This window comes from Pleomorphomonas sp. JP5 (assembly GCF_023721815.1).
GTDB lineage: Bacteria > Pseudomonadota > Alphaproteobacteria > Rhizobiales > Pleomorphomonadaceae > Pleomorphomonas.
The window spans coordinates 1-57077 of the sequence record NZ_JAMDLI010000022.1; the positions used below are offsets into that span (position 1 = coordinate 1).

The window sequence follows — 57077 nt, forward strand, 5'->3', positions numbered from 1 at the left end:
ATCTGTTCAAGCTGATCCCCTGATGTAACAAAGCCACTTCTAGTGGCCCAAGCGCAGCGTCCCAAACCTCCGCCTCTGGCGGAGGTTCGTGATTTTTCAAGGCCAAGCTGCTATTGCTGCTTGTGACAGGGTGGATGGCAAAGGGCGTCGGTTGGTCATGATGGGCATCTGGGGCGGTATTCGTCGGGCTTGTCTTTCGGTCGCGGCCCTGGCCGTCATCCTCGTGCCGGCGCGGGCCGACGTGGTGCTCGGCATCGCTGGCCCGATGGGCGGCAGCTTTGCCGACGTGGGGCGCGACATCAAGGCTGGCGTCGAGATCGCCGTGGCGGCGGCCAACGCTCGCGGGGGCATCGGCGGCGAGAAGATCCGAACGGTGGTCGTCGATGACAAATGCGAGGCGGAAACCGGCGCCGCGGTCGCCAATCAGCTGATTGGCAAGAGTGTGCGAGCGGTGATCGGCCATGCCTGCACGGCGGCGGCTTTGCCCGCTGCCCGCGTGTATGACGATGGAGGCGTGCTGTTCCTGTCGCCGGCCGCCACCAACCCGCGCTTCACCGACGAGAAGGTGGGTGACGGTGTGTTTCGGCTGTCGATACGCTCGGATCTCGAGGGAAAGGCGATCGCCGATTATCTGGAGGCCCGGTTCGAGGGAAAGCGGGTCGCTTTCGTCCACGATGGCAGTGTCTACGGGCAGGGGCTCGTCGACCAGGCAGCCAAGCTGTTCGCCGACGGCGGTGGGGCCGTCGCCATGACCGAGCGCTTCACGCCCGGCGAGAAAAGTCAGAACAACCTGATCGGCAAGATCCAGGATGCCGCCGTGTCGGCGGTGGTGATGGGCGCTCTTCAGGCCGACGCGGCGGTGATCGCCGGCGAAATGTGGGCGCGTGGTCTCGATGCGGTTCTCATCGGCAACGAGTCGTTGGCGCTGACCGAGTTCAAGGGCCTGGCGGGCGACGCGGCCGAGGGCACCGTGTTCTTCCTGCCTTTCGTCGACAAGTCATTGCCGCAGGCAGTGGGGCTCCTCTTGTCGCTGGAGGATCGGCAGCTGATGCCGACGGACACCGTCTTCACCGCCCATGCCGCCACGGAAGCCGCGATCGCGGCGCTGAATGCCGGCGGCGATCTTTCCGCGCAAGCGAATGTGCTGCGCAAGGATGGCGTCGACACCGTGCTCGGACACGTCACTTTCGACGACAAGGGCGACTGGAGCGGCGCGGCATTTGAGCCCTATGTCTGGCAGGGTGACGCCTTCGTGCCTCTGCCGCGAGACTGACCGGCTTTTTCATCTGCCCTCCCGGCGACGGGCCGCCTTGCGTGGCTTTCACTGGCGTTTGCCGGCAGCAACTGGTACTGTCGATCCGACGACAAACGAGCATGCGTGCCGCTCGAGCCCCCGTGTCGCTCCCCTTGAGGGAACGCGCGGATGTTAAGCCGGACTCCCATAAAGGGTCTAGGCTCATGGATCGCGGCGCGCCGGAGTACTATCAGTGGGTGACGCGGGCGATCAAAGCGACCGCGCAGACACCACACGAGGACGTACCGACTCCGCCGAAAGCGCGGGGGAGGAAGCGTCGGGTACCCTGTCGAAGCGAGCGGCGCGACGTCGCCGCAAGCGCCGGTCCGGTTCGGGTCCGGCCGCTGACAGGGTCGCTGTGGGACATGCGCCAACAACGGGTGACAAGCATCCGGAGCGGGTGACCGCCCAGCCGGTGCGTAATGATTCGCCTCCTGTTTCCTCTTCGGACAAATCGGAGTCTCCGGCTGGCCGCTCCCGCGAGGACGGTGCTCGACGTCGCCGTCGGCGCGGCCCCTCCAAGGGCGCCTTGCGCGGTGTGCGCAAACCGGGCCGCGAGGATGGTCGCCCGGAAGAAGGGCGTTCTCGCGAGGGTGACCGGCGCAAGGGAGGCGACCGACACGCCGATGGCGGCGAGGCGCGGCCGACCGCCGGCCCAGGCGGCCACCATCATCATGGGCATGGCTCGCATGGGCGGGACGGCCGTCGCGGTCTGCCGGCGACGGGACCGCTCTACGCGGCGCTCGATCTTGGTACCAACAACTGTCGCCTGCTGGTGGCCGAGCCGCAGGATCGGGGCTTTCGTGTCGTCGATGCCTATTCGCGCATCGTCAGGCTCGGAGAGGGTATCGGCCGGACCGGCCGCCTTTCCGATGCGGCGATGGATCGGGCCGTCGAAGCGCTTGCCGTCTGCCGGGCCAAGCTGGCCGACCTCAAGGTTCGCCGGATGCGGTTGATCGCCACCGAGGCCTGCCGGCTGGCTGAGAACGGTCCGCTGTTTCTCGAGCGGGTGCGCCGCGAGACGGGGCTCAATCTGGAAATCGTCAGCCGCGAAACCGAGGCGCGGCTTGCCGTCGCCGGCTGCGCCACGCTGATCGACCAACGCTCGCAGGGCGTGCTGCTGTTCGACATCGGCGGTGGCTCGTCGGAACTGGTTTGGCTCGACCTCCGGCGGCGCGGCGAGGCGCGCGGCTTCGCGCTTACTCGCTTCATCAAGAGCTGGACGTCGCTGCCGGTTGGCGTCGTCACGCTCAGCGAGCGGCATGGCGGTCACATGGTCACGCCCGAAGTCTACCACGACATGGTCGAGGAGGTGGTGGGGTTGCTCGAAGGTTTCGACGGCATGGATGGCGCCGCCGAACTGGTGGCCTCCGGTGGCGCGCATATGCTGGGCACGTCCGGCACCGTGACGACGTTGGCCGGCATTCACCTCGGTCTCAAGCGTTACGATCGTCGCCGCGTCGATGGCGTATGGCTCGATGGCAGCGAGGTGGACGAGATGATCGGCCGCCTGACCGACATGGGCTATGATCAGCGCGTCGCCAATCCCTGCATCGGCTCCGATCGTGCCGATCTTGTGCTGGCCGGCTGCGCCATTCTGGAAGCCATCCGCCGCAAGTGGCCCTGCCAGCGGTTGCGCGTCGCCGACCGCGGTCTGCGCGAGGGCATCCTGGTCGAACTCATGGCCCGCGACGGCGTCTGGCGCCGCCGGCCTCAGCCCGCAAGGACGGAAGCGCATGTCTGACAAGGGAAAATCCGGTGGGGACAAGCCGGCTGGTCCGGACAAGTCCAAGGGCAAGGGGCGGGCCGAGACGGGCCTCAAGGTCAAGGTGAAGACAGCGCGTGGTCGTACGGCCTCGTCGGTGCGCTGGCTGCAGCGCCAGCTGAACGACCCCTATGTGGTCAAGGCGCGCAAGGAGGGCTGGCGCTCGCGCGCCGCCTTCAAGCTGATCGAGATCGACGAGAAGTACCATCTCCTGAAGCCGGGCAATCGGGTGGTTGATCTCGGCGCTGCGCCGGGCGGCTGGTGCCAGGTCGCCGCCAAGAAGACGGGCTCGACGCCGGGCAATCCGCTGGTGGTCGGCATCGACTACCTTGAGATGGACGGTGTGCCGGGCGTGGCGCTGCTTCAGAAGGACTTTCTCGACGAGGACGCGCCGGACGCGCTGATGGCCGCCCTTGGTGGTCATACACCCGACGTGGTGCTCTCCGACATGGCGGCTCCGACCACCGGTCATCACAAGACCGACCATCTTCGCACCACCTACCTTTGCGAGGTGGCGGCCGCCTTTGCTGTCGACGTGCTTCGGCCGGGCGGCGCCTTTGTCGCCAAGGTGTTTCGTGGCGGCACCGAGAACGAGCTTCTGGCGACCCTGAAGCAGAACTTCACGCAGGTCTTCCACTTCAAGCCACCTTCCTCGCGGCAGGAAAGCGTGGAGATGTACGTCGTCGCCAAGGGCTTCAAGGGACGGCCTTCCGCCAAGACGGAGGCGGACGAGGACGCGCAGCCGTGAGCGGCGCGCCGCCCGGCGATGATGGCTGGGACCGCGTCCCCGACGAGCCGGATGGCCCCATCCGGACGACTCCGACAGACCCCAGAAAGCTGCGCGAAAAGCTGCGTCGCTCCGGCTTTGCCTATCTTCAGCGCTACTCCGCTTCGGAGGCGCATTTTTCGGGCTTGATGGAACAGAAGCTCCGGCGCTGGGAGGCAGCGGGCTATGTCGCTTTGGGCGAGGCCCGCGCTGCCGACCTCGTGGCGGAGTTGACGTCGGAGTTTCGCGAGCTCGGCCTTCTTGACGACGCGGGGTTTGCCGCGTCGCGCGTCGCCTCGGCCCGCCGCAAGGGCGCCTCGCGCCTCAAGATCGCCCTGGGTCTCCGGGCGAAGGGCGTCGATGGCGAGCTGGCGCGGGCGGCCATCGAGGACGAGGGCACTGACGAGACTGTGGCGGCGCTCCGTTTCTGCCGGCGACGACGGATCGGTCCCTGGCGGCGAGGCGAGCGTCCGGATTGGGACGGTCTCAACAGGGAGATCGCCATCCTGGCGCGCCAGGGTTTTGCCACTCAGCTCGGCCGCGCCGTCGTGCTACTGTCGCTTGAGGATGCCGAGGAAAAGCTCGGCGCGATTTGAGACTGTCGTCGATGGAATGGGTGTCGGAAGCACTGCTGATCGGTCTTCGCCCGCATGGGGAAACCAGCGCGGTGATCGAGGTGATGACGCCCGATTACGGTCGTCATCTCGGCCTCGTCAAGGGTGCTCGCTCGCGGCGCTTGCAGCCCGTGCTGCAGACGGGCAACTCGCTGCTGGTCAACTGGCGGGCGCGCCTGGAGACCCATCTCGGCCTGTTTTCGGTGGAGCTTTCCGAAGCGCGGGCGGCGCGACTGATGGAGAGCGCCTCCGGCGTGTTCGGCGTGCAGATCGTTGCCGGCCACCTCAGGCTCCTGGCCGAGCGAGAGGCGCATGCCGGTCTCTATCGGGCGGCAATCTCGCTGCTCGATCATCTCGACGGTTTGCTGCAATCGGCGGCGCTGATCGCCCGCTTCGAGCTGATGCTGCTCGACGAACTGGGCTTCGGGCTCGACCTTTCCTGTTGCGCCGCGACGGGCCGGACCGAGAACCTTTGCTTCGTCAGCCCCAAGTCGGCCCGCGCGGTCTCGGGCGAAGCTGGCGCGCCCTATGCCGAGCGTCTGCTGAAACTGCCCGCCTTCATGCTGCCGGGCGCCGAAAATAGCCCGGATGCCGCCGACGTGGTCGCTGCGCTGAAGCTCACGGGCTTCTTCCTCGACCGGCATGTCGCAGGGCCTCGGGCGCTGGATCTGCCACCAGCGCGCGCGCAGCTGCTTGGCAAACTTGAGGCCGAGCGGTTGGAGAACTCACCGAGCCCGGCCTGAACCTCAGGCCACCGCCGAAAGGAACAGAGCCTCCCGACGCACGGTGCCATCGGCATTGCGCGGGATCTCCGAGACGGACACCAGCGCGGCCGGACGGTCGAGCTTGCCGGCCTCCTCGCCTTCGAGCCAGATCAAGAGCTCGGTCAAAGACGGCCGCTCGCCGCTCTTCGGCACTACGGCGAGGCCGAGGCGATGGCCCACAGGACCGGCCTCGATCGGGAAGACGGCGGCGTCCTCGACGCTGGGGTGGCGAGAGAACAGGGCGTCGAGCCGCTTCGGCGATATGGTGATGCCGGCGACACCGATGGTCTCGCCGAGCGTCCCGGTGATCATCAGGTGTCCGTCATGTTCTTCGGTGGCGAGCCCTGTGCGCAGGAACCCGTCGGAAGTCACGCCGAGCAGGGCGCTGCGCCGGCCGGACTGCGGTTCGGGCCAAGGTGCGTCGGGAATGAGGGCCCCGCCAAGCAACAGTTCGCCGCCGTCCGCTTTGCGACTGCGCGCCGTCGCCTTCGACTTGATTTTCGCTTCGAACAGGATCGGCGCCGCGCTGAGGCCGCCCAGGTGCGCCGCCCCAGCCGGCAGTGCCACGGTGCCTCCGGCGGCATCGCGGGCGCGCGGAATGAGGCAGAGGCCGCCGAGCGTCAGAAGATCGACGGTGCGGGCGGCCGGGGCCGGGGCAAGACCGAGACCGACCCCGACGGCCGAGAAGGCGAGGGAGCGGTCGATACAGTCGGCGAGGGGCGCGACTATCACTTCCGGCAGCACGATCCGGTCGGCGTTGACGCTTTCCACCGCTTCTGCGAGGCCGGCGAGCGAGGTGCCGTGGTGGAAGGCGACGTGGCCGCCGGACATCAGCGCCGTGGCGATCGAGCCGGCCACCGATGCCAGGCTGGCGGGGTGCATGGTGGAGAGCACCGTCTCCGGCGCCACGATGCCGGCCTCGATGAGGTGACCGGTGGCGATCGCCATCAGTTGATTGTGGCTGTAGGGGACGATCAGCAGCTCGTCGTCGGGCGTGCGGGCCATGGAGAGCAGCGCGATGTGGTCGGCTGCCTCGCCACGCCGCGCCACCTCGGGCGGCTCGCCCAGCGCGTCGAGATCGGCAAGAACTTCGGAAAGATCGATCAGGCCGTCCGGCTGGCCGTCGCCAACGGCGAAGACGAAGCGGATGGCGAAGGTATCGGCGGCGACGTCGCGGACCAACTCGCCCGACGGCTCGCTCTCGATCTCCGAACCGGTGACCATGGCCTTGATCGACGCCGCCTCAATGGACGCTTCGATCTCGGACTTGGTCCAGTAGATCGGCAATGGCGCCACCACGAGCCCGGCCTTCAGCGCCGCGAACATGATGATGGCCGCGTCTGCACAGGGGGGGAGATGGATGCCGAGCACCATGTCGGGCCGGAGACCGACGGCGGCGAAGAAGGCGGCGAGGCCGTTGATGCGCTTTTCCGCCTCGGCGAAGCTGTAGGTGGCGGAAAGGCCGGGCACCGCGCCCACGCCGACATCCTCGAAGGCGATCGTCTCGGGCGCCGCGGCGGCCGTGCGACGCAGCAGCTCGACCAGCGTCACGTTGCTCCAGACACCGGAGGCGACGTAGGTTTCGGCTCGTTGTTCGGACGTCAGGATCATCGCGCTTTTCCCTGTTGCGCTCGGGTTCCGGAACTTGGCGTCAGGACTTTCCGTCCGCCCACCAGGCGGACGGCTGGATGCCGGTCAGTGCCGTCGTCTCCGGGCGGTGGACACGCGTCCAGCGGGCGACCAGATCCTCGGGCAGGTGATAGAGCGGTATGCAGTAGAGGCCGGAGATCAGCAGGCGGTCGAGGGCACGCACAGCCGCCTCGAACTCGTCGCGGCCAGTGGCGGCCAGGAGGGCATCGATCATGGCGTCGATGGCCTTGCTCGATGCGCCGGCGTAATTGAAGGTGCCTTCGGTAACGGCGGCCCTCTGCGACCAGCGATTCATCTGTTCGTTGCCGGGCGACAACGATGCTGTCCAGAGCATCTGGAGCATATCGAAGTCGAAGGATTTCTGGCGATCGTAATACTGCGTCGAGTCGACCAGCCGCACCGACATGTCGATGCCGACCAGTTTGAGTGTTGCCTGGTAGCTGAGGGCGAGCCGCTCTTCGTCGGGCACCTTGGCCATGAACTCGAAGGTGAACGGTTTGCCGTCGGCATCCACCAGTCGCTTCCCCTCGAGCTTCCAGCCCGCTTCGCCGAGAAGATCGAGGGCGGCGCGCAGCGCCTTGCGGTCACGGCCGGTGCCGTCGCTGACCGGCGGCGCATAGGTGCCGTCCATGACGTCGGGCCTGACCTGATCCTCGAAGGGGGCGAGCAGCGCCTTCTCGGCCTTCGAGGCGGGGACGCCGAGCGCCGACAGGCTCGACCCTTCGAAGTAGGAGCCGCTTCTGGCGTAGGCGCCATAATAGAGCGTCCGGTTGACGGCTTCGAAGTCGAACAGCCGCGTCAGCGCTTCGCGAACGCGGACGTCCTTGAATATCTCGCGGCGGGTGTTGAACACGAAGCCGGTCATGCCCTTTGGCGATCCGTTCGCGATCTTCTCCAGGGCGACACGGCCATCCTTGGCCGCCGGGAAATCGTAGGCCTTGGCCCAATGGCCGGGGTCGCTGTCGATGTAGAGATCGAAAGCGCCGGACTTGAAGGCCTCGAAGTAGGAGGTTCCGTCCTTGAAATACTCGATGCGGATCTCGTCGAAGTTGTCGAGGCCACGCTTGATGGGCAACTCCCGCGCCCAATAGTCCGGATTGCGCTTCAGCACCACCTGCCGGCCTTCGTCGACGCTCGCCACCTGATAGGGGCCGGAGCCCATAATCGGCTTCATCGACGACTGATCGAAGGTATCGGGATCGACCGCATGTCGCGGCAGGATCGGCGTGTAGCCGCCGATAACCAGCGGCAGCTCGCGGTCGGCGCCATCGGCGAAGGAGAAGCGCAGGGTGCGCTCGCCAACACGGTCGACCGAGACCACCTTGTCGAAGCGGCGCTTGTAGACGGGGCGTCCCTTGGTCTTCAGCAGGTCGACGGTGAACAGCACGTCGTCGACCGTTACCGGCTCCCCGTCGGCGAAGGTGGCGGCCGCGTTGAGCGTGAACTCCACCCAGCTGCGGTCGGGCGGCATCTCGATGCTTTCGGCAAGAAGGCCATAGAGCGAGAAGGCTTCGTCGGCTGATCGATGGAGCAGCGTGTCCCAGACGTTGTTGCCGTAAAGGGCGTCCGACAGACCGCGCGGCGCGTTGCCCTTGATGATGAATGGGTTGAGGCTGTCGAACGACCCAGGAAAGCCGAGGGCGAAAGTACCGCCCTTCGGGGCGGCGGGATCGGCGTAGGGAAGATGGTCGAAGTTGGCGGGAAGAGCGGGCTCGCCATGCATGGCAATGCCGTGGGCCGGCGCGGCGCGAGCCGGCAGCGACAGAAGGAGGGCGGTGCTGGCGGTGCCAAGACAGAAGACGCGGCGAGTAATGACGCCAGACATGAACCGGGCTCCGTTCGGAAGCGAATCTTTCAGAGACGTTAACACGTTCGCCCTGTTCGGACCGATGATTTTTGGCTTGAGCGAGGCGCGGTCCACCGCCGAACCGCGTGTCGGGGCATGACTTTTTCCCTTTGAAACCGCCGGGTCACCGTGTTGCCCAATTTTGAAGTCATCGGGTTCTGCGACTTCCGGGCGAGGTGCGAGGTGCGCCCCTCGTGCCGCAGGGGAGGGATAAAGTCACTTTCGGCAGGCTTCCTGGGGCTGAGATTGCGCGAAGCGCTGTTGACAAGTCGATCGAAATCAGACGATCGGTAGCGCCACAGATGTGTGCCTCCGGATCGACGCATGCAAAGGATTGGGCGAATGGCAACAGTTAACTCCTTCAGGACTCTGGGCTGCGTGGCGGCGCTGCTTTTGTCGGCGACGGCCGCTCTGGCTCAGGACAAGCCGGCGGCTCCGGCCGAGGCCCCCGCTGCCAGCGATGCGGCAGCTCCCGCTGCGACGGCCGACAATCCCTGGAACAAGCTCTGTGGCCAGGATGCCCGTACCAAGAAGCAGGTCTGCTTCACGGTCCGCGAGCTCCGCACCGACAGCGGTCAGTTCCTGGCCTCGGCTGGCGTGCGCGAGGTCGACGGCGAGACGCGCAAGATTCTCCTGGTGCAGACGCCGGTTGGCATGCTGCTTCAGCCGGGCATTCGCGTTCAGGTCGACCAGAACACCCAGGTTCCCGGCAAGTATACCATCTGCATGCCCAACGCCTGCTTCGCCGAGATCCCGATCACCGACGACTTCACGGCGTCGATGAAGAAGGGCAAGGACCTGATCATCACCACGCAGAATCAGCAGGCCAAGGCGCTGAACTTCCCGATTTCGCTTACGGGCTTCACGGCCTCCTACGAGGGGCCGGCGATCGACACGGCGGCGCTGCAGCGCCAGCGCGAGCAGCTCGCCTCCGAGGTTCAGCGCAAGGCCAAGGAAGCCCAGCAGAAGCTGCTCGACGCGCAGAACGCCGCGTCCGGCGCCGCTGCCAAGCCCTGATTACGGCCTCACTGAAATGCAAGAAGCCCGGCGGGTCTCCCAGCCGGGCTTTTTTCTGTTCTGCGGCCTTCAGGCTCAGGCGATGCCGAGGGCCTGCCGCACACCGGCGGCGTAGGCCGGGTCGGCCTTCTCGAAGTGACCAAGCTGGCGCTCGACGATCTCCATCGGCACGCCGGCCATGGCGGCGGCGAGGTTCTGGAACAGGCGCTGCCTCTGCCCCTCGTCGAACAGGCGGAACAGGGCGCCGGCCTGCGAGTAGTCGTCATTGCCGAGGCGGTGGTCGTAGCGATCCGCATCGCCGGAAATGCGGAGCGGCGGCTCGCGGAACTCCGGCGCCTCACGTGGTCCGCCGAAGCTGTTGGGCTCGTAATAGGCGTTCGGGTTCGCCTTGTTGGGCATGAAGTTCATGGCGCCGTCCTTGTGGTAGTGGTGGACGGGGCATTTGGGGGCGTTGACCGGCAGCGCCTCATAGTGAGTGCCGAGCCGATAGCGGTGGGCGTCGGCATAGGAGAAGATGCGGGCTTGCAGCATTTTGTCGGGCGAAAAGCCGACGCCGGGCACGATGTTGGACGGCGAGAAGGCGGCCTGCTCGATCTCGGCGAAGTAGTTGTCGGCGTTGCGGTTGAGCTCGAAAGTGCCGACCTCGATCAGCGGATAGTCGGCATGCGGCCAGACCTTGGTGAGGTCGAAGGGATTGTAGGGCGTCTTCTCGGCGTCGAGTTCCGGCATGATCTGCACGCAGAACCGCCAGCGCGGATAGTCGCCGGCCTCGATGGCGCCGAACAGATCCTCCTGGGTCGACTCGCGGGTGCGGCCGACAACCTCGGCCGCCTCGGCATTGGTGTAGTGGCGGTGGCCCTGCATGGTCTTGAAATGGAACTTCACCCAGAAGCGTTCGCCGTCCTCGTTGATGAAGGAGTAGGTGTGGGAGCCGTAACCGTTGATGTGGCGCACGTCGGTCGGCAAGCCGCGATCGGAGAACAGGATGGTGACCTGATGCAGGCTCTCGGGCGACAGCGACCAGAAGTCCCACATGGCGGTGGCGGAGCGAAGATTGGTGCGCGGGTGCCGCTTCTGGGTGTGGATGAAGTCGGGGAACTTCAGCGGGTCGCGGACGAAGAACACCGGTGTGTTGTTGCCGACGATGTCCCAGTTGCCTTCTTCGGTATAGAATTTCAGGGCAAAGCCGCGCACGTCGCGCTCGGCGTCGGCGGCGCCGAGTTCGCCGGCTACCGTGGAGAAGCGGAGCAGCAGCGGCGTTTTCTTGCCGACTTCGGAGAACAGCTTGGCGCGGGTGTAGCGGGTGATGTCGTGGGTCACCGTCAGCTCGCCGAAGGCGCCCCAGCCCTTGGCGTGGACGACGCGCTCGGGGATGCGTTCGCGGTTCTGATGGGCGAGCTTTTCGATCAGTTGCCAGTCCTGCATCAACACCGGGCCGCGCGATCCGGCGGTGAGCGAATTCTGATTGTCGGCGACGGGCGCGCCTGCGGTGGTGGTCTGGATCGGTCTGTCGGTCATGGCGGGGGTCTTCCTGCGGAGGTGGAAAAGCGTCTCGTGCCACCGACATGACGGTATTTTCTGGAATCATTCCAATTGCTTTGTCCGGTCGGGCTGATAGGATTTTCCTATGAGGATCACCCTGCGTCAGTTGCGCTATCTCGATGCCCTCGCCGCCGAGGGGCATTTCGGCCGGGCCGCGGATCGAGCGTCGGTCAGCCAACCAGCCCTCTCGGCCCAGATCCGCGAGCTTGAAGACGCGCTTGGCTGCCAACTTGTCGAACGCGTCTCATCCGGGGCTCGCTTGACGCCGGCCGGCGTCGCCGTCGTCGAGCGCGGTCGGCGTATTCTCGCCGAGGCTGCCGATCTCGAGGCTTACGCGCGTGTCGCCGCCGATCCGACGAAGGGTTCGCTCCGCCTCGGGATCATCCCATCGATCGGCCCCTATCTGCTGCCGAAGCTTCTTCCGGCCCTTGATCAGGTTTTTCCGGCTCTCAAGGTCAGTGTGCGTGAGACGGTAACCGCCACCCTGGTGGGCGAGTTGCAGGACGGTGGTCTCGATCTGGTCATTGCCAGCCTGCCGCTCGACGATCCGTCCTTTCGGGAAATGTCGGTTTTCACGGATGCCTTCCTGCTGGCGATGCCGGCGGCAGGGCCACTGTCTCTCGGCGTCTTCGACAGCGCCGCCGAGATTCCGACCGAGGCGCTCCTGCTGCTGGAGGACGGCCACTGCCTTCGCGACCAGACGCTCGCATCCTGCGGCGCCCTCGACGCCCGGCGGTTGACGCGGGCGGGCGTCACCTCGCTTGCCACCATCCTGCAACTGGTGGCGGCGGGGCAGGGGGTAACGCTACTGCCCGAGCTCTTCCTCGCTGCGACGCCGCTCGATGCCGGGCGCGTTCGTCTGCGGCGCTTCCACGCCCCCGAACCTCACCGCACCGTCGGCCTCGCATGGCGCAAGAGCAGTCCGCTTTCGGGGCTTTGCGAGCAGATCGCCGACCTGATCGCCGAGATGAAGCCGGCGGTCGAGCGAGTGCCCGCTTGAGAAGCGCTACGTTGAGGCTGGGCCGCGACGCCCCCTCGATTTGCTTGCCAAACAAGGAACCCCTTGTCCTCAAGGCCCTTGCCGCGCTTGCTCCGATGCCCTCCCACCGCTATAAGCCCGCCTGACCAGAGATCCGGCACCGGCCGGACCCGGCCTTGCCGCCAACCACAGAGGGGCAGACTTCCATGGCGATCGAACGTACCTTCTCGATGATCAAGCCCGACGCGACCCGTCGTAACCTTACCGGCGCCATCACCGCCAAGCTCGAGGCGGCCGGCCTGCGCGTCGTCGCTTCCAAGCGCGTGTGGATGAGCCGCAAAGAGGCCGAAGGCTTCTACGCCGTCCACAAGGGCAAGCCCTTCTATGACGAACTCGTCGACTTCATGTCGTCGGCCCCGACCATCGTGCAGGTGCTCGAGGGCGAGAACGCCATCGCCAAGAACCGCGAAGTGATGGGCGCCACCAACCCCGAGAAGGCTGCCGAGGGCACGATCCGCAAGGAGTTCGCGCTGTCGATGGGCGAGAACTCGGTGCACGGCTCCGACGCGCCGGAGACGGCCGCTCAGGAGATCGCCTACTGGTTCTCCGAGACCGAAATCGTCGGCTGACGCTTTCCATAAGTCCAGGCGAAGAACAAAAGGGCGCTCTGAACAGGGCGCCCTTTTTGCGTCGGGTCATAATTTAGAAAACGTTTCGGTCGTAAACCAAATTTTCTTCATTCCATGGCAAGCCTCAAGCCCGGACGAGGAGTTATTACGTTCTAGCAGGTTGTTGTCGTAGGGTTTTTCGCTTCATGGTCGATCCGGCGGATCAAGGTACCTATGTGCGTCTCGACGCTTTGCGCGTCGGAGTTGTCGATGACAGTGCCTATTTTCGCAAGCTTGCGGAAACAATGCTGGGCGCTTTCGGCGTACGCGTCATCCTGCAGGCCGCCACCGAGGCGGAAGCCCTCACCATGGTCATGTCGCAGTCGCCGGACGTGCTCCTGCTCGACTGGAATCTCGGAACCGCCGGTAATGGCGTGGCGCTGCTCGATCTGCTGCGCCGCCATCCCGACGAACGGGTCTCGACGCTCGCCGTGGTCATGGTCACCGCCTATGCCGACAAGCGCCGCATGCTGGCGGCGGTGCAGCTGGGGGCCAACGACGTTCTGGTCAAGCCGCTGTCGGCGCGGCGCCTCTACGAACGGCTCGCCGAACTGTCGTCGGTGCGGCAGCTTTACGCGCGGCGCGGCAACCGACTGGTACCGGCCGTGCCGCCGGCCAAGGTCATTCATGATGGGCCAAGCGAAATCATTCGGGTGCGTTCACATTTTCTGAGCAAGCCGACCCATTGATTCCGTTGCCGTGGCGAGGGCTTTCTGGCTAAATCGCCGCCACCATGACAACTTCCTTTCGCTCTCTGAAGCTCGCACTCGCCCAGGCCAATCCAGTGATGGGCGATATTTTCGGCAATCTCGACAAGGCGCGACAGGCTCGCGCCGAAGCGGCGCGACTTGGCGCCGATCTCCTGATTCTGCCGGAGCTCTACATCGTCGGCTACACGCCGGAGGATTTGGTGCTGAAGCCGGCTGTCCAGCGCGATTGCCGGCGGGCTATCGAGCGTCTGGCCGCCGAAACGGCTGACGGTGGGCCGGCGGTGCTGGTCGGTACCCCGTGGCTCGATGACGATGGAGCGCTGCGCAACGCGGCCGCCCTGCTCGAGGGCGGTGCCATCGCCGCCCTGCGCTTCAAGGCCGACCTGCCCAATTACTCCGTGTTCGACGAAAAGCGCGTGTTCCAGCCCGGTCCGCTGCCCATGCCGGTGACCTTCCGCGGGGTCAGGCTGGGCCTGCCGGTCTGCGAGGACATCTGGAAGCCAGAGGTCGTCGAGCATCTCTCGGAGACCGGCGCCGAGCTGCTGATCGTCATCAACGGTTCGCCCTATCGCTGGACGGTGATGAGCGAGCGCATCGAAGTTGCCACGGCGCGCGTCGTCGAAAGCGGCCTGCCCATGGTCTACCTCAACACGGTCGGCGGCCAGGACGAGCTGGTGTTCGACGGCGCCAGCTTCGGGATCAACCCGGACCGTGATCTGGCCTGTCGCATGCCGGCCTTTTCCGAGACGACGGCGCTGGTCACCCTTGCCGAGGGGGCGGATGGCTGGCGGATCGTACCCGGGGAGGTCGCGCCCTATCCGGACGTGCAAGCGGCCAACTGGCTCGCCTGTGTCACCGGCCTCCGCGACTATGTCGAGAAGAATCGCTTCCCTGGCGTGGTGCTCGGTCTGTCGGGCGGTATCGACTCGGCCGTCGTCGCGGCGATGGCCGTCGATGCCTTCGGCGCCGACAAGGTTCGCTGCCTGATGCTGCCCTATCGCTACACCTCGGCCGACAGCCTCGAGGATGCCGCGAAATGCGCTGCCTTGCTCGGCGTTCCCTACGACGTCGTCGCCATCGCCGATCCGGTGGAGGGTTTCCTCAAGTCGCTCGGGCCGCTGTTCGAAGGCACCAAGGCCGATACCACCGAGGAAAACCTCCAGTCGCGCGCGCGCGGCACCATCCTGATGGCCGTTTCCAACAAGTTCGGCTCGATGGTGCTGACCACCGGCAACAAGAGCGAGATGTCGGTGGGCTATTGCACGCTCTATGGCGACATGAACGGCGGCTTCAACCCGATCAAGGATCTCTACAAGATGCAGGTCTACGGGCTGGCCGAGTGGCGCAACGCTCACCGTCCGGACGGCCTCAAGGGACCGGCCGGCGAGGTGATTCCGAAGCGCATCATCACCAAGGCGCCGACGGCCGAACTGCGCGAAAACCAGACCGATCAGGACAGCCTGCCGCCCTATCCGGTGCTGGACGGCATCCTCAATGGCCTTGTCGAGGAAGAGAAGACGGTGGCCGAGCTGATCGCCGCCGGTTTCGACGAGCCGACGGTGCGCCGCGTCGAGCATCTGCTCTACATTGCCGAGTACAAGCGCCGGCAGGCGGCGCCTGGCGTGAAGATCACCACCAAGAACTTCGGCCGCGATCGTCGTTACCCGATCACCAACCGATTCAGGGACCGTGGGTAAAGCGTTCCGCCGAGAGGGCTGAGACAGCCGTGGGCCATGGGGACAACCTCTCCATGGCCTTTGTTTTCGAAAGGCATGACGGCGAGGCTCTTCAAATAGTCCGAGCACGCGTCTTCGAAGACGCTCTGTCCGTCCGCCTGCAACACGAGACCGACCACACCGTCGGCGTCGTCTTCACCGACCGGGTGTGGCGTTTCGTCAAGGTGCGCCGACGGATCGCCTGATCACTTGTAGGGCGGTATGGGGATCGCCCGGTAGGCGGCGCGCAGGGCCGCGCTCCAGCGCTCGCGCAAATCGTGGAAATAGGGCTCGCCGGGCTCGATGCGGTGCAGGATGTCGTGGGCGATGGCGTCACGCTTGACCGTTACCAGATCGATCGGCATGCCGACGCCGAGATTCGAGCGCATGGTCGAATCCATCGAGATCAGGCCGAGCTTCACCGCCTCGATGAGATCGGAGGAGAAGGTGATGGCGCGGTCGAGGACCGGCTTGCCGTATTTGTGCTCGCCGATCTGCAGGAAGGGCGTGTCCTCGGTCGCTTCGATGAAGTTGCCCTGCCGGTAGACCATGAACAGGCGCAGGCGCCCCTTGGCCACCTGACCGCCAACCAGCATGGTCACCTCGAAGCCGGCATTGGACTGTTCCAGCGCCTCGCCGTCGATGCGGTAGACCTCGCGCACGGCGCGGCCGACGAGCTGGGCCGTCTTGAACATGGATGGCGTCGTCCAGATGGTCTCCATCTGGCCGGTTTCCGTGTTCTCGATGCCTTCGTTGAGAAAGGACAGGACCGCCTGGGTGATGGCGAGATTGCCGGCGGTGGCCACCGCGATCATGCGGTCGCCCGGCTTCTCGAAGATGTGCAGCTTCTTGTACTGGGAGACGTTGTCGAGACCGGCGTTGGTGCGCGTGTCCGCGATCATCGTCAGGCCTTCCTTGACGAGGATGCCAACGCAATAGGTCATCTCTTTCTCCCGAGCGGCCAGAATTCCGTTCTGTTTAGATCATCGGTCTGCGATTCCAAAGCGCCATTTGCGCCATGGGAGCGCGGTTTCGACAATGTTGCTGAAAGGAAAAGAAAAGGCCGGATATCCATGAGGATACCCGGCACTGAAGTGTACGATCGCCCGCACGGACAACGCGGAAACCGATCGTTCTGGCGGGGAACCGCCGAAGCACCACCGTCGCAGGAGGAGTGACTGATCCGCGGCGACGAAGACGACGGGCGCCGCGCGACCAGCGACCGTCATCCTTGAACAACCAAGCAGGGCCCGGAGACGATGCGAGACCATCTGGAAGCGCCTCGGCGGCAGCAATTCGCCTCGGCATCTCCTTGTTGCAAATGATTGTCATTTCTAACTCGCGATTGATAGCCAGGCAATCCGGGAAAATGCGGGTAGGCGGCAAATTCTTGAGTTTCTGCTTCAATAAATACAAAAGAGCGGGCGCGGCACCCTTTGAAGGATGCCGCGCCCGCCCGAACGACAGTGGTTTGCCTCAGCCGTAATAGGCTGCGGTGTAGAGCGCCTTGACGTCGGTCACCGAGGGCGTGCCCGGGTTGGTCAGCGTGCAGGGGTCGGCGAAGGCGTTCTCGCTCATGCGGTTCAGGACCTTCTTGAACTTGCCCTCGTCGAAATCGACTTCCTCGCAGTCCTTGAAGGTGGCGGGGATGGCCAGCTTCTTGTTGAGGTCGCGGATCGCCTGGGCCAGATCCTTGATGCCGAGCACGTGCTCCACATAGGCGTACTTGTCGGTGAACTGCCGATTGAAGTCGATGATGTAGGGCAGCATGATCGCGTTGGCGAGGCCGTGGGTCACGCCGAACTCACCACCGATCTTGTGGGCCATCGAGTGGACGAGACCGAGCGAGGCGTTGGTGAAGGCCATGCCGGCCAGCGCCGAAGCGTTGTGCATGTTGAAGCGGGCCGTCTTGTCGGTCGGCGTCGTGTAGGCCTTTTCCAGGTTCTCCAGCACCAGCTTTATCGCCTCGACCGCGTAGGGGTCGGTGAAGGAGGTGGCGGCGATCGAGGCGACGGCCTCGACGGCGTGGCACATGACGTCCATGCCGGTGTTGGCGGTGACGTTGGCCGGCATCACCATCGGCAGGGCAGGGTCGAGGATGGCGATGTCGGGCACCATGTCGGCGGCGACGATCGGGTACTTGATGTGGCTCTTGGTGTCGGTGATGACCGAGAAGGCGGTGATCTCCGAGGCGGTGCCGGACGTTGAGGGAATGGCGACGAAGCGGGCCTTGTTCCTGAGCGGCGGCATGGCGCCGACCGGAATGATGTCCTCGAAGGTGAGGTTCGGATGCTCGTAGAAGCACCACATCACCTTGGCGGCGTCGAGCGCCGAACCACCACCGATGGCGACGATCCAGTCGGGCTCGAACTCCTGCATGGCCTTGGCGCCGCGCCAGACGGTTTCGACCGACGGGTTGGGTTCGACGCCGTCGATGACGATCGAGTCGATGCCGCCCTTCTTCAGGATGGCGATGGCCTGGTCGAGGAAGCCGAAGCGCTTCATGGAGCTGCCGCCGGTGACCAGCGCCGCCTTCTTGCCCTTGAGATCGGCGAGCTTGGAGAGAGAGCCCTCGCCGTAAATGATGGTGCGGGGGATGGAGAAGTTCATGACGGTCATCTCAGTCTCCTTGTCGGAACGAGGGGAGGGCTCGTCCGGGCATGGCGGTCCGGTCCGACTCCTTGCGGGAGGCGGCGAAGGCGGGCTCTCGGTTGCAAATTCTGAAGCGGGTCGGGAGGTCGGCTACCGCTGGAGGAGTTATTTCCTGACGACTAGATCAGACTTTGGTCGCAGAAACTCAAGCGACCTAAAAACGTTTAAGTCCTTGGGATGCCGATATAAACGGTTTATATGTAAAGAATAATCATCTTTACTGTGAGGGGAAATACTTGGTTCTGTTGACGGCGGATGCGGGAGAGGTTGCTGGGCGGAGGAGGTGCTGTGAGCGATTGGTGCGGACGGCGGGGATCGAACCCGCATGACCAAGGCCGAGGGATTTTAAGTCCCTTGCGTCTACCAGTTTCGCCACGTCCGCACTGAGCGGCGATATTGCTGGCCGAAGCCGGCGGGTCAAGCCCCGATCGCGGTTCGGTAACCGCCAAACCGCCTGCTAGACGCCTTTCACCGCCCGGCCTCGATACTTGTGAGGGGCGGTGACCTCGTATTGGGGGATGCTCGCCGCGCCGAGATGGAAGTGTTCGCGGTCGATCTGCGACACGAGGATCTGCGTGTCGGACGGTGGCTCGCTTACCAGGATACGCAGATGTTCCGCCAAGGCTTCCAGCACGCTGCGCGGCAAAAGTCCTCCCAGGACGATCGCTTCGCAATCGAGAAGCATCTGGGCGTGATGGACGAGGGGGGCGAGTTGCGATGCCGCCCGGCGCAGCCAGCCGTCGACGCGCGTGTCGGTTCCGAGTGTTTCGGGCAGGTCGAACAGGCTGCGGTGGCTCTCGCCCAGCTCGGATAGATAATGCATCAGATCGCGTCCGCTCGGGCGGGGCATGTCCTGCGGAAAGTGGCTGCCGAAGGCTGCGGCGTTGCCGAACGAGCCGCGAAACAGGCGTCGATGCAGGATGTTGCCGCCGCCAAGCCCGTAGGCGAAGTAGATCAGGCAGAAGTTTTCCATCTGGGCGCCCACGCCGAAATAGGCTTCGGCGAGAGCTGCGGCGTGACCGTCGTTCTCCACCCAGGTCGGCACGCCAAGCGCGTCCTCGAAGATCTGGCGCGGTTTGCTGCCGCGCCAGAGCGGCCATTCGCTCGGTGTGAAGAAGCGCCGCTGGTTCTCCGTAAGGTTGATCGGCAGTGAGACGCCGGCGGCCAACAGCTGGCTTCGATCAAGGCCAGCGCCTTCCAGCAACGTCTGCACGATGTCGGCCGTCATTGCAGCGGCCGCGCCGGGGTCGCGCATCTCGGTTTCCACCATCCGCTCGGCGATGACCTCTCCCGTCAGCGAACTGAGGGATACCGCAACCCGATCCACCGTGAAGGCGATGCCGGCCATGCGCAGCCTGTCGCTGTTCACGCGCAGCAGGCGGGTCTTGCGCTTGGCGGCGGAACGGGGCTGAGCGACGCTTTCGAAATCGACATCTTCCAGCATTCCCCAGTCGATCAGGTCCTGGCTGAGGCGCGTCAGGGTGGCGGGCTGGAGGTCGGTGAGATCGGCAATCTCGATGCGCGGCATCGGACCGTAGAGCCGCAACGTCTCCAGAATGCGTCGGTGATTGTGGCCTAAGGAGAAGCTGGGCTGCAGCATGATGGTCCTGTGGCGAAGAGGGCGGGCCAGCCTCAGTGATGCCGGATTGGCCGGGCGGAAACAATATCGCCGCTAATTTTCTTTCTGTAAAGAAAATGTCACCGAGCGTCGTTAAGCCACAGGGCGCCACCCGGGCGTAGTCCGTCTCTCAAGGAGCCCTGTCATGTCCTCCAAGTCCCTCGTCGCGTCAGTCGCCGCCCTGGCGCTGATCTCGACGGCTGCTCTTGCCGCCGATGTCGCATCGCCGGCTTTCGGCGACAAGTTCAACGTTACCGATACCTCCGTGCCGCTCGACAAGCTCACGCGCGCCAACTTCTATGAAGTCCTGGTGCCGCTCGCCAAGGCGAAGGGCAGTCTGACCTTCTACAGCTACTGGCCGCCGGCGCCGCTCGTCGTTTACCAGCAGCAGATCATTCCGTCCTTCGAGAAGAAGTACGGCATCAAGGTCAACTTCAACTCCGTGGAGACCAACGTCGGCCTGCCGCAGCTCGATGCGACCTTCAAGGAAGGCAAGCCGTCGCCGATGGACGCCTACTTCTCGTCCGACCTGCCGGCGAACCTCGACGAAATCGCCAACATTCGTCTGGTCGACCTGCTGCCGAACGCGGCGGACATCGATCCGAAATATGCCCGCACCTACCGGGGAATCGCCCACGGCGGCGCCTACGTTCCCTTCCATGCCAACCAGACGGTCATCGCCTTCAACTCGGCGATGGTGAAGGAAGCGCCCAAGACCTTCGACGAGTTGCTCGCCTATTCCGAGCAGAATCCTGGGAAGGTGGCCGTGACCTCGCCGTTGCGTGGCGGTTCCGGCAGCGGTTTCCTGACCTCGCTCGCCCGGCAGAAGATGTCGGCCGAGTGCGTCGAGAAGTTCATGGACCTCACCAGCGACGAGGCGCAGTCGAAGGCCCTGGTCAATGACGGCCCGTGCTTTGCTCCGGTCTGGGACTACTTCAAGACCCTGCTCCAGACCGCCCAGATCACCAACGGCAACACCGACACGCTGAACCTGATGGCCAATGGCGTCGCCACCATCGGAACCGCCTGGGAGGACCTGACCTTCTCCTACATCAAGGGAAAGCAGCTGCCGGAGACGATCCGCGTCACGATCCTGGAAGGCGGCCAGACCGGTGGTGCGGAAGGCGCGTTCATTCCGGCCAATACCGACAATCTCGCCGCCGCGCTCCTGTTCATGGACGAGATGCTGGCGCCCGAGCATCAGGCCTGGAAGCTGGTCGGCTTCGCCTCGCGGTCGCCGAAGACCGGGCTTGACGACGGCATGATCCCCGAGGACGTGCGGAAGTTCCTGCTGCCCACCAAACTGTTCGCGGAACGGCAGATTTCCAGCCCCAATCCGATCATGTCCAAGGTTGTCCGCGATGCCTTCGCGGCCAAGGTTCTCGAGAACTGAGCAAGAAAAGGGAGTGGCCGCCGTGACGACACAGGCGCATGAACTCGACGTCCTGGACGTATCCAAGGCCTTTGTCGGAACGCGGGCACTCCTTCCTACTTCGTTTGCCGTGAAGAAAGGTGAGTTCGTCACCATTCTCGGACCGTCGGGGTGCGGCAAGTCGACCCTGCTGCGCATCATCACCGGCATCACCGAGCCGAGTGGCGGGCGCATTCTGCTGCGCGACAGGGATATCACCCGCCTGCCTCCGGAACGTCGCGATATCGCGATCGTCTTCCAGTCCTATGCGCTGTTTCCGCACATGAGCGTCGCCGACAACATTCTGTTCGGGTTGAAGATGAAGCGGGTGCCGAAGGAAGAGCGCAGGCGCCGGTTCGATCAGGTCGTCGCCATCTGCGGCCTTGAAAGCCTCGTCACGCGCTCGCCGCGCCAGCTCTCCGGCGGCCAGCAACAGCGTGTCGCCTTGGCGCGCGCGCTGGTGGTGCAGCCGGCCCTGCTGCTCCTCGACGAGCCGCTCTCCAACCTCGATGCCAAGCTCAGGGAGACCCTGCGCGAGGAACTGATGGCTCTCCACAAGCGGACAGGCTCCACCACGCTCTATGTCACGCACGACCAGAGCGAGGCGATGAGCATGTCCGACCGCATCATCGTCATGAAGGACGGGCAGGTGGTGGAAAGCGGTGCGCCGCGTTCGCTGTACATGCGCCCGCGCCAGCGCTTCACGGCGCTGTTCTTCGGCCATACCAACATCGTACCCGTCGACGTCGACGGCGACCGGGCGCGTCTGCCCTGGGGCGGGGCGGTCGCGCTGATCGAAAAGGCAAGTGGGCGCGGCGAGATTTCCCTGCGGCCCGAGTGCCTTTCCCTCGTCGCCGATCCCGCGGGCCCCGGCGTCGTCGACGCGGCGGTCTTCATGGGGGCCGACGTCCACTACACCGTCCGGATCGGCGATCACCTGCTGCGGGTCCGTCGTGGAAGCGCCGCTCCTCTCGCCGAGGGCACTCGCGTATCCGTCACCGTTGATGCGCCCGTCTCTCTCCTCGCGGCGGAACCGCCGGGCGCGGCCGATGCGACCGTGGAGGCGCGGTGATGCGTGCCGTTCATCTCCTGCTGCTCCTGCTGCCCGGCGTCGGCGTTCTCCTGGCGACCTTTGGCTTGCCGCTGTTCTGGGCCGTGCTGGGCGCCTTCGGTCTTGGCGCCGACGGCGCCGGCTTCACGCTCATCCCCTTGACGGACATTTTCGCTGAGCCGAAGTACCGCAAGGGGCTGATGATGTCGCTCTACTACGCCATCGCGCCGACCACGCTGACGCTGTTCGTCGCCATTCCCCTGGCGCTCATGCTGCAAAAGAGCTTCATTGGCCGCAAGCTTTTGAACGGTCTCTACAAACTCCCGCTTGCGGTGCCGGCGATCGTGGCCGCCTTCATGGTTCTGACGCTGTTCGAGCAGGGCGGTTTCATCGACCGGTTGCTGATGCTGGGCGGGTGGAACATCGGCAAGATCGTCCGCGATCCCCTCGGCATCGGCGTCATCCTGGCAACGCTCTGGAAGGACGTGCCGTTCATGACGCTGATCATCGCCGGGGCCTTCGGCGCCATCCCCAGCGATACGGTGCACGCCGCGCGCAGCCTCGGGGCCACCAGGCTTCGCGCCTTCTGGGCCGTGCAACTGCCGCTCGCCATGCCGGGCATCACGGCCGCGACCTTGCTTTGCTTCGTCAAGTCGCTGGGCAACTTCGCCGCCCCCAGTCTGCTGGGGCCGGCCTATCCGTTGCCGCTGTCGATCCTGATGTACGACTCCTATCGCGACGGTGACTGGATGGCGATCTACGCCATGGGAACCGTGTTGATCCTGGCAGCCTTCGTCGTGCTGGCTGCCTACTACACGCTGACGGCGGCGGCCTTCGGCACAGGCAAGGCGGCAAGTTCAAGATGAAACCGGTTGGCTCTTCCCGCTCGCGCGGCCTCCTGCTGTCGCTCGCGGCGCTCGTTTGCGTGCTGCTGATGCTCGGCCTGCCGTTCGGCATCATTGCGCTGTGGTCGGTGTCGGACGGCTGGTTTCCGCCGAGCCTTCTGCCGGACGGCTTTACCGCCCGTCATTGGCTCATGTTCCTGAACGACCCGTCGTTACGGTCGGCGGTGGTCAACAGCCTGGTGATCACCTTTGTCGTCACCCTCGCCACGATGATCATCGCCATGCCGACGGCCTGGGCGTTGGCTCGCTACACATTCCCGCTGAAGAAGGTGGTCGAGGTGTTCGTCCTCGCGCCCCTCATCGTGCCCGGCATCGTCGTGGCGGTGGGGCTGGGGCGCGTGTTCCTCAAGCTGGATCTCGCCTACACCATGCTCGGCGTCATCATCATTCAGGTGGCTGGCGTCCTGCCGATGACCATCCGCATTCTTGCGAGCGGGTTCGAGGCCATCCCCTCGGACCTCATCGCCGCGGCGCGTACCTTGGGGGCAAACCGGATCGCGGTGGTTCGCCATATTCTCGTCCCGCTCAGCGTTCCCGCCATGCTCGCCGCCGGCCTTCTGTCCTTCATCGGCAGTTTCGAAGAGTTCGAGCGGACCTTCATCGTCGGCGCGCCCATCGTCCACACGCTGACGACCCGGCTCTACATCAACCTCTCCGGCGCGGGGCTGGTGGTGCCGGTGGCCTCCGTCGTCTGCCTCATTCTGCTGCTGCCCGTCTTCCTGGTCTTCATGCTGACGAGCCGCATCATGCGCGATGACGTCATGGCGGCCGGCATGGGCAAGCTCTGAGAGCCTGGTCGAAATTCTACTGGGGCGGGCATCTAGCTTCGAATTCTGCGCTTCCGGTGCTCACGAACAGGAAGTTCGCTCCGCTCCGGTTCTCGAATTCATCGCTACCTGCCGCCCCCCAGCGAATTTCGAGTCAGGCTCTAGGCGCCCGCCTTGTCCCCATCGACCCGCCTTTTCAGTGGGCAGTCCATCCGACGAGGGCTTCTCGTGGACGCTGCCGATCCAACCTCATGCAATGGAAGAGACCATGCCAAACACCGCTATCACCATCCGGGTCGGGGCTTCCGCCGAGTCCGCCAACGGGCTGCCGTCGACGATCATCGAGAGCCTGGACCGCCTGGAAGAGGTGGAAACCGATACCGTCGAGCTGCCTCTGTTGTGGATGGAGCTGGTCATCGATGGGCGAGTCATGCCGGCTCGCCTCGAAGAGCTACGCCGGGCTCTCAGCGGGCGGCCGTTTGCCTACAGCGCCCATGCCGCCATCGGCATCAACTTCATGTGCGACCCGGTCTATCTCAAGCTGCATCAAAACCTGGCGCGGGCGCACCTGACGATCGCCGCCGAGCTCGGCTGCGAGCACATGGTGGTGCATACCGGCTTCTGCGCGCCCAGCCTCGCCAAGCCGCAGATCGAACGGTTACGCGCCCAGGAATGCGAAACGCTACTGAAACTGGGTGACGAGGCGCGGGCGGCCGGCGTCATTCTGTGCGTTGAGAACATCTTTGCCGAAAAGGGCAATCGCCTCACGGCCTCGGCGTCCGAACTGGCAGCCGAGTTGCGCGATCTCGCTCACTCGCACCTGAGGGCCTGCCTGGACATCAGCCACGCGGCGCTGCACTGCGACAGCGTCGGCCTCGACCTGATGGAAGAGGTCGCGCCGCTCATCCCGCTCGCCAAGCATGTCCACGTTCACGACAGCTTCGGGCGCACCAACAACATTCCGGTTCATACCCAGCAGGAGGCGCTGGGGCTTGGCGTCGGCGACCTGCACCTGCCGGTCGGCTGGGGCAACCTGCCGTTTGACGATATCGTCGTCCTTGGCGAGTTTCCCAAGGGAACGATCTTCAACATCGAACTGAACAAGCACAGATGGCATGCGCTTGACGAAGCCGTCCGCGAGACCCGCCGCCTGGCTTTGCGCGCACGGGTACGCTGACGCCGACGTGTCGAGATGGCGTTCGGCGCGAAAGGTCGAACAGCCATCTGGTGGCGTCGTCGAGCAATCGGGCGGCGCCCCTGCGGGAAGCGCCGTCTCGGTAGGGCTCAGCCGCAGACTTTTTCGGACGACTTGTTCTTGTCGTCGAGCACGGACAGGCGAACGTTCGCTGTGCCGGAGCTCACCATTCCGATTTCGTTGGCCGCACCACGCGACAGGTCAATCACCCGTCCCTTGATGAACGGGCCCCGATCGTTGATGCGCACCACCACGGTGCGGCCGTTCCTGAGGTTCTCGACCTCTACGAGGGTTCCGAAGGGCAGCGTACGGTGGGCGGCGGTACGGGCCGCCGGGTTCATCCGCTCGCCGCTCGCAGTGCGTCCACGCTCGGCGTACCAGGACGCCTTGCCGCATTGCGCCAGAGCGGGCGCTGCCTGGTGAAAAAACGCGACCGCCATGGCGGCCGTGAAAAAAGCGCGTGTGGCGCTTATTTTGAAGAGCATCAAGTCAATCCTGTTCAAACCCGCGTTGGCAGCGCGGACGAGCCTCCTTAGGGACCACCGGCGGTTATCGGTGATCAGCGACGGGGCTCAAAACAGGGAAAAATGCGGCGAGAATCAGGCCACGCCAATTTGGGCCGGACAACCGCAAATGGGTATGTCCAGCCTAAACTTTGGCGAATCAGTTATTTACGTGGTGAATAAAAAACTAGCGGGTCAGTCGTTGCCCTGACGGGAAATCGGCGGCTGGAAGGCAAATCCCAGGTCCCATGGGAAGTAGATCCACGTGTCCTGGCTGACCTCGGTGATGAAGGTATCGACCAGCGGCCGGCCCTTTGGCTTGGCGTAGACGGTGGCGAAATGGGCCTTCGGCATCATGTCGCGGACCATGCGGGCGGTCTTTCCGGTGTCGACGAGGTCATCGATGATCAGCACGCCTGCGCCTTCGCCACCGTCGAGGCCGACGATCTCGGGGCTGACCTCCTTGATGATCTGCAGCTCACCTTGCGAGCTGTAGTCATGATAGGAGGCGATGCCGACCGTTTCGATGACGCGAATGTTGAGCTCGCGCGCCACGATGGCCGCCGGCACGAGGCCGCCGCGGGTGATGCAGACGATGGCCTTCCATTCGCCGAGGCCGGCGAGCCGCCAGGCGAGGGCGCGGGCATCGCGGTGGAACTGGTCCCAGGAGACCGGGAAAGCCTTGGGGGCGAGCGGCTGGGCGTCTTGCGGGGACATGTTGGCGATCCTCATGCGATCAGGCGTGGGGCTCTTCAAATGCCTGTTTTGCGTCGATTTCAATAGTCGGTGAGAGTGCTATCCCCGGCTTTGTCGCGGGCGATCGATGTCAGCATCGCTTCCACCGCCACGGTGGCGGCCGCGAGGGCCTCGGGATCGCGCGAGCGGATCACGAGCTTGGTGGAGAAGTTGCGGGCCGCGAGGATCGGATAGCTGCCGATGGAGACAAGCGGATGGGCCCGTGCGACCTCGCCGAGCGCCGAGCCGATCACCCCCTCGCCAAACGGACAGTCGACCGTGATCGACTGCACCGGCACGCCGCCGACCAGTTCCTTTTCGACGTTGAGAAGCATCGCCTGCATGATCTTGGGCACGCCGGCCATGACGAAGACGTTGCCGATATGGAAGCCCGGCGCCTTGGAGACCGGATTGTCGATCAGCGTCGCGCCCACCGGAATGCGCGCCATTCTGAGACGCGCCTCGGTCAGCTCCTCCGGCGTCGCGTAGTGCTGGCGCAGGATCTCCACGGCGTCGGGGTGGTGCTCGATGGCGACGCCGAAGGCCTTGGCCACCGCGTCGGCGGTGATGTCGTCGTGGGTCGGCCCGATGCCGCCGGTGGTGAAGACGTAGGTATAGGTGGTGCGCAGTGCATCGAGTGCCGCAACGATGCGATCCTCTTCGTCGGGAACGACGCGGATCTCCTTGAGGTCGATGCCGATCTCGGTGAGGAAGGCGGCGATGTGGCCGGAGTTGGTGTCGCGAGTGCGGCCGGAAAGGATCTCGTCGCCGATGACGAGGACGGCGGCGGTGGGGGACTGAACTGTCATGGATCTGCGCCTTTGGAATCGTTGTCCCGTTTGTCGGGGATTCCGGGCTCGGAGACAATCGCGAACATTACGCGGAATTAAAGTTGCAGGCCCCGCTTCCGCCGCCGGATTGACGCAATCGAGCAAGATAAGGCGCTGATTGCAGGGCGCCCGCCCGGCTTTGTTCCTTTCAGGTCGATCATGCCCGCCGCATTGTCCTCGGAGTCCGCCGTCGCCCCCGTCGCTCCTCCCCACCGCTTCGTCCGTCTGAAGCCATTTCTCGTCGCAGCCGTGGCGCTCCTCATCGTCGGTCTGTCGGTGCTGGCATTGTCGCGCCTGCTGTCGAATGTCGTCTACGACGATCTCGTGGCCGCCATAGACGATACGTCCTGGTCGCGGGTGGGGCTGGCCCTTCTGTTCACGGCCGGCAGCTTCCTGGCGCTGTCGATCTACGACGTGCATGCGCTGCGCTTTGCTGGCGTCCGGCTTCCCTATCGGCTGGTGGCGCTTGCGAGCTTTTGCGCCTATGCGGTGGGCAACATTGCCGGTTTCGGCCCGCTGACCGGCGGTTCCGTCCGCTACCGCTTCTATTCGCCATTCGGGCTCGAGCCGGAAGCGATCGCCAAGGTGGTGGCCTATGTCGCGGCGGCCTTCGGCTTCGGTCTCGCCTTCGTCGCCGGCTTGGGATTGACCATTTCCGGCCCCGATCTCGCCTCGCTGATCGGTATGCCCGGTGCCACGGTGCGCGGCATCGGACTGCTGGCCCTCGCCGGTGTCGCGACGGTGCTTCTGTTCGCAAGCCTCCGGCGCGGTTCGGTGACTGTGTTCGGTCGCGCCGTGGCGCTGCCCGAGGCGCGCGACATTCTCGCCCAGCTCGTGGCCACTTCGGTGGACGTCACCTGTGCCGCTGCCGTCCTCTACGTTCTGCTTCCCGATGGCGATGTCTCGTTCCCGGTGGTGCTGGCCGTGTTTTCGGTGGCGGTCGGCGCCGGTGTGCTCAGCCATCTGCCGGGCGGCGTCGGCATATTCGAGACGATCGTCGTCGGCGCTCTGGGAACCAGATTGCCGATCGATGGCGTGATCTCGGCGTTGCTCATCTACCGCATCATCTACTATGTGGTGCCGCTGATCGTGGCCGTGTTGGCGATGATCGTGACGGAGGCGCGGCGGGCGACGATCGCCAGTCCCGCGCTCACCGCGGCCGTGTCGGGCATCGCGCCGGTCATCCTCGGGACGCTGGCAATCGTGCTCGGCGCCATGCTGGTTTTCTCAGGCGTGACGCCGCCGGCCGATACCCGCCTCGATCTGATGGCGTCCTTCGTTCCGCTTCCGCTGGTGGAGGGCGCCCATTTCGTCGGCTCGGTGATCGGCGTCTTCCTGCTGGTGTCCGGGCGTGGCCTCGTCCATCGGCTCGATGGGGCGTGGTGGCTGACGATGACCCTGTCGGCCCTTTCGATCCCCCTGGCGCTTCTCAAGGCACTGGCTATCGGCGAAGCCATTCTGTTGGCGATCCTGATCGTCGGATTGGTCTCAAGCCGCCATCTCTACAGCCGGCCGGCATCGCTGCTGCATGACCGCCTCAGCCCGGCCTGGTGGCTCTGCATCGCCTCGATCCTGGCGCTTGCCGCCGGCATCCTGTTCTTCGTCTACAAGGAAGTGCCCTATAGCCACGATCTCTGGTGGCAGTTCGAGCTGTCGGCCGCCGCGCCACGCTCCCTCAGGGCCGCAGTCGGCATCGGGCTGGCCACTGCCGCCGTGGCGACATGGCTGCTGATCCGTCCACCGTCCGGCCGGATCGAGCCGGCAAGCGCCGAGGAACTGGCGCGCGCCATCGCCATTCTGGAAAGAGCCGGCCATGCGTCGGCCAATCTTGTCCGGATGGGCGACAAGAACCTGATGTTCTCGGACGATGGGACCGCCTTCCTGATGTACGCCAAGCGGGGCCGATCCTGGATATCGCTCGGCGATCCGGTGGGCTCCGAAGCGGGGCGGCGCGAACTCGCCTGGCGTTTCATAGAGTTGGCCCGAGCGCATGGCGGGCGTGCCGTTTTCTATCAGGTTCCGGCGGAAAGCCTGTCGCTTTACGCGGATGCCGGTCTCTCCGCCTTCAAACTCGGTGAGGAGGCCGTGGTCGATCTCGCCGCTTTCGACATCAAGGGCACGCGGCGTGGCAACTTGCGCAACGCCATCAACAAGGCGGAGCGCGACGGCATCGCTTTCGAGGTCGTCCAGCCCGAAGGCGTGCCGGCGCTCATGGACGAACTCGCCTCCGTGTCGGCAAGCTGGCTGGAGGCCCGGAAGGCGCGGGAGAAGACCTTCTCGCTCGGCGCCTTCGAACCCGATTATGTGGCGTCCCAGCCGGTGGCGGTGCTGAGGCGGGCAGGGCGGATCTTCGCCTTTGCGACGCTGATGATTTCGGGCGACGGCCGGGAAGCGGCGATCGACCTGATGCGCTTCACGCCGAAGTCGCCCAACGGGACGATGGAGCTGCTGTTCACCCGCATCCTGCTGCACTTCAAGGCGGCCGGTTTTGCCAACTTCAGCCTCGGCATGGCGCCGCTGGCCGGCCTGTCGGACAGCCCGATGGCGCCGTTGTGGCACAAGCTCGGCCGTGCCGCCTTCGAGCACGGCAATGCCCTATACAACTTCCATGGCCTGCGCGCTTTCAAGACCAAGTTCGATCCGGTCTGGCAACAGCGTTACATGGCGGTGGCCGGCGGTCTCAACCCGCTGCTGGCGCTTGCCGACGTGACCTTCATCATCTCTGGCGGCCTCAAGGGAGCCGTTTCCAAATGAAGCGACTGATATTGTTCGTCATGGTCGGTCTCCTGGGCGTGACCGGCCTGGCGACGGGTGCCTTCCTGTCTCTTTTCCCCCGCCTGCCTCCCGAGAAGACGGACACGCTGGCCATCTCCGAGGTGATCGCGCCGCGAGGTGAGCCCACCGGCCTCGTCTATCTGTTGTCGGGTAGCGAGGGCTATGGCTTTTGGGATCGCGTGAAGGCTCGCCGCTATGCGGCAAGCGGGGCCGTCGTCGTCGGCATCGACACGCCGGCCACCTTCGCCAAGGCGGAGCGACTGCCCGACGACTGCGTCTACTTCGTCTCCGACGTCGAGCAGGTCAGCCAGAACATCCAGCGCGTACTGGACGTCGAAAGCTATCATTCTCCGGTGATGGCCGGCGCCGGTCTGGGCGGGACCTTTGCGTTGGCGCTCGCGGCCCAATCGCCGGACGCGACGATCGGTCGCACCATCGTCGTCGACCCGCATGTCGCGCTGCCGCTGCGCAAGGAGTTGTGCAGCGAGGCCAAGCACGTCCCTGCCGCCGATGGCCCCGGCTGGATCTACGAACTGCAGAAGGGGCATCTTCCCGATCCGATCGACGTCTATCTGACTCGCGCCGCCGATCCGTCGGGCGCCGCCCATGTCGACGAACTGATCGGGTCGGGGTTTGCCATCGCCACGGCCCAAAGCGCCAAGCGCGCTGGTCGGACGCTCGACGGTGCGGTGTTTGAACAGCTTGCCGACGATGAGGATAGCGGATCGCCGCTCGCGGGCATTCCGATCACCCTGGTGCCTGCCGCTCCCAAGCATGACACCATGGCGATCATTTACTCAGGCGATGGCGGTTGGCGCGACATAGATGCCCAGATTGGCGGTTATCTTGCCAAGGCTGGTGTGCCGGTGGTCGGCATCGACTCGCTACGCTATTTCTGGAACGAGGTGGACCCCGCCGACGCTGCCGGTGATCTGACCAAGGTGATCGACACCTACGAGAAGAAGTGGGGCGTCCACAAGGTGGCGCTTATCGGCTATTCCTTCGGCGCCGACGCGCTGCCGGCGATCTATCAGGCTCTGCCGGAGGATCGAAAGGCCGGCGTCAAGCTGGTCTCCCTGTTGGCCTACACCGGTGCCCACCAGTTCGAGATCCAGGTGTCCGGCATTCTCGGCAGCAAGAGCGATCCGAGCGGCCCCACGACGCTGCCCGATCTCATGAAGGTCGAGCCGGTGAAAGTTCAGTGCATCTACGGCAGCGAGGACGACGAGACCGCCTGCACACGCCTGCCGAAGGACAAAGGCTTCAGTCTGCTGGTTCATCCCGGCGGGCATCACTTCAACGACGACTACAAGCCGGTGGCGAGGGACATTCTCAGTCGCCTCGCACCTTTGGCTTCCGTCGCGACGGAGGTGGAGGCGCAGGCCACGCCTTGACGCCAGCCGTGGGGGCGGCGAACAAGACGGGATGCTGTTTCCTTCTCCGCTGGTGCCCGCGCGCCTGGTTCGCCGCTACAAGCGCTTTCTCGCCGACTGTCGTCTCGACGATGGCGAGGAGGTCACCGCCCATGTCGCCAACTCGGGCTCGATGCTCGGGCTCGCGACACCGGGTTCGCGCGTTTATCTCGCCCCTTCGAGCGATCCAAAGCGCAAGCTCGCCTGGAGCTGGCAGCTGGTCGAGGTGGATGGCGCGCTTGTCGGCATCGACACCGGTCTCTCCAACCGCATCGTCGCCGAAGCGATTGCCGGTGGCCGCATCCGGGCTCTCGCCGGTTATGACAGGTTGCGACGAGAGGTGCCCTATGGCGAGCGAAGCCGGGTCGACATGCTGCTCGAAGGCGACGGACGCCCGCCCTGCTATGTCGAGGTCAAGTCGGTGACGCTGTCGCGCCGGCCGGGTCTTGCCGAGTTTCCTGACGCGGTCACCGCGCGCGGCGCCAAGCATCTTGCCGAACTTGCCGCCGTGGTCAGAGGGGGCGCTCGCGCGGTCCTCCTCTATCTGGTGCAGCGCGGCGATTGCCACAGCTTCGAGCTGGCCGCGGACATCGATCCCACCTACGCGGCGGCGGCCGGGGCAGCGCGGGCCGCTGGCGTCGAGAGGTTGGTGGTCCACGCCGACGTCATGCCGGCGGGCATCGAAATCCGGAGCGATTTCTGACAGAATGCATCCCAAGCATGTACTTCCCGCGGCGCTTGGGTATATGACGACGAAAACACGAAGCCCTGCGGCTTCCAATGCCAGACACAGGTTGGTTGATCCGATGATCAATTACGTCGACGCGGCGGTCGCGCCGTTGCGAAATACCGGAGACATTCGTCTATACAACGCTGCCGACTTCGACGGCATGCGCAAGGCCTGCCAGCTGACGGCATCGTGCCTTGATGAACTCGTGGACATCGTCAAGCCCGGGGTCACAACCCAGGCCATCGACGACTTCGTCTACGCTTACGGGCGCGACCACGGCGCCCTGCCGGCCACGATCTACTATCGCGGCTACACCAAGTCGGTCTGCACCTCGATCAACCATGTGGTTTGTCACGGCATTCCCGACGAGAAACCGCTGCGTGAAGGCGAGATCGTCAACATTGACGTCACCTTCATCCTGGACGGCTGGCATGGCGACTCCTCGCGCATGTATGGCGTCGGCGCCATCAAGCGGGCTGCCGAGCGGCTGATCGACGTGACGCATGAATCGCTGATGCGCGGAATCGCGGCTGTTCGGCCGGGCAACACCACCGGCGACATTGGCGAGGCCATCCAGCGCTATGTCGAGGGCGAACGCTGCTCGGTGGTGCGCGACTTCTGCGGCCATGGTGTCGGCAAGCTGTTCCACGACACGCCGAACATCCTGCACTACGGCCGCAAGGGCGAGGGCCCCGTGCTGAAGGCGGGCATGATCTTCACCATCGAGCCGATGGTCAATCTCGGTCGGCCACACGTGAAGGTGCTGTCCGATGGGTGGACGGCGGTCACGCGCGACCGCTCGCTGTCGGCCCAGTTCGAGCATGCCGTCGGCGTGACCGATGCCGGCTGCGAGATTTTCACGCTGTCGCCCAAGAACCTGTTCAAGCCGCCGCTGACGGTGGCCTGACCTGCCTCAGAACCCGGCGGCCATCGGGCAGCCTGGGTTGGAGCATGTCGAAGGATTGCAGCCCGGCTCCGCTGCAAACGACGCCTTGGCGGCGCCGAGGCTGGGCGCCATCAAAGCCTTCTCGATCTTGGTGGCGCCGCAGGATGGGCAGGCATAGTCTGCTCTCTTGGCTTCCCAGTCGGCATTACCCCCGAACCAGTCGTCGAAGTCGTGTCCGCAGGCGGCGCAGTGCAGGTTGTAATGGATCATGGCTGGCCGTGGTCTCCTCGTTGGGCAGGCGATAGGTCGCCGCGATGGGCGATCCTGTCAAGCGCAGAAGCCCGGATTCCTCGCCCCAAAAGCCTTGAGGTCGCCACAGGTCGGTCTTCGCTCCATCGCATTCGTCGGGCAGGATCGCCACCATCGAATGCCTCGGGGGAGATCAACGTGAAATCGATGCCACTTGCCGCCGCGCTTTTTGTCGCGGCTTCGCCGTTCGCGCTCATCACGTCGGCCCGTGCCGCCGACAAGGTGGGGTCGGTTCTGTTGTCGTCGGGCGGTCTCGCCGAGATTGTCCGCACCGTCGACCTCGCCGAAGGGGAGAGCCGTCTGGCGCTGGAAATACCCGTCGATCAGGCAGACGACGTTCTCAAAAGCCTGCTCGTCAGTGATCCTGGTGGATCTATCGTTTCGGTGACCCTCGACGGCGCCAATACGGTCGCCGAGGCGTTCAAACGCCTGCCGCTGAAACGCGAGGATCTCGCTTCCACCGCCAGCATTGCCGCTGCCATGACCGGCCATGCCGCGACCATCGATGACGGCGTCGGGCATAAGGCGAGCGGAGTGATTCTCGGGGTCGGCAAGGTGCCACGCGCCACCGAGGGGCAACCGATCGAGCTGCCGGCGGTGACTTTGCGCGAGGACGACGGCAGTTTTGCCGAGGTGCTTCTCGGTCCGGGCGCCAGCATCGTCTTTGCAGACAAGGGCCTGCAACAGCGGCTGGACGCGGCAATCTCGGCTGTCGGCGCGGCGGCCGATACCAACTTTCGGACGCTCTCCATCGAGACAACGGGGAAGGGCGCCCGAACGGTGCGGCTTTCCTATGTGGTGGCGGCGCCGGTGTGGAAGGCGGCCTATCGCATTGTCCCGGCGGAAGACGGAAAGTCGCGTGTCCAGGGATGGGCGGTGCTGGAGAATGGCACTGGCGAGGACTGGACCGACGTGCAGTTGACGCTGTCCTCGGCCAACCCGGTGGCGCTTCGGCAGCGGCTTGTCGACATGTACTGGCGCGAGCGGCGCGAAGCGCCATTGCTCTTACCGGGCGGTGCCATCAACCCCATGGTCGACGGTGCTCCGGCGGGCGGCGGTCTCAAAGCTTACGGAATGGAGGAGATGGCCGATCTGCCAACGGACTCCGATATGGAGCGGAGGGATCTGGCAATGGCGGCGCCAGCCTTGCGCCCCGAGCCCTCGAGGGGCTTGCAAGCCGTTTCCGTCGAAGGCGACGTCAGCGTTTCCTTTGCACTGCCCCAGCCGGTCACGCTAAAGGCCGGCCAAACGTTGACCGTTCCGATTATCGATGCCGATCTTGACGCCGACCTGGTTTCGCTCTGGCGCGAGGACAGCGGCGGCGTGCCGCAGGCGGCGGTGTTTCTTTCGAACACCACAGGCCAGAGCGTGCCGCCCGGCATTTTTACGGTCTACGACACGGACGGTTATCTCGGGGACGCGCAAGTCGCTGGTATCCCGCCCGGCGAGAAGCGTTTCGCAGCTTTCGCCGCCGACCCCAAGACGCAGGTGACGAGCGAGCGCAAGGAGAAGACGACAGTCGTAGGTCTTTCCGGCAGGAATGGCGTGTTGACGGTGAAGCGATCTCGAGTCTGGACGACCGTGTATCACCTCACGGCGCCCAAGGATGATGCGCGCACGGTGATGATCGATCACACTCGCCTTGGCGGTTCGGAGGTAACCACTGACGGAGAGGTGGTTTCTGACGAGGCGGGACGGCTGCGCGTCAGAACCAGCCTTCCGGCGGGAACGACCAGGGATCTTCGCGTTACCGAGACTGGAACCGAGTCGCGAGAGGTTTACCTCGTCGATAGTGATTCCGATGCGCTGCTGTTCTACGCCTCGACCCACGGTGTCGATCCGGCGATTGCGAACAAGCTCAAGGAGTTGGCTGCCATCAAGACGCGAGTTGCGGACGCTCAGCGCGCGATTGAAAAGGCGGAGCAGGCTGTGGCGCGCCAATCGTCCGAGCAAGAGCGCATCCGTGCCAACCTGGGCGCTCTGCCGGAGACTTCCGACAGCGCGAAGTCCTACATTGCCAAACTCGCACGGAGCGAAAAGGCTATCGAGGAGGCCGAGGCCGCGCGTGCCAGCGAGCAAGCGAAGGCCGACCGGGAGCGGGCGGCTCTCGACGCGGCGATCGCAGCCTTCTGAACAACGAAAAGGCCCGGACGACCGGGCCTTTCCCCTAATCCCCGCAGAGGGGATCGATATTACCAGTTGCGGGTCAGCTTCAGCATGGCGTCCCAGTTGTCGTCGGTCGTGCCCGAACCGAAGTCACCCTTGGCATAGCCACCATCGCTGGTGTAGTTCACTTCGGCCGTCAGGATCAGGTCCGGAGTGAAGGCATAGTCAGCACCGAGCTGGGCCTTGTAGGCGGTGTCGGCCTTGTCCCAGAACGCGCTACCAATACCGGCGTAGACGGCCAGGGCGTCGGTCGCCTTGTACTTCAGAGCCGCAGCGGCACCGAAGTAGCTGTCAGCATCGAAGTCTTCGTAGGTGGCAACCAGACGAGCGCTGAGCTTGTCGACCAGCTTGAGATCGGCAGTGGCCTTGACACCCCAGATGTCGTTGGCATCGCCGTCCAGAGCCTGATAGAAGGCCGACACGTCAGCCGAACCCCAGGACTGGCCATTGATGCCGAAGCGACCGGTGTACATCAGCTCGGCGCTGGAGCCCTGATCCCACACGCTCGCGTTCCACTTGGTCGAGCTCGTGCCGAGGCTGCCCGTGTTGGAAGCCTGAATGCCGGCGCCGACGTAGAAACCACCGCCGAGCTTGTCGACCATGATCTGAGCGCCAGTGGAGCTCTGATCGAAGGCGCCGTAGATCGCACCGGTGTCGCCATAGAACACGTCGCCGTAGCCATTACCGAACTTACCAACCGTCAGGTAACCGACCTGAATAAAGGCGTCGTCAGCGGCGATGGAGCCGTCGGCGCTGTCGAGTTTCACAGCGAAGAACGAACGCACGGTGCCGAGATCGGAGGCAGTGCGGGCATCGAACCGGACCCGCGCGTCGGTCTTGAAGCTGATACGGTCGCCAACGACAGCAGCAGCACCGGGATTCTCGGTCACGGTACCAGCAGCACCACCGGCAGCGACAGCTGAAGCGCTAGCAAGATTAGCAAGTTCCTTAGTGCTGTAGGTACCATCAAGGCCCGTAGTAGTAGACGCAAGGGTATACGTCTTGGCGCCTGCGGCCGAAAGCGTCGCATGGTTGGTGTAGGCGATGCGGGCGCGAACACGGCCGGACATCTGCAGGCAGGTCTCGGTGCCGGGGATGTAGAAGAAGCCGGCGCCGTAGGCGTCGCAAACCTTCACGTAATCGACGGCAACCGGAGCAGCTTCGCCCGGCAGGTCGGCGGCATAGGCGCCGGAGGCGACCATCAGGCCGGCGGCGGTGCCGAGCAGGGTCTTCATATTCATTTCGCGGTCTCCAAAAAGGATCGGGGAACTTTTTTCCCGCCGCCGACGACAACTTGTCCGCCTTAGGCAGAGGCCGGTTCCCATGTGTTACCGCGGTGCCTCCGGCCACCCCAGCCCGATTGCATCCACGCGGCAGTGGGACCGTGTTTCGGCAAACCCACGGCGCCGTGATGGCTGAGTACGATATGACATTCAATGTCATAATTACCGAGTCGAATGGATAGGATGTGAATGAAAATACATGTTGCAATTTTGCAACTCTAAAACAATAACCGGCTAAATTTCCTGTCTAGTTAGCCGTCATTGGAGTCGCTTCTGGATGAAATTTTGTAATATGAGTTTTATTACATCTATCTTGCTTAAGGTAGGCATACATATTTGATTGTTGCTATTGATACAATGTATAAACTAGATCTGCGTCAGAATTCTGCCGCAAGATACTTGGTACGAATTTCTCGTGGAATAGCTGTTTTGTACATGGACTAATATGTTGCTTGGTGGGCGCTCTAGGGGGGTAGGGCGGTGGCGGCTGCGGGGCCGAAGCGTGCATGTCGCTGTCGGGCGGCCTCGGGAGACGGAGCCATGTGCCCGATGCTCGGACATCCACCGCAGCATACCGTGGCCCCGACTTATGGGGGCTCTGGTCCGGCTGCGCCCGCCCACGCAGCTCACAAGGAGCCGCGCCACCGACGCTCGGGGTGTTTGCCGGTTGGAAAACGCGGCCACCCCGTGGATGGCGGCACATTGTCAGATCTGCGTAACACTTATGTTGCAGTCACGAGCCAAGTCGATCAGGCGACGCGCTGCCTGCTGCGAGTGTCGTCAAATCTGTTAGGCTCTGGTCGCGCTTTACGACGGAATCGACCATGGGCGAGTTTCAAGACGGCAAAATCATCCCGCCGCACTACACGGGGCACCGGGAACGGCTGCGCGAGCGCTTCCGTGCCGGTGGGGATGAAGCGGTGGCCGATTACGAGTTGCTGGAGCTCATCCTGTTCCGGTCCATCCCGCGTCAGGACGTGAAGCCGCTTGCCAAGGGGCTACTGGCCGCGTTCGGTTCGTTTGCCGGGGTCATCGGGGCGTCGGAGGCTCGCCTCAAGACGGTCAAGGGCATCGGCGAGGCCACGATTCTCGACTTCAAGGTGGTGCATGCCGCTTCGCGCCGGATTGCGCGATCGGACGTGATGAAGCGCCCGGTCCTGTCTTCCTGGTCGGCGGTGATCGATTATTGCCGCACCGCCATGGCCTATGAGGATCGGGAACAGTTTCGCGTGCTGTTTCTCGACAAGAAGAATCAGATGATCGCCGATGAAGTGCAGCAAACCGGCACCGTCGATCACACGCCGGTCTATCCTCGGGAGGTTGTGAAGCGGGCGCTGGAGCTGGCCGCCACGGCGGTGATTCTCGTCCACAATCACCCGTCGGGCGACCCGACTCCATCGCGTGCCGACGTTACCATGACAAGGCAGGTGGTCGACGCTGCGACGCCGCTCGGCATTGCCGTGCATGATCACATCATTATCGGTCGTGACGGCCACGCCAGCATGAAGGGGCTGCAGCTCATTTGAGCTCGGCTCGGCCCTCGGCAAGGCCTGTCGCAAGTTCGGCGGGCCGCGGCTTTTCTCGCTCGAGCTTAAATGAAATCGGCCCCCGCGGGAGGTCCCGCGGAGGCCGTATTGTCATGTCGCACGCATGCGTCAGGGCTGCGCTGCCTCTACGCCCTCGAACGCCGGCGCCTGCTCCAGCTGCTCGCGCGTCACGTTGAGGATGATGCGGTCCGGAAGGCCATCGTCGCCGATCTTCGCGCCGGTATCGACGGTGTTGGCGGCCATGTCGCCTGTCGCGTTGGGCATGACGGCGGATCCGGCCATGCCCGTCATGCTCTGGTCAGGCACGGCATCGCCGGAGACTGCTCCGGTGGCGCCGGTCGGATCGGGGAGGGCGCTCGAGGCGGCGTCGGCTTGCGCTTGGGTGTCACCGGGACCAAGCTGCAGGGCGCTCATGTTCACGGCAACGTCCTTCTCGCCGATTCCAAGGAAGCCGCCGACGCCGATGATCACCGCGTTCACGCTGCCATCCTGGCTGACGAGGATGTCTTTGATGTCGCCAATGTTCGCGCCATCCGAGCCGTAGACGGCCTTGCCCCGCAGGTCGCTGACCCGCCAGGCGCCGGTTTCTGGAACGGTCACGAAAGTCTCTGTGGAGGCCATCGAGGTGGTTGCTCCCTGGTCGGGAACGATCGCGCTGCCGCTATCCATCGCGGACTTGCCGCTATCCATGGTCGAGCTGTCGGCCGGCTCTGTCTGGGTCGTTCCCATGGTGCCATCGTCCGGGCTCGTGGCGGTGTCCTGGGCGGCCGCGGCAAGCGGGAAAGCTGCGCTGAGAAGAAGGACGGAAAGAAGACGGGTTTTCATGATCGAGTCCCTTTCTAGTCTGGTTACGGGACCGTTAAACTTGTGGGGGAGATGAAAGTTCCAACTTTTTTGAAGCGGCTCGGAGAAAGATGCGCATTCCACGATGTCGTTGGACGCGTCTGGAATGCCTAATCTATGGGCAAATGCTACCCGTCTTTGCCCCATGATGTTTCTTGCCCTTCCTGCCTATTTGCCGCTTAATTCATCAGAGGCAGCGATGCCCCAGAAAACGGCGGAGGAACGGGATTGCCGGCTTTCGACGAGATGAACGGGTTCGGACAGTGCATCCGGCCCGCCTATAGGACCATCCAGGCCTGGTTCGAGAACTCCGACCCGGAAAACCTCAAGCGCCTTCAAAAAGAAGCGGAATTTCTGTTTCGAAGGATCGGTATCACCTTTGCCGTCTATGGCGACGCCGAGGCCGAGGAGCGGATCATTCCCTTCGACATCGTGCCGCGCGTTCTGACCGGCCGCGAGTGGACGTCGCTTTCCAAGGGGCTGACGCAGCGCGTGACCGCGCTCAACCGCTTCCTCGCCGATGTCTACGGCGCTGGCGAGATCATTCGAGCCGGCGTCGTTCCGGCTGACCTCGTCTATCAGAATCCGGCCTTCCGCCCGGAGATGGTCGGTCTCAAGCTGCCGCATGATGTCTACGTGCAGATCGCCGGCATCGACGTCATCCGGACCGACGACAAGGATTTCTACGTTCTCGAGGATAATGCGCGTACGCCGTCCGGCGTCTCCTACATGCTGGAGAACCGCGACGTTCAAATGCGCCTGTTCCCGGACCTTTTCGCCGAGACCCGCATTCAGCCAGTCGACAACTACCCGGACGAGTTGCTGGCGTCGCTGCGCTCGGTGGCGCCGATATCCGCCCCCGCCGAGCCGACCGTGGTGCTGATGACGCCGGGACCGCTCAACTCGGCCTATTACGAGCACTCCTTTCTGGCCGACAAACTCGGCGTGGAACTGGTGGAGGGGCGCGATCTGTTCGTGCTCGACGAGGTGGTCTACATGCGGACCACGCGCGGGCCGAAACGTGTCGACGTCATCTACCGTCGCATCGACGATGATTTCCTCGATCCCATGGTGTTCCGCCCGGATTCGGTACTCGGCATCCCCGGTCTCATCTCGGCCTATCGCGCCGGCAACGTGACGCTGGCCAACGCGGTCGGCACCGGTGTCGCCGACGACAAGGCGATCTACACCTACATGCCGGACATCGTGCGCTTCTATCTCGGAGAAGAGCCGATCCTTAAGAACGTGCCGACCTGGCGCTGCCGTGAACCCGACAGCCTTCGCTATGTGCTCGATCATCTTCCGGAACTGGTGGTCAAGGAGGTGCAGGGGTCCGGTGGCTACGGCATGCTGGTCGGGCCCAAATCGACCAAGGAGCAGATCGAAAGCTTCCGGGCCAAACTGATGGCCGATCCCGATGGTTTCATAGCCCAGCCGACGCTGGCGCTCTCCACCTCGCCGACCTTTGTCGGCGACGGCATAGCGCCCCGCCACATCGATCTGCGCCCCTTTGTGCTGACCGGCGCCGACAAGGTTCGCATCGTTCCGGGTGGGCTCACCCGCGTGGCGCTGAAGGAGGGGTCACTGGTGGTCAACTCCAGCCAGGGCGGCGGCACCAAGGACACCTGGATCATCGAGGATCCGGCCGATGACGTGGCCTCGCCATCCGGTTTGTCCCAGTCGCAATCGCAGGCGGGGAGCTGACATCATGCTGAGCCGCCACGCCGACAGCCTCTACTGGCTCGCCCGCTACGTCGAGCGCGCCGAAAACACCGCCCGGCTTCTGGAAGCCGCGACGCGCCTGTCCGCCACGCCGATTCTCGCCGAGGGCGGACGCAACGAGTGGGAAATGGCCGTCGATGGTACCGGGACCCTCGACCTCTTCCAGCAGCAACATGCCGAAGCGACGCAGCGAACCGTCGTCGACTATCTCGCCTTCTCGCACGCCAATCCGTCGTCGATCCGAAACTGCCTGGATATTGCCCGGGCCAACGCGCGCTCGGTCCGCACCGCGCTGACCATGGACATGTGGGAGACCATCAACTCCGGCTGGATGGAGACGCGCGGCGTCAACAGTCCCAACCTGACCCGGCAGGAGCTGTCGAACTTCCTGTCGCGGGTGAAGGAGCTGTCGCTGCGCTTCGACGGCTCGGCCTACCGGACGATGCTCAGGAACGACGCCTATTACTTCCTGCGCCTGGGCACCTTCATCGAACGAGCCGACTTCACCGCCCGCGTACTGGCGCTGAAGGCTGACGTGCTCGACCCGAACCGACCGTCGATCGGCGGTAGTTCCGACTATTTCCAGTGGTCTTGGATCCTGCGTTCGGTGTCGGCGCTGACGTCCTACCACTGGGTCTACCGCGACAATCTGAAGCCCAACCTCGTTGCCGAGTTTCTGATCCTCAAGGCCGAAATGCCGCGCTCGCTGGTGTCCTGCTACGAGAACGTCACGCTCAACCTCGACAGCCTGTCGCGCGACTACGGTCGGCAAGGGGCGAGCCAGCGCAAGGCGCGCATGCTCCTCAGCCAGTTGCAGGACACGACGTTGCCGGGCCTTTTCGCCATCGGCCTCAAGGAGTTCCTCGAGCGCTTCATCATCGACAACGCCAACCTCGGCAACACCATTGCCGAGCAGTATCTGGGGTAAGCCGATGCGGTTGCGCATCCGTCACGACATAATCGCCCGCTACGATGAGCCGGTCATGCTGGCAAGTCGTTCACTTCACCTCTGCCCGCGCACCTTCGATGGGCAGTATGTGCGAGACTGGCATCTCGATATCACTGGCGACTGCCGTCAGGCGCGCTCGTCGGATGCCTTCGGCAACATCGTCTATGATTGCGCCATCGAGGGGCCGCTCGACGAGATCGCCATCGCCGCCGAGGGCGAGGTGGAGGTGGATGACACGACCGGTGTGTTGCAAGGCGCGCCGCTCGATCGCATTCCGCCTGCCGTCTTTTTGCGCGAGACGCGCGTCACCATGCGCACGCCCGTCGTCCTGTCGTTTGCCGACAAGGCCAAGGGGCTGTCCGACGGCACGCCGCTCGATCTTTGCCATACGCTGATGCACCTCATCCATGAAGAGGTTGAGGCGCTTGCCGCCGATCCTTCCGAACTCTGCGGAGTGCGTGAGCTGAACGCCGAGGACGTGTTGGCCGAAGCGCGCGGTACCCCGTCCGATCTCGCCCATCTGCTCATCGCAGCGGCGCGTGCCCTGTCGCTGCCGGCGCGCTTCGTTTCCGGCTACCGCTGGCAAGAGGAAGATACGGCGACCGGTGCGCTCGCGGCTTGGGCGGAGGCGCTGATTCCCGACCTCGGCTGGGTGGGCTTCGACGCGACAAACGACACCTGTCCAACCGACGCCTATGTGCGTGTCGCCTCGGCGCTCGACCAGTCGGGAGCCGCGTGGGTCCGCGCCTCCGATCGCGGCGGTATTCCTGCCGTGGTGATGGTGACGGCGGCCGCCGACCGGCTGTGACGGGCTATTCCTGACATCTTTGGCTTTTGGGGACGATAGGACGCTATCGCTTTCCGTACTGTCGCTTGCTATGCGCAGTTATTGCGAGCACTAAATCGCGTGGATAGATCGAACGTCGGGTCTTGCCTTCTCGGCATTGAGGAGGTGCCGATGAGGTTGCAGCATGCTCCGTATGGGTTTCTTCATCGCCGTTCTTGCTGGCCTGGGAATCGGCAGCGCCGCCTCGGCTCAGCCAAGCAATGAGTTCGATAAGCTTTTCGCCAACACGCCTTGGCAGATAATCGATGGCGTGGAAACGCGAGAGCTCAAGCTTAAGGGGAACATTATCGTCCAACAAGAACGGGTTGGAGGAGAAATTCATACTATCACGGATGATAGGAGTGGTCATGGTGCTGTAATGTGTGTTCTGGAGAACTATCTTTTGCTTCTGGCGATGAGTGAAGTTTGCCACATTAATGACGACGAAATGCGTTCATCATTGATGTCGGCTGTGAGTCGAATTGGGGAGTTCGCCGAGCGAAACTCGATTGAGCCTGTTACTCAGCGCGAAATCCTCGATCGGGCCGAAAGCGTTGGAGAGCAGACCCTCAGGCAGGCTATCTCCGATAATTCTCTTGCCAGGCTCAAGCAAGACTGCACCGGTCCGCAAGGCTTCGGAGAAGCTTTCTCAGAACTACGGAAGATGGGCACAAGGAAGTTTATTACGGAACAGGTTGATGATCTTCTTTCAGTGGAGCGGCCGGCGGTGGATGGCCCCTGTTACTGACCTCATATGACGACAGGGTAGCGGAAGCGTAGATCAGACCCATGGGGGCTGCTTTGGGTCGGGCTATTCGCCAGTCGGCCCCGTCGAGCCACGGACGATCAGCTCCGCTTCAAAGGCTTCCCGAGGCACTATGGCCTGCTGGCTGAGTCGGGTCAGCAGATAGTCGGCAGCCGCTTTTCCGATGGCGACGTTGTCCACCCGCATTGTCGTCAGGGGAGGCGAGGTGAACTCGGCGATCGGAAGATCGTCGAAGCCTGTGATGGACAGGGAGCCGGGTACGTCCATGCCCATGGCGCGTGCTTCGATCAGGGCGCCGATGGCCAACGTGTCGTTGCCGCAGATGATGGCTGTCGGACGAGGTCCGGCGCTGTCGATGCACTTTCGAAGGCTTTCCCGGCCAAACTCGAATGTCGCCGGCCCCTCGAAAACGTGCTGTGGACGCAAGGCCAACCCCTCGCTTGCCAGGGCTGCCCGTATGCCGGAGAGGCGGGCCAGAACGCGGTCGTTGTCGAGCGATGGTTGATGGATGACGGCGAAGTTGCGATGCCCGAGATCCAGCAGATAGCGCGTCAGTTTTGAGAACGCCGCCTGGTTGTCGAAGCCGACGCAGGGATGAGCCGACTGAGGCGAATGCGAGTACATCACCACATAGGGAACGCCGCGCGCCGATATCATTTCGAACAACTCGGGACGCTGCAGCTCACCAACGACCGCCAAGGCTTCTATGCCACGCGCCAGCATGACCTTGACCTGTTCGGCCGCCTCGTCGAGATCGTAGTTCGAGCAGCCGATCAGCACGGTGATGCCACTGGCCGACAACCGGGCCTGCAAGGCATTCACCTGCGCGGCGAAGACATCGTGATCGAGCGTCGGTATCAGTACGCCGGCAAGCCAGGTTCGCCGACTGGCCAGCGCGGCTCCGGCGGCGTTTGGTAGCCAGCCGAGTTCCGCCGCCACCGCGAATATCTTGTCGCGGACTTCAGGCAATACCTTCTCGGGTGCGTTGAAGGCACGAGAAACGGTCGCCGTCGACACTCCGGCGGCGGCAGCTACATCGATGGCCCGCGGGGGGCGCGACGTCTTGGATTCTCGCATTGCACACCATGACATGAGAGCACACGTATGCGCGTACATTCCATTCGGAAGTCGGACAACCTAGTAAAACAGGTTAGTTGACAGGTTTCGAAAGGGACGTAATGTAAGCGCATACATGCTGGCCTCGGACGTGCCTGGAGGGGTGCGTTTCGGAACGAGTCACCGGGAGGGCGCTATGGATACCGTTCGAAAATACCTCATTCGGCCGATTGAGGTGGTCATCGCCGCGATGCTGGCGGTCATGCTCGTTCTGGTCCTGCTCAACGTGGTGCTGCGTTACGCCTTCAACAGCGGCATCACGGTTACCGAGGAACTGTCCCGGCTGTTGTTTGTCTGGCTGGTGTTTCTCGGGGCCGCCGTGGCCCTGTTCGAGCGCGCCCATCTCGGTGTCGACACCCTGCTTCACCTGCTGCCGCGCCCGGCCAAGATCGTCTGCTTCGTGCTGTCGAATGCGTTCATGCTCTATCTCAGCTGGCTGATCTTCTCGGGAAGCTGGACGCAGGCGGAGATCAACTACGGCTCCACCACGCCGGTGCTCGGCCTTTCGCAGTCGCTCTATTTCGTGCCGGTCCTGATCTTCACGGCGATGGCAATGTTCTGGTTCAGCGCCATGCTCTTGAGATCGTTACGCGGTCGTTTGAGCGACAACGACCTTGTCGGCCTCAAGGACGAGGTTGCCGGAGCCATCGCCGAGGCGGGGCCGGTCGATCCTCGCTGACCGCCATCCTCCGACCAGTCAAGTCTGGTGCCGCCTTTCCGGGAATGCCGGCCTCCGGCCGATGTCAGGACTACCGCCCATGACCATCGTGATCTTCGTGGCAACCCTGTTTGCCGCCATGGCAATCGGCCTGCCGATCGCCTTCGCCCTCATCCTGTCGGCCGTGGCCCTGATGGTGCATCTCGATCTTTTCGATCCCCAGATTCTCGCCCAGAATCTCGTGGGAGGCGCGGACAGCTTCACCTTGCTCGCCGTCCCCTTCTTCATGCTCGCCGGCGAGATCATGAACACAGGTGGACTGTCGAAGCGCATCGTCAACTTTGCCCTGGCCATGATGGGGCATATCCGAGGCGGCCTTGGCTATGTGACGATCATCGCGGCCTGCATCCTGGCGGCACTCTCAGGCTCGGCCGCCGCCGATGCCGCCGCTCTCGGCGCTCTTCTTGTGCCGATGATGGTCAAGACCGGTCACGAGAAGGGGCGTTCGGTCGGCCTCGTCGCCGCCAGTTCGATCATCGGGCCGATTATTCCGCCGTCGATCGGGTTCATCCTGCTCGGCGTTGCCGCCAATCTCTCCATTTCCAAGCTGTTCCTCGCCGGCATCGCGCCCGGCCTGATGATCGGCTTTGCGCTTGCGGCCACCTGGTATTTCATTTCCGGCAGAGAGAAGGTCGAAGTCCGTCCGCGCGCCACCGGCGCCGAGAGGGTCAAGGCCCTGCGCGAGGGCGCTTGGGCGCTCGGCCTCCCGGTGATCATCATCTTCGGCCTGAAGTTCGGCCTGTTCACGCCAACGGAAGCGGCGGTCGTCGCCGCCGCCTATGCGCTCTTCGTGTCGTCGGTGATCTATCGCGAGATGACCCCGTCGCTGCTGCTGCGCGTCTTCGTCTCGTCGGCCAAGGTCACGTCGGCGGTGATCTTCATGGTGGCGTCGGCCCTGGTGGCCGCCTGGCTGATCACCATCGCCGATCTGCCCGGCCAGATGGTCGAGCTGCTCGGCCCGTTCATGGAGAGCCCGCGCCTGTTGATGCTGGTCATCATGCTGATCATCGTCGCCATCGGCATGGCCATGGACATGGCCCCGACCATCCTGATCCTTGGGCCGATCCTGGTGCCCGTGGTGCAGCAGGCCGGCATCGATCCGATCTACTTCGGCGTCATGCTGATCATCAACACCTCGATCGGGCTGATCACGCCGCCGGTCGGCACCGTTCTCAACGTCACGGCCGGTGTCACGCGAACGAGCATGGCGAGCGTGATCCGGGGCGTGTGGCCCTTCATAGCCGTCGAACTGCTCGTCTTGCTGGCCATGGTTACCTTTCCGGAGCTCATCACCATTCCGGCGGCCTGGCTGAACCATTGACCCTTCGCATCGCAGACCAAAAGGAGGAGAATATGCGAAACCTTACAAAGATGCTGCTGGCCGGTGCCGTGGCGGCGCTGATGCTTCCCATGGCCGCTCAGGCCGAGATCCATGAGCAGACCCTTCGCTTCGCCAGCGCCGGCTCCGAGGGCTCGCCGCTGGTCCAGGGACAGCGGAAGTTCGCCGAGATCGTCAAGGAGAAGAGCGGCGGCAAGATCGAGGTCAAGGTGTTCCCCGCCGGCCAGCTCGGTGGCGACATGCAGGCCGTATCCTCACTGCAGGGCGGTGTCCTTCAGATGTCGGTGATGAACGCCGGCCTGATGGCGTCGCTGGCGCCCGACTTCGCGCTGCTCGATCTGCCCTTCCTGTTTGAAAACCCGCAGGAAGCCGACGCCGTGATGGACGGCGAGGTCGGCAAGATCTTCGCCCAGCAGCTCGATGCCAAGAACCTTGTCGTGCTGTCCTACTGGGAGCTCGGCTTCCGCCAGCTGACCAACAGCCGGCGCCCGGTGGAGAAGGTCGATGACATCGCCGGTCTCAAGATCCGCGTCGTCCAGTCGCCCATCTACCTCGACATGTTCAACGCACTTGGCGCCAACGCCGTGCCGATGCCGTTCCCCGAGGTCTACACGGCTCTCGAGACCGGCACCGTGGACGGGCAGGAGAACCCTGCGCCGAGCATCCTGACGGCCAAGCTCAACGAAGTGCAGAAGTACATGACGCTGACGCGGCACACCTACAATCCGATGGTGATGCTGTATTCGAAGCCGCTGTGGAACAAGCTTGATGCCGACGAGCAGCAACTGCTGAGCGAGGCGGCCCTGGAGGCGGCCCAGTTCCAGCGGCAGCTGTCGCGCGATTCCGATGCCAAGGCGATCGAGGAAATCGCCGCCGCCGGCACCACGGTTACCACGCTGGCGCCGGAAGAAGTGGCCCGGTTCCGCGAGAAGACCAAGGGCGTCGCCGAGGCCTATGCGGCCAAGGCCGACCCGGCCGTCGTCAAGCTGCTCAACGAAACCATCGCGAAGGCACGCGAAGCCAAGTGATCCAGGCGGGATGAAGGTGCCGATGGTCCCGCAGGGATCATCGGCATCGATCCCGCCTCGATGAAAGCGCCGGTCCGGCGCGCAAAACTCTCATGTTCCTGAAGGTCATTTCCCGATGTACAAGCCCAACCGTCTGAAGTCACATCTCTTGTCCGGCAAGACCGCGTTCGGTTGCTGGATCGGTGGCGGTTCGCCCACCAATGCCGAGATACTCGGGCATATCGGATTCGATTACCTTCTGGTCGACCACGAGCATGGCATTGGCGAGACAAGGGAAATCATGGAGACGCTGCGGGCCGTCGAAACGACGCCGACCCCGGCTCTCGTGCGTGTGCCCTGGAACGATCATGTCTTCCTGAAGCGGGTCCTCGACGCGGGCGTCCAGTCGGTCATGATCCCCTCGGTCGATACGCCTGAGGCTGCCGAAGCCGCCGTTCGTGCCTGTCTTTATCCGCCGCATGGCATTCGCGGCTATGCCGCCGGCGTGGTGCGCGCGTCGACCTTCGGTCTCGAGCCCGACTACATCGTCAAGGCCAACCGGGAAATGCTGATCGTCGTGCAGCTCGAGTCCCACGTCGCCGTCGACAATGCAGCGGCCATCGCCGCCATTCCGGGTATCGACGTGGTCTTCATCGGCGTCAACGATCTCGCGGGATCGATCGGCCGCCTCGAGCAGACCGGGCATGCCGAAGTCCAGGCTCTGGTTCGTCGCGCCGAAGAGGCCGTCCTCGCCTCGGGCAAGGTGCTGGGCACCGTGCCGAATGGTGGCGCGTCTGTCGCCGATCTCGTCGATCGGGGCTACCGCGTGATCGCCGGGCCGCACGATGTCGCGCTCTTGCGCGATGCCGGCAAGGGGGCCCTGGCCGAGTACCATGCGATCGTCTCGGCGAAGGCCAACGGCACCACGCCGGCGACGTCCGGACTGTCGCGGTCCTACTGAGTGATGCTGCCGGCGTCGATGGACGGACGATCATGTGGTCCGATCGGACCTAGGAGACCATCGTCGACGCCGACAAACTGGAAGAGACCCGCATGATAACCGTCTTTGGTTCGGTCAACATCGATCTCGTCGCAACGGCGGACCGCTTGCCCCTCCCGGGGGAGACGGTCGCGGGCAGGGGCTTTGCCACTTCGCCGGGTGGGAAAGGGGCCAATCAGGCCCTGGCCGCGCGCCGAGCCGGCGCCGAGGTGCGCTTTGCCGGCGCCGTGGGAAGCGATGACTTCGCCGGTCCGGCCCTTGCCTGTCTGCGCGAGAGCGGCGTCGACCTGTCGCTCGTTCGCGCCGTATCCGGACCGACGGGAACCGCCGTCATCCTGGTCGACGCGAAGGGTGAGAACATGATCACCGTCATTCCCGGCGCCAACGGTGCGTTGATGCCGGCCGACGGGGAGGTGGCGGTCGCCGGGCTTCGGCCTCGCGATCTCCTGATGCTTCAGCTGGAGATTCCCGAAGCGAGCGTCGAGGTCGCGCTTTCTTCGGCTCGCCGCGCCGGAGTTCGCACACTGCTCAATCTGGCGCCGCTCACGGCCGAGGCGGCGCGCATCGGCCGTCTCGCCGACATCGTCGTCGCCAACGAAACCGAGTTCGCCTGTCTCGTCGGCTCGGATCTTGAAAGCGATGACGACCGCGTTGACGCCTTGCGGCGGCTTCATGCGGAGAGTGGTCAGATCATCGTCGTCACGCTCGGCGAGAGTGGGGCGATCGCCATTTCGGATGGCGAGATCATCCGGGTGAATAGCCCCCGGATCGTTCCGATCGATGCCGTGGGCGCTGGCGATACGTTCTGCGGCTATCTTGCCGCCGGTCTCGATGCCGGCGACGATTTTGCCGTTTCTCTTCAACGTGCCGCCGTAGCGGGTGCGGTCGCCTGTCTCTCCACGGGTGCTCAGGTCGCCATTCCCCTGCGAAGCGCCGTCGATGCCAAGGCGTCCGACTTCACGGGAGCGGCGCGTCGCGCTTGACGCGCAGTCACTCGATCCTGTCCGTGCATGGCAAAAAGGCCGGGACCCTGCGAAGGGTTCCGGCCTTTCCTTGTCCCGACGGTGGAGGGGCCGTCAGTAGATGCGTTTGCCGTTGGCGTCGAACAGAAGCGCGCCGGACGACGGGAAGCGGGCCGTCAAAGTATCGCCGATCTGGATGTTCGGGCGGGTCGGACTGGCGATGGTCACGAGATCGGAAGCCGCCGATCGGGCGTAGATCAGCGTTTCCGCGCCGAGATGCTCCATCATGTCGACCGTAACCGGCAGAGCCGCATCGCCATCATCGGCAAACTGCGACGGCCGGATGCCCAGGGTGACCGGCGTACCTGCCGCTGGAGCGTCACCCTTCAGGGCCACCGGGACAACGGCGCCGCCGAAGTCGGGCAGGCGGACGTCGGCGCGACCGGCGCTACCGCCGTCGATCTCGCCCTTCAGGAAGTTCATCTTCGGCGAGCCGATGAAGCCGGCGACGAAGAGGTTGGCCGGGTTGTCGTAGAGCTCGAGCGGTGCACCGACCTGCTCTACGATGCCCGAACGGAGTACGACGATCTTGTCGGCCAGCGTCATCGCTTCCACCTGATCGTGGGTCACGTAGACGATGGTGGCGCCAAGGTTACGATGGAGCTTGGCGATCTCGATGCGCATGTGAACGCGCAACTCGGCATCGAGGTTGCTGAGCGGTTCGTCGAACAGGAACACCTTCGGGTGGCGCACGATGGCGCGACCGATGGCGACGCGCTGGCGCTGGCCGCCAGACAGTGCCTTCGGCTTGCGGTCCATCAACGGTTCGAGTTCGAGGATGCGTGCCGCTTCGTCGACCTGCTTGCGGATCTCCTCCTTGGACAGCTTGGCGAAGCGAAGGGCGAAGCCCATGTTCTCGCGCACGGTCATATGCGGATAGAGCGCGTAGGACTGGAACACCATGGCGATGCCGCGCTGCGAGGGATCGACCTCGTTCATCCTCTCGCCGCCGATCTCGAGCTCGCCGGAGGAGATGGTTTCGAGGCCGGCGACCATGCGCAGCAGCGTCGACTTGCCGCAGCCCGACGGGCCGACGAAGACCACGAACTCGCCCGACTTGATGTCGAGGTCGACGCCCTTGATGATCTCGACCGCGCCGAAGGACTTCCTTACGTCCCTGAGGGTAACATCGCTCATGATGTGCTTTCCGCTTCGATCGGGTACGCCGTTCAGCCGGCCTTGAGGGTGATGGTGGTCTCGCCGAACCGATGGCAGGCGACCTTGACCACGATATTGCCGGCACCGCCGGTGGTTTCGAGCCAGAAGCCGATGGCGCCGCCCTTCAGCACCGCCTCCGACGGGCCAAGCAGCTTGGCAGGCCCGCTGACCTCGATGTGGATCGCCTCGTCGAGGAAGGGCAAAAGGTTGCCCAGCTGGTCGAGGGCGCGGACGATGACGCGGACGGAGTCCTTGGGCTCGGCCGACAGTTCGGTCCAGTCGGGCGCCACCTCAAGCGTTGTTGGCACTGGATCGCAGGCGAACTTGACGGTCTTGACCGGCTTGCCATCGACATAACCCGTCACGGTCGCCTCTTCCCACTTCATGCCCCAGAGGCCGAGCTCTTCGGGCGAGAAGGCGCGGTGGTCGATGACGACGGGCGCATGCGGCAGGTGCGGGTAGGTCTCGCGGTCAGGCTTGACGCGCTTGACGATGTCCGGGCCGTACTGGAGCTCTACCTCGTCGCAGTTGGTGAGCACGATCAGGGGTAGGATGCCGCCGATGTTGCGCTCGCCGCGGGCATAGTAGGTTACGGGCTTCAGCACCACTTCCTCGTCGGGGTCGCACTGGCTGGTGTAAGCCCAGGCGGCGAACTTCGGCTCGCGCCAGGCGTCCATCACGCCATGATGGCAGATGCGGTCGCCGGACCCGAAATCCTTGTGGGTGTTGTAGTCGAACATGCACCAGCCGGTGGAGCCGGAGATGTTCGGGTCGCCATAGACGGCGTTGAGGATGGAGAGATAGCGGGTGACGTGCTCGGCCTGCCGCTGCTCCTGATCATAGCGCTTGGTCGGGTACATGTGGCCGTTGAACTCGGTCACCATGTAGGGCACCGGCTTTTTGAGGCCAGTGATCTCACCGATGGACCGCAGGGCGGTGCGCGGCCGGTTGACGCCGGGCAGTTCCTCGTTGCCTTGGATGAAGTCGTTCATCGTGTAGACGTCTTCGAGGAACTCGCTGTCGGTGATGTAGCGAACACCGCCGGTCTGGCGGGTCGGATCGAGCTCGTGGGCTAGCTTGTTGGTCGCCGTGTAGAAGTCGTGGAAGTCCTGCGATTCGTTGATGCGTACGCCCCAGATGATGATCGAGGGATGGTTCCAGTCGCGCTCGATCATGGCGCGGACGTTGTCGATCGCCAGTGCCTGCCACTTCTCGTCGCCGACGTGCTGCCAGCCGGGGATCTCCTCGAAGACCAGGAGGCCGAGGCGGTCGCAGGCGTCGAGGAACCAGGGCGACTGCGGATAGTGCGACGTGCGAACGACGTTGACCTTAAGCTCGTTCTTGAGGAGCTCGGCGTCGAGCTCCTGCGCCCGGCGGCCCATGGCGTAGCCGACATAGGGGTAGGCTTGGTGACGGTTGAGGCCGCGCAGCTTCAGCGGCTTGCCATTGAGGCGGAAACCCTCGGTCGTGAATTCGACGGAGCGGAAACCGAAGTTGACCGACAGCATGTCGTCGCCGCTCTCATGGACGAGATCGACCACCGCCACGTAGAGGTTCGGGTTGTCGATATCCCAGAGGGCCATGCCCTCGAGGTTCTTGATCTCCAGCGTCACGCTGTCGTCGGCGTAGGTGGCGTCGGCGCTGCCGACGGACTTGCCGGCGGCATCCTTCAGCGTCACCGACACCCGGCCGGCCAGCTTCAGGCCGCGCGGGTTGGCGATGTCGACGCGCACCTTGACCGTCTTCTTCGCCGCGAGCACATCGGGCGTCTCTATCTTGACGTTGCCGATGTAGACCGGGGCCGTCAAGCGCAGCCAGACGTCGCGATAGATGCCGGCGTAGGTGAGGTAGTCGATCTGGCCACCGAAGGGCGGAATGGCCGGGTTCTCGGAACCGTCGATCTTGACGGTGACGAGATTGTCGCCCTCGACGAGACGCTCGGTCAGGCGGGCGGTGAAGGGGGTGTAGCCGTCGGGATGGGCCACCACCTGCTCGCCGTTGATGTAGACGACGTTGTCGGCCATGGCGCCATCGAATACCAGGGCCACCTCGCGGCCTTCGAATTCGGGGCGCCACGCGATGACCTTCTGGTAGGTGAACGGCCGCTGGTAGCAGGTCTCGTGGAAGTAATTGTAGGGCAGGTCGACCGCGTTGTGCGGCAGGTTGACGGCTACGCCCTTGCGGAAGGCGGCGGCGAGATCGGCGGAGAAGCCTTCGTGGAAGGTCCAGCCAGTATTGCAGTTGATGGTCTTACGCATTTTGAACCTGTTACTTGACCGAGCCGAGCATGCCTTCGACGAACTGGCGTTGCATGGCAAAGAAGACGAAGAGGGTGGGAATGGTGGCGAGGACCGTGCCGATCATCACCGCTCCATAGTCGGGGTAGTAGGCCGAGCCGAGCGAGGAGATGACGAGCGTGATGGTCTTGGTGTCGTTGGACTGCAGCACGACCAGCGGCCACAGGTAGCTGTTCCAGACCGTCATGAAGACGATGATGAAGGCGGCCGCGTAGGTCGAACGCATGACCGGCATGTAGATCAGGAAGAAGATCTGCCACTCCTTCAGGCCGTCGACGCGGGCGGCGTCGCGCAGTTCGTGCGGGAATGCCTTTGTCGACTGGCGAAAGTAGAAGATGATGAAGGCCGACGCGACGGTGGGCAGTACCACGGCGATATGGGTGTTGATGAGGCCGAGCTTGCCCATCAGCATGAACAGCGGGATCATCAACGCCGCGAACGGGATCATCAGCGTCAAGAGCATCAGCGTGTAGAGCTTCTCGCGAAAGCGTGAGGCGAAGATCTCGAAGCCATAGCCGGCCAGCGAGGAGATCAGCAGCGTCAGCACCGTGGCGATGATGGTGATCTTGGCCGAGTTCCAGAAGATCAGCGGCGCGTTGACCTGAGTGAAGAACGTCGTCGCGTTGAGCAGCAAAGACTCGCCGAAGCTCATCTTGCCCTTGATGATGTCGGACGTGGTGTTGGTGGCGCCGATGACCATCCACAGGAAGGGGAAGATGGAGAGGAAGGCCATCACGCCCAGGAAGGCATAGACGACGACGGACGAGAACCGCTGCTTGAGGCCGTAGCTGGTCATGCCTTGCGCTCCCGGGCGGCAAAGAATTGCAGGAAGGACAGGATCGCCACCAGGATCACGATGACGTAGGAGACTGTGGCGGCGTAGCCGAAGTTCGGTGCGAACTTGAAGGTCAGGTTGTAGATGTAGAGCGATAGGGTCAGCGCCGAGTTGCCCGGCCCGGCCGCTCCGCCGGCCGACCCGCCGCCGGTGATTGTCGCCACTTCGTCGAAGAGCTGTAGCGTGCCGATGGTGGAGGTGACCGTGGTGAACAGGATCACCGGCTTCAGCATGGGAACGGTGAGGTGCAGGAAGCGGGCCCAGGTCGGAACGCCATCGATGCGGGCGGCTTCATAGACCGAGCGGTCGATGTTCTGCATGGCCGCGAGGTAGAAGATCATGTTGTAGCCGGTCCAGCGCCAGGTGATGGCGATGATGATCATGGTCCGGCACCAGAACGGATCCGTCATCCAGGGGATGCCGGTGTCGACGATGCCGAGGTTGATCAGGACCGTGTTGACGAGGCCGTTGGCGACGAACATCGACTTGAACAGCACCGTGTAGGCGACAAGAGAGGTGACGCAAGGCAGGAAGATGGCCGTGCGCATCAGTCCGCGGAACTTGAGATCCGGATTGTTGAGCAGAGACGCCGTGATCAGCGCCAACGTCAGCATCACCGGCACCTGCACCAGGAAGAAGATGAAGGTGTTTTTCAGCGCCGTGAAAAACAACGGGTCGTTGAATAGCCGGTGGATGTTCTTCATGCCGCCGAACGAGAGGCGCATGCCGAGGCCGGTCTGGAAGGACATCCATAGCGAATGCAGCACCGGAAAGATCATGAAGGTGGCGATCAGCGCCAGCGCGGGGCCGACAAACAGCCAACCGTTGACGTCGAAGCGCGGCCTCATCCGCCGCTGGGAGATTGCTGACATGGGTCACCGTTCCGGTAGAGCGGGGCTCTCGGCTTCCTCCGAAGGGCGGGTCGGCCCGGCCGGGGAGGCGCCGATTGTTCGGGTGTGTGTTTGGTACCGCATTTGGCCGGCTTTCCGCGCATCGTGGCAGGGGAAGAGCTTGAAGGCCGTATCGGACGGCAGCGTTCGATCACCGGAGGCGCCGGCAATGACGCAAGGCCGAGCAAAGGGGCGGGCGGCGTTTGCCGTCCGCCCCTCCGTCATTACTGGACGAGGGTCTGGGCCTGCTCGTCGATCGCCTTGATCACGTCGTCGACCGACGTGCCGTTGGCGAGTTCGGGCTGATGGGCGGCGACCACGGAGTCGACTTCGTTGGTGAAGGTGCCGTAGTTAACCGACGGAACCTTGGACAGCCAGTCGGAGAAGGTCTGCCAGATCGGCTCGCCGCCGAAGAAGGGATCGGACGACTTGTAGGCTTCGCCTTCACGGGCCGCCAGCAGCGAACCGACCGCGCCGCGGTCGACGAGGATCTTCTGATAGAAGTCGACGTCCTTGGCGTAGATTTCGTTGAGGAAGTCGATCGCCTCGTCCTTGGCGGCGGAGGCCGACAGGACGTACCAGCTCGAACCGCCGAGGTTCGAGTAGTGGGTGGCGCCTTCGATCTCAAGCTTCGGAATCGGCGCGATGCCCCAGTTGCCGGACTGCTCGGGCTGGGACTTGACGGTGCCGGTGATCCACACGCCGGTGGTGACGGACGCCACCTCGCCGCCGGTGAAGGCGCCGACCCAGTCGGCCCAGCCAGCGGCCGGGCGGAAGATCTTGCTGGTCTGGATCTTCTGGATGACTTCGAGCGCGGCCTTGAGGGCGGTGTTGCCTTCGATCGAGAGGTTGCCGTCCTTGTCGAAGTACCAGCCACCGGCCGACTGCATGATGATGCGGGTGAGGCCGGCATCATTCGGGTCGTAGGCGAGCATCTTCTTGCCGGTCTTCTCCTCGACGACCTTGGCGATCTCGATGTACTTGTCCCAGGTCAGATCCTGGAGGTCGGCGGGCTGGAAGCCGGCCTGCGACAGCAGGTCCTTGCGGTAGTAGAAGCCGGTCACGCCCGAGTCGAAGGGCATGGAGTAGACTTTGTCGTCGAGGGTGGCGAGGGCGACCTTGTAGGGAGCGAAGCCGGAGTAATCGACCTTGTCGCTGAGCGGGGCAAAGGAGTCGGGGAAGGACTGCAAATACTTCTGCGCGCCGTAATCTTCGATGAGGACGATGTCGGGCATGCCGTCGGCGACACCGGAAGCGAGGCCAGTCTGCAGCTTCTGCTCAAGGTCGACCTTGGCGAAGTCGACGACGTTGAGTTTGAAGTCCGGATGCGTCTTGGCGTAGATCTCGCCGGCTTCCTTCATGATCGCGACGTTGAAATTCGGGTCCCAGCACCAGACGGTGATCTCGGCGGCCTGGGCAGCCGTGATGGCAAACAGGCTGGCGCCCGCGAAGGCGAGCGCGGCGGTTTTGCGGTTCATGCGGTTTTCCTCCACTCACGTGTCCGAGGCGTCCTCAGCCTCTTGGGGCACTATCCGATACTCGTTCACCCGACGCAAGATATTATTTAGTAAATTTTACCAACTTCTCCGGGGCGACAATGTCGGGATCAGAGGTAAATAGTTTACCTGCCCCGAAGGCGAAAGCCAATCGCTTGGGGATGACCAATTAGGATAGGTACGGATAGCCACGCCGCGCGGCTCAGGCACGCGAGCGCGGTCGATCGAGAGAGCTTGTCACCCTCTTTTCAGGCCTCGTCGTCGGGGCGACGGCAGCTGTCGCGCCAGATGAGCTCGGTGGCGATGGTGACGCGCTTGACGTAGTCGCGGCCGTTGAGCTGCTCCATCAGCAGGTCGAAGGCATTCTCGCCGATGCGCTCGGCCGGGATGCGGACGGTGGTGAGCGGCGGAGCCAGGAACTGGGCGGCCGGAATGTCGTTGAAGCTCGCCACGGCTATGTCGGTCGGAATGCGAAGGCCGCGCTCCTGGATGGCGCGATAGGCGCCGATCGCCACATTGTCGTTGGACGTGACGACGATCTCCGGCAGGTCGGCCTTGGCCATCAACTCGCAGGCGAGGCGATAGCCGCTCTCGAAACGGAGCTGCTCGGCCAGCAGATAGTGAGACGGATTGAACAGGCCCTTCTTCTCGGTCCATTCCCGGAAGGTCTTGGCGCGTTCCTCACTGGACGGATAGAGCACGTTGCCCGAGGGGCGGTCGTCACCGAGGAAGCCGAAGCGCCGGTATCCGGCGGTGTGGAGGCGGTCGAGCAGGCGCGCCATGGCGAAGGACAAGTCGCAGGCCACGATGTCGAACTGGTCGATGTTCGGGGCGAAGTCGGCCAGAACCAGATTGGCGTTGGTGTGCCGCACCCAGTCGATCTCGGCGTCGGTGTGCATGCCGAGCGCTATGATGCCGGCAGCCCCCTGAAGATCCTCGGCTGGTGGCAGCTCGGCGGAACGGTAGATGACCTGCACTTCGACGCGGT

50 protein-coding genes and 1 tRNA gene (1 of these 51 running past the window's edge) are annotated in these 57077 nt (G+C 64.0%); 31 read left to right on the top strand and 20 right to left on the bottom strand.

Annotated features, from left to right (window positions below; genetic code table 11):
- Window positions 1-157 precede the first annotated feature (157 nt).
- The 5 genes from M4J40_RS19460 to recO all read left to right on the top strand — a co-directional run bounded on the left by M4J40_RS19460 (window position 158) and on the right by recO (window position 5182).
- Window positions 158-1273 (top strand): branched-chain amino acid ABC transporter substrate-binding protein, encoded by a 1116-nt coding sequence (locus M4J40_RS19460; RefSeq protein ID WP_251756080.1) that lies wholly within the window; start codon window positions 158-160, stop codon window positions 1271-1273.
- A gap of 559 nt (window positions 1274-1832) precedes the next feature.
- On the top strand, window positions 1833-3038 hold the full coding sequence (locus M4J40_RS19465) for a Ppx/GppA phosphatase family protein (protein WP_405030777.1): 1206 nt from the start codon (window positions 1833-1835) through the stop codon (window positions 3036-3038).
- Window positions 3031-3807, top strand: a complete 777-nt coding sequence (locus M4J40_RS19470; RefSeq protein ID WP_251756082.1) for an RlmE family RNA methyltransferase — start codon at window positions 3031-3033, stop codon at window positions 3805-3807. Before M4J40_RS19465 ends, M4J40_RS19470 begins: the two co-directional genes overlap by 8 nt.
- Window positions 3804-4421, top strand: coding sequence for a RecX family transcriptional regulator (locus M4J40_RS19475; RefSeq protein ID WP_251756083.1), 618 nt, complete (start codon window positions 3804-3806; stop codon window positions 4419-4421). Before M4J40_RS19470 ends, M4J40_RS19475 begins: the two co-directional genes overlap by 4 nt.
- Before the next feature lie 11 nt (window positions 4422-4432).
- Complete coding sequence (gene recO / locus M4J40_RS19480) at window positions 4433-5182, top strand: DNA repair protein RecO (RefSeq protein ID WP_405030778.1); 750 nt, start codon at window positions 4433-4435, stop codon at window positions 5180-5182.
- A 3-nt stretch (window positions 5183-5185) separates the two neighbouring features.
- Here the strand turns inward: recO and M4J40_RS19485 are convergent, their stop codons facing one another.
- Both M4J40_RS19485 and M4J40_RS19490 read right to left on the bottom strand, forming a co-directional pair.
- Window positions 5186-6814: a class I adenylate-forming enzyme family protein gene (locus tag M4J40_RS19485; RefSeq protein WP_251756085.1), complete on the bottom strand. Its 1629-nt coding sequence runs from the start codon at window positions 6812-6814 to the stop codon at window positions 5186-5188.
- 40 nt (window positions 6815-6854) lie between these two features.
- On the bottom strand, window positions 6855-8678 hold the full coding sequence (locus tag M4J40_RS19490; protein WP_251756086.1) for an extracellular solute-binding protein: 1824 nt from the start codon (window positions 8676-8678) through the stop codon (window positions 6855-6857).
- 363 nt (window positions 8679-9041) lie between these two features.
- Between M4J40_RS19490 and M4J40_RS19495 the strand changes: the two genes are divergently transcribed.
- Window positions 9042-9716 carry an invasion associated locus B family protein gene (locus M4J40_RS19495; protein ID WP_251756087.1) on the top strand — a complete coding sequence of 225 codons (675 nt, stop codon included), beginning with the start codon at window positions 9042-9044 and terminating at the stop codon, window positions 9714-9716.
- A 75-nt stretch (window positions 9717-9791) separates the two neighbouring features.
- On the opposite strand, the gene M4J40_RS19500 is transcribed toward M4J40_RS19495, so the two are convergent.
- Window positions 9792-11234 carry a catalase gene (locus M4J40_RS19500; protein WP_251756088.1) on the bottom strand — a complete coding sequence of 481 codons (1443 nt, stop codon included), beginning with the start codon at window positions 11232-11234 and terminating at the stop codon, window positions 9792-9794.
- Between the two features lie 109 nt (window positions 11235-11343).
- Between M4J40_RS19500 and M4J40_RS19505 the strand changes: the two genes are divergently transcribed.
- The 5 genes from M4J40_RS19505 (at window position 11344) to M4J40_RS19525 (ending at window position 15536) form a co-directional block, all read left to right on the top strand.
- The gene (locus M4J40_RS19505) at window positions 11344-12258 is read left to right on the top strand and encodes a LysR substrate-binding domain-containing protein (protein WP_251756089.1); all 915 of its coding nucleotides are present in this window, start codon (window positions 11344-11346) and stop codon (window positions 12256-12258) included.
- A gap of 185 nt (window positions 12259-12443) precedes the next feature.
- Window positions 12444-12866, top strand: a complete 423-nt coding sequence (gene ndk, locus M4J40_RS19510) for a nucleoside-diphosphate kinase (protein WP_251756090.1) — start codon at window positions 12444-12446, stop codon at window positions 12864-12866.
- A 185-nt stretch (window positions 12867-13051) separates the two neighbouring features.
- The gene (locus tag M4J40_RS19515) at window positions 13052-13594 is read left to right on the top strand and encodes a response regulator (RefSeq protein ID WP_251756091.1); all 543 of its coding nucleotides are present in this window, start codon (window positions 13052-13054) and stop codon (window positions 13592-13594) included.
- 44 nt (window positions 13595-13638) lie between these two features.
- Entirely contained in the window at window positions 13639-15312 is a 1674-nt protein-coding gene (locus M4J40_RS19520; RefSeq protein ID WP_251756092.1) for an NAD+ synthase, read from the top strand.
- 53 nt (window positions 15313-15365) lie between these two features.
- Window positions 15366-15536: a peptide deformylase gene (locus tag M4J40_RS19525; protein ID WP_251756093.1), complete on the top strand. Its 171-nt coding sequence runs from the start codon at window positions 15366-15368 to the stop codon at window positions 15534-15536.
- Here M4J40_RS19525 and M4J40_RS19530 read toward each other — a convergent pair whose 3' ends face one another.
- The 4 genes from M4J40_RS19530 to M4J40_RS19545 form a co-directional block, all read right to left on the bottom strand.
- Window positions 15537-16274, bottom strand: a complete 738-nt coding sequence (locus M4J40_RS19530; RefSeq protein ID WP_251756094.1) for a peptidase — start codon at window positions 16272-16274, stop codon at window positions 15537-15539. It abuts the gene before it with no gap.
- A gap of 532 nt (window positions 16275-16806) precedes the next feature.
- Window positions 16807-17949, bottom strand: a complete 1143-nt coding sequence (locus M4J40_RS19535) for an iron-containing alcohol dehydrogenase (protein ID WP_251756095.1) — start codon at window positions 17947-17949, stop codon at window positions 16807-16809.
- Window positions 17950-18279: 330 nt separating this feature from the next.
- Window positions 18280-18364: transfer RNA gene (locus tag M4J40_RS19540), tRNA-Leu, on the bottom strand.
- Window positions 18365-18439: 75 nt separating this feature from the next.
- The gene (locus M4J40_RS19545) at window positions 18440-19582 is read right to left on the bottom strand and encodes an ROK family protein (protein ID WP_251756096.1); all 1143 of its coding nucleotides are present in this window, start codon (window positions 19580-19582) and stop codon (window positions 18440-18442) included.
- 163 nt (window positions 19583-19745) lie between these two features.
- On the opposite strand from M4J40_RS19545, the gene M4J40_RS19550 reads away from it, so the two are divergent.
- The 5 genes from M4J40_RS19550 to M4J40_RS19570 all read left to right on the top strand — a co-directional run bounded on the left by M4J40_RS19550 (window position 19746) and on the right by M4J40_RS19570 (window position 24911).
- A complete protein-coding gene (locus tag M4J40_RS19550) occupies window positions 19746-20993 on the top strand; it encodes an ABC transporter substrate-binding protein (RefSeq protein WP_251756097.1) in 1248 nt (415 codons plus the stop codon).
- A 22-nt stretch (window positions 20994-21015) separates the two neighbouring features.
- A complete protein-coding gene (locus M4J40_RS19555) occupies window positions 21016-22083 on the top strand; it encodes an ABC transporter ATP-binding protein (RefSeq protein ID WP_251756098.1) in 1068 nt (355 codons plus the stop codon).
- Entirely contained in the window at window positions 22083-22928 is an 846-nt protein-coding gene (locus tag M4J40_RS19560; RefSeq protein WP_251756099.1) for an ABC transporter permease, read from the top strand. Before M4J40_RS19555 ends, M4J40_RS19560 begins: the two co-directional genes overlap by 1 nt.
- Entirely contained in the window at window positions 22925-23755 is an 831-nt protein-coding gene (locus tag M4J40_RS19565; protein ID WP_251756100.1) for an ABC transporter permease, read from the top strand. Before M4J40_RS19560 ends, M4J40_RS19565 begins: the two co-directional genes overlap by 4 nt.
- A gap of 247 nt (window positions 23756-24002) precedes the next feature.
- Entirely contained in the window at window positions 24003-24911 is a 909-nt protein-coding gene (locus M4J40_RS19570) for a sugar phosphate isomerase/epimerase (RefSeq protein WP_251756101.1), read from the top strand.
- A gap of 107 nt (window positions 24912-25018) precedes the next feature.
- On the opposite strand, the gene M4J40_RS19575 is transcribed toward M4J40_RS19570, so the two are convergent.
- The 3 genes from M4J40_RS19575 to M4J40_RS19585 form a co-directional block, all read right to left on the bottom strand.
- On the bottom strand, window positions 25019-25414 hold the full coding sequence (locus M4J40_RS19575; RefSeq protein WP_405030774.1) for a septal ring lytic transglycosylase RlpA family protein: 396 nt from the start codon (window positions 25412-25414) through the stop codon (window positions 25019-25021).
- Between the two features lie 213 nt (window positions 25415-25627).
- Window positions 25628-26149: a xanthine phosphoribosyltransferase gene (gene gpt, locus M4J40_RS19580; RefSeq protein ID WP_251756102.1), complete on the bottom strand. Its 522-nt coding sequence runs from the start codon at window positions 26147-26149 to the stop codon at window positions 25628-25630.
- 59 nt (window positions 26150-26208) lie between these two features.
- Window positions 26209-26976: a molybdopterin-binding protein gene (locus M4J40_RS19585; protein WP_251756103.1), complete on the bottom strand. Its 768-nt coding sequence runs from the start codon at window positions 26974-26976 to the stop codon at window positions 26209-26211.
- A 180-nt stretch (window positions 26977-27156) separates the two neighbouring features.
- Between M4J40_RS19585 and mprF the strand changes: the two genes are divergently transcribed.
- The 4 genes from mprF (at window position 27157) to map (ending at window position 32821) form a co-directional block, all read left to right on the top strand.
- Window positions 27157-29751: a bifunctional lysylphosphatidylglycerol flippase/synthetase MprF gene (gene mprF, locus M4J40_RS19590; RefSeq protein WP_251756104.1), complete on the top strand. Its 2595-nt coding sequence runs from the start codon at window positions 27157-27159 to the stop codon at window positions 29749-29751.
- Window positions 29748-31166, top strand: coding sequence for an AcvB/VirJ family lysyl-phosphatidylglycerol hydrolase (locus M4J40_RS19595; RefSeq protein WP_251756105.1), 1419 nt, complete (start codon window positions 29748-29750; stop codon window positions 31164-31166). The genes mprF and M4J40_RS19595 overlap by 4 nt, the downstream gene beginning before the upstream one ends.
- Before the next feature lie 31 nt (window positions 31167-31197).
- A complete protein-coding gene (gene sfsA / locus M4J40_RS19600) occupies window positions 31198-31887 on the top strand; it encodes a DNA/RNA nuclease SfsA (RefSeq protein ID WP_251756106.1) in 690 nt (229 codons plus the stop codon).
- A 103-nt stretch (window positions 31888-31990) separates the two neighbouring features.
- Window positions 31991-32821: a type I methionyl aminopeptidase gene (map, locus tag M4J40_RS19605; RefSeq protein ID WP_251756107.1), complete on the top strand. Its 831-nt coding sequence runs from the start codon at window positions 31991-31993 to the stop codon at window positions 32819-32821.
- Between the two features lie 6 nt (window positions 32822-32827).
- On the opposite strand, the gene M4J40_RS19610 is transcribed toward map, so the two are convergent.
- Entirely contained in the window at window positions 32828-33070 is a 243-nt protein-coding gene (locus M4J40_RS19610) for a DUF1178 family protein (protein WP_251756108.1), read from the bottom strand.
- Between the two features lie 186 nt (window positions 33071-33256).
- Between M4J40_RS19610 and M4J40_RS19615 the strand changes: the two genes are divergently transcribed.
- Window positions 33257-35242, top strand: a complete 1986-nt coding sequence (locus M4J40_RS19615) for a DUF4139 domain-containing protein (RefSeq protein ID WP_251756609.1) — start codon at window positions 33257-33259, stop codon at window positions 35240-35242.
- Between the two features lie 59 nt (window positions 35243-35301).
- Here M4J40_RS19615 and M4J40_RS19620 read toward each other — a convergent pair whose 3' ends face one another.
- Window positions 35302-36516 (bottom strand): porin, encoded by a 1215-nt coding sequence (locus M4J40_RS19620; RefSeq protein WP_251756109.1) that lies wholly within the window; start codon window positions 36514-36516, stop codon window positions 35302-35304.
- An 866-nt stretch (window positions 36517-37382) separates the two neighbouring features.
- Here M4J40_RS19620 and radC point away from each other — a divergent pair.
- Window positions 37383-38084, top strand: a complete 702-nt coding sequence (radC, locus tag M4J40_RS19625) for a DNA repair protein RadC (protein ID WP_251756110.1) — start codon at window positions 37383-37385, stop codon at window positions 38082-38084.
- Window positions 38085-38213: 129 nt separating this feature from the next.
- Here radC and M4J40_RS19630 read toward each other — a convergent pair whose 3' ends face one another.
- On the bottom strand, window positions 38214-38930 hold the full coding sequence (locus M4J40_RS19630; protein ID WP_251756111.1) for a PRC-barrel domain-containing protein: 717 nt from the start codon (window positions 38928-38930) through the stop codon (window positions 38214-38216).
- 264 nt (window positions 38931-39194) lie between these two features.
- On the opposite strand from M4J40_RS19630, the gene M4J40_RS19635 reads away from it, so the two are divergent.
- From M4J40_RS19635 to M4J40_RS19650, 4 genes are all read left to right on the top strand, one after another.
- On the top strand, window positions 39195-40652 hold the full coding sequence (locus M4J40_RS19635) for a circularly permuted type 2 ATP-grasp protein (RefSeq protein WP_251756610.1): 1458 nt from the start codon (window positions 39195-39197) through the stop codon (window positions 40650-40652).
- Window positions 40653-40656: 4 nt separating this feature from the next.
- On the top strand, window positions 40657-41598 hold the full coding sequence (locus tag M4J40_RS19640) for an alpha-E domain-containing protein (RefSeq protein ID WP_251756112.1): 942 nt from the start codon (window positions 40657-40659) through the stop codon (window positions 41596-41598).
- Between the two features lie 4 nt (window positions 41599-41602).
- A complete protein-coding gene (locus M4J40_RS19645; protein ID WP_251756113.1) occupies window positions 41603-42427 on the top strand; it encodes a transglutaminase family protein in 825 nt (274 codons plus the stop codon).
- Window positions 42428-42599: 172 nt separating this feature from the next.
- A complete protein-coding gene (locus M4J40_RS19650) occupies window positions 42600-43193 on the top strand; it encodes a hypothetical protein (protein ID WP_251756114.1) in 594 nt (197 codons plus the stop codon).
- A 63-nt stretch (window positions 43194-43256) separates the two neighbouring features.
- Here M4J40_RS19650 and M4J40_RS19655 read toward each other — a convergent pair whose 3' ends face one another.
- Entirely contained in the window at window positions 43257-44288 is a 1032-nt protein-coding gene (locus tag M4J40_RS19655) for a substrate-binding domain-containing protein (RefSeq protein ID WP_251756115.1), read from the bottom strand.
- Window positions 44289-44463: 175 nt separating this feature from the next.
- Between M4J40_RS19655 and M4J40_RS19660 the strand changes: the two genes are divergently transcribed.
- The 5 genes from M4J40_RS19660 to M4J40_RS19680 all read left to right on the top strand — a co-directional run bounded on the left by M4J40_RS19660 (window position 44464) and on the right by M4J40_RS19680 (window position 49374).
- Window positions 44464-45006 (top strand): TRAP transporter small permease, encoded by a 543-nt coding sequence (locus M4J40_RS19660; protein ID WP_251756116.1) that lies wholly within the window; start codon window positions 44464-44466, stop codon window positions 45004-45006.
- Between the two features lie 79 nt (window positions 45007-45085).
- Window positions 45086-46366 (top strand): TRAP transporter large permease subunit, encoded by a 1281-nt coding sequence (locus M4J40_RS19665; protein WP_251756117.1) that lies wholly within the window; start codon window positions 45086-45088, stop codon window positions 46364-46366.
- A 32-nt stretch (window positions 46367-46398) separates the two neighbouring features.
- Window positions 46399-47412 (top strand): TRAP transporter substrate-binding protein, encoded by a 1014-nt coding sequence (locus tag M4J40_RS19670; RefSeq protein ID WP_251756118.1) that lies wholly within the window; start codon window positions 46399-46401, stop codon window positions 47410-47412.
- Between the two features lie 115 nt (window positions 47413-47527).
- Window positions 47528-48352, top strand: a complete 825-nt coding sequence (locus tag M4J40_RS19675) for an HpcH/HpaI aldolase/citrate lyase family protein (RefSeq protein ID WP_251756119.1) — start codon at window positions 47528-47530, stop codon at window positions 48350-48352.
- A 92-nt stretch (window positions 48353-48444) separates the two neighbouring features.
- The gene (locus M4J40_RS19680) at window positions 48445-49374 is read left to right on the top strand and encodes a ribokinase (RefSeq protein ID WP_251756120.1); all 930 of its coding nucleotides are present in this window, start codon (window positions 48445-48447) and stop codon (window positions 49372-49374) included.
- A gap of 93 nt (window positions 49375-49467) precedes the next feature.
- On the opposite strand, the gene M4J40_RS19685 is transcribed toward M4J40_RS19680, so the two are convergent.
- From M4J40_RS19685 to M4J40_RS19710, 6 genes are all read right to left on the bottom strand, one after another.
- Entirely contained in the window at window positions 49468-50550 is a 1083-nt protein-coding gene (locus tag M4J40_RS19685; protein ID WP_251756121.1) for an ABC transporter ATP-binding protein, read from the bottom strand.
- Between the two features lie 32 nt (window positions 50551-50582).
- A complete protein-coding gene (locus M4J40_RS19690; RefSeq protein WP_251756122.1) occupies window positions 50583-52829 on the bottom strand; it encodes a glycoside hydrolase family 2 TIM barrel-domain containing protein in 2247 nt (748 codons plus the stop codon).
- Between the two features lie 10 nt (window positions 52830-52839).
- Window positions 52840-53664 carry a carbohydrate ABC transporter permease gene (locus tag M4J40_RS19695; protein WP_251756123.1) on the bottom strand — a complete coding sequence of 275 codons (825 nt, stop codon included), beginning with the start codon at window positions 53662-53664 and terminating at the stop codon, window positions 52840-52842.
- Window positions 53661-54575 (bottom strand): carbohydrate ABC transporter permease, encoded by a 915-nt coding sequence (locus tag M4J40_RS19700; RefSeq protein WP_251756124.1) that lies wholly within the window; start codon window positions 54573-54575, stop codon window positions 53661-53663. Before M4J40_RS19700 ends, M4J40_RS19695 begins: the two co-directional genes overlap by 4 nt.
- A gap of 242 nt (window positions 54576-54817) precedes the next feature.
- Entirely contained in the window at window positions 54818-56071 is a 1254-nt protein-coding gene (locus tag M4J40_RS19705; protein WP_251756125.1) for an ABC transporter substrate-binding protein, read from the bottom strand.
- 266 nt (window positions 56072-56337) lie between these two features.
- Window positions 56338-57077, bottom strand: partial view of a LacI family DNA-binding transcriptional regulator gene (locus tag M4J40_RS19710; RefSeq protein WP_251756126.1) — the 3' portion only. It continues 301 nt past the right edge of the window; the window shows 740 of its 1041 coding nt (coding positions 302-1041); its start codon lies off the right edge, out of view; its stop codon occupies window positions 56338-56340.

Coding starts and splice junctions, on each gene's coding strand:
- M4J40_RS19460 (WP_251756080.1), top strand. CDS start 158: ATGATGGGCATCTGGGGCGGTATTCGTCGGGCTTGTCTTTCGGTCGCG.
- M4J40_RS19470 (WP_251756082.1), top strand. CDS start 3,031: ATGTCTGACAAGGGAAAATCCGGTGGGGACAAGCCGGCTGGTCCGGAC.
- recO (WP_405030778.1), top strand. CDS start 4,433: ATGGAATGGGTGTCGGAAGCACTGCTGATCGGTCTTCGCCCGCATGGG.
- M4J40_RS19485 (WP_251756085.1), bottom strand. CDS start 6,814: ATGATCCTGACGTCCGAACAACGAGCCGAAACCTACGTCGCCTCCGGT.
- M4J40_RS19490 (WP_251756086.1), bottom strand. CDS start 8,678: ATGTCTGGCGTCATTACTCGCCGCGTCTTCTGTCTTGGCACCGCCAGC.
- M4J40_RS19495 (WP_251756087.1), top strand. CDS start 9,042: ATGGCAACAGTTAACTCCTTCAGGACTCTGGGCTGCGTGGCGGCGCTG.
- M4J40_RS19500 (WP_251756088.1), bottom strand. CDS start 11,234: ATGACCGACAGACCGATCCAGACCACCACCGCAGGCGCGCCCGTCGCC.
- M4J40_RS19505 (WP_251756089.1), top strand. CDS start 11,344: ATGAGGATCACCCTGCGTCAGTTGCGCTATCTCGATGCCCTCGCCGCC.
- ndk (WP_251756090.1), top strand. CDS start 12,444: ATGGCGATCGAACGTACCTTCTCGATGATCAAGCCCGACGCGACCCGT.
- M4J40_RS19515 (WP_251756091.1), top strand. CDS start 13,052: ATGGTCGATCCGGCGGATCAAGGTACCTATGTGCGTCTCGACGCTTTG.
- M4J40_RS19520 (WP_251756092.1), top strand. CDS start 13,639: ATGACAACTTCCTTTCGCTCTCTGAAGCTCGCACTCGCCCAGGCCAAT.
- M4J40_RS19525 (WP_251756093.1), top strand. CDS start 15,366: ATGGCCTTTGTTTTCGAAAGGCATGACGGCGAGGCTCTTCAAATAGTC.
- M4J40_RS19530 (WP_251756094.1), bottom strand. CDS start 16,274: ATGACCTATTGCGTTGGCATCCTCGTCAAGGAAGGCCTGACGATGATC.
- M4J40_RS19535 (WP_251756095.1), bottom strand. CDS start 17,949: ATGACCGTCATGAACTTCTCCATCCCCCGCACCATCATTTACGGCGAG.
- M4J40_RS19545 (WP_251756096.1), bottom strand. CDS start 19,582: ATGCTGCAGCCCAGCTTCTCCTTAGGCCACAATCACCGACGCATTCTG.
- M4J40_RS19550 (WP_251756097.1), top strand. CDS start 19,746: ATGTCCTCCAAGTCCCTCGTCGCGTCAGTCGCCGCCCTGGCGCTGATC.
- M4J40_RS19560 (WP_251756099.1), top strand. CDS start 22,083: ATGCGTGCCGTTCATCTCCTGCTGCTCCTGCTGCCCGGCGTCGGCGTT.
- M4J40_RS19565 (WP_251756100.1), top strand. CDS start 22,925: ATGAAACCGGTTGGCTCTTCCCGCTCGCGCGGCCTCCTGCTGTCGCTC.
- M4J40_RS19570 (WP_251756101.1), top strand. CDS start 24,003: ATGCCAAACACCGCTATCACCATCCGGGTCGGGGCTTCCGCCGAGTCC.
- M4J40_RS19575 (WP_405030774.1), bottom strand. CDS start 25,414: ATGCTCTTCAAAATAAGCGCCACACGCGCTTTTTTCACGGCCGCCATG.
- gpt (WP_251756102.1), bottom strand. CDS start 26,149: ATGTCCCCGCAAGACGCCCAGCCGCTCGCCCCCAAGGCTTTCCCGGTC.
- M4J40_RS19585 (WP_251756103.1), bottom strand. CDS start 26,976: ATGACAGTTCAGTCCCCCACCGCCGCCGTCCTCGTCATCGGCGACGAG.
- mprF (WP_251756104.1), top strand. CDS start 27,157: ATGCCCGCCGCATTGTCCTCGGAGTCCGCCGTCGCCCCCGTCGCTCCT.
- M4J40_RS19595 (WP_251756105.1), top strand. CDS start 29,748: ATGAAGCGACTGATATTGTTCGTCATGGTCGGTCTCCTGGGCGTGACC.
- sfsA (WP_251756106.1), top strand. CDS start 31,198: ATGCTGTTTCCTTCTCCGCTGGTGCCCGCGCGCCTGGTTCGCCGCTAC.
- map (WP_251756107.1), top strand. CDS start 31,991: ATGATCAATTACGTCGACGCGGCGGTCGCGCCGTTGCGAAATACCGGA.
- M4J40_RS19610 (WP_251756108.1), bottom strand. CDS start 33,070: ATGATCCATTACAACCTGCACTGCGCCGCCTGCGGACACGACTTCGAC.
- M4J40_RS19615 (WP_251756609.1), top strand. CDS start 33,257: ATGCCACTTGCCGCCGCGCTTTTTGTCGCGGCTTCGCCGTTCGCGCTC.
- M4J40_RS19620 (WP_251756109.1), bottom strand. CDS start 36,516: ATGAATATGAAGACCCTGCTCGGCACCGCCGCCGGCCTGATGGTCGCC.
- radC (WP_251756110.1), top strand. CDS start 37,383: ATGGGCGAGTTTCAAGACGGCAAAATCATCCCGCCGCACTACACGGGG.
- M4J40_RS19630 (WP_251756111.1), bottom strand. CDS start 38,930: ATGAAAACCCGTCTTCTTTCCGTCCTTCTTCTCAGCGCAGCTTTCCCG.
- M4J40_RS19635 (WP_251756610.1), top strand. CDS start 39,195: ATGAACGGGTTCGGACAGTGCATCCGGCCCGCCTATAGGACCATCCAG.
- M4J40_RS19640 (WP_251756112.1), top strand. CDS start 40,657: ATGCTGAGCCGCCACGCCGACAGCCTCTACTGGCTCGCCCGCTACGTC.
- M4J40_RS19645 (WP_251756113.1), top strand. CDS start 41,603: ATGCGGTTGCGCATCCGTCACGACATAATCGCCCGCTACGATGAGCCG.
- M4J40_RS19650 (WP_251756114.1), top strand. CDS start 42,600: ATGGGTTTCTTCATCGCCGTTCTTGCTGGCCTGGGAATCGGCAGCGCC.
- M4J40_RS19655 (WP_251756115.1), bottom strand. CDS start 44,288: ATGCGAGAATCCAAGACGTCGCGCCCCCCGCGGGCCATCGATGTAGCT.
- M4J40_RS19660 (WP_251756116.1), top strand. CDS start 44,464: ATGGATACCGTTCGAAAATACCTCATTCGGCCGATTGAGGTGGTCATC.
- M4J40_RS19665 (WP_251756117.1), top strand. CDS start 45,086: ATGACCATCGTGATCTTCGTGGCAACCCTGTTTGCCGCCATGGCAATC.
- M4J40_RS19670 (WP_251756118.1), top strand. CDS start 46,399: ATGCGAAACCTTACAAAGATGCTGCTGGCCGGTGCCGTGGCGGCGCTG.
- M4J40_RS19675 (WP_251756119.1), top strand. CDS start 47,528: ATGTACAAGCCCAACCGTCTGAAGTCACATCTCTTGTCCGGCAAGACC.
- M4J40_RS19680 (WP_251756120.1), top strand. CDS start 48,445: ATGATAACCGTCTTTGGTTCGGTCAACATCGATCTCGTCGCAACGGCG.
- M4J40_RS19685 (WP_251756121.1), bottom strand. CDS start 50,550: ATGAGCGATGTTACCCTCAGGGACGTAAGGAAGTCCTTCGGCGCGGTC.
- M4J40_RS19690 (WP_251756122.1), bottom strand. CDS start 52,829: ATGCGTAAGACCATCAACTGCAATACTGGCTGGACCTTCCACGAAGGC.
- M4J40_RS19695 (WP_251756123.1), bottom strand. CDS start 53,664: ATGACCAGCTACGGCCTCAAGCAGCGGTTCTCGTCCGTCGTCGTCTAT.
- M4J40_RS19700 (WP_251756124.1), bottom strand. CDS start 54,575: ATGTCAGCAATCTCCCAGCGGCGGATGAGGCCGCGCTTCGACGTCAAC.
- M4J40_RS19705 (WP_251756125.1), bottom strand. CDS start 56,071: ATGAACCGCAAAACCGCCGCGCTCGCCTTCGCGGGCGCCAGCCTGTTT.